Raw genomic sequence first — 55,404 nt, forward strand, 5'->3', positions numbered from 1 at the left:
GATTATAGATCGTGTAGTCGTAGCTCTCCTCTCTGCGCAAGTAACGCTCCCGCACAAGCTGCTGTTCTCTAAGTGTAAGTCTCTCTACTACGGAATCTATCATTGCACAGTATGCTCTTCTTGCAGCTGGCACATCCACGTTATGAGTTGCTATGGCCGCCGTCTGATCCGTAACCGAGTTAGTCGCGCCATGGAATCTTTCCGTATAGGAGTACGTAATCCCGGCCTCTTTAGCCTCGAAAGTTACGGTCTTAAAAATACGGTATTTCTCCAGCATATTCTCTATAGTGACCTGAGTAAGACGGCGGTCAAGCTCGGGCAGCGAAGCTAGAATCATCATGTTAACCACTCCTTTTGATGTCATACAGATTTGAGAACTTTAATGCGGACCTTTCCAGCGAAATGTGGTAGAATTCTATTTGTTCGTATATTGTTCGCCTTTTTCGATAATATACCACTTATCTGCCAATTCCGTAAAATCCCATTTAGGCCCGTTTTAGAGCATAAACAAGCTATATTCATTATTTATCTTACCTTTTGGCAATAATAGCCGCTTTATTGTTTACCTATTGGCATAAATAGCTTATATTAATAGCAACAGCTTATTAGGTGATAAGGAGTGGTTAACAATGGCAGAGGAATTCGGGAACTATCTGAAACAGCTTCGGGAAGGAAAGGGACTGACAATCAATCAGTTGGCATCCCTTGCCGGAATTAGCGGAGCACAAATTTCGCGGATAGAGAATGGACTACGGGGTGTCCCTAAGCCGGCTACACTGCGTAAGATTGCTGAAGCGACCGATGTCTCTTATGAGGAGCTTATGGGCCATGCCGGTCATTTAACCGAATCACAGAGCAGTACTGGAGGGTCAATGCCTGCATGGGCTACGAGTAAGGATAAGCGTGATTTCCGCCAAATGCTTGAGGATGATGGCGAGCTGATGTTTGACGGGATCCCACTGAACAAGGAAGATAAGCAGCGGATCAAGGATGTGTTGACAGGTCTATTCTGGGAGGCCAAGCAGATGAACAAAAGAACCAAGCCCAAGCACGATTCAGGTACGAAGGAATAGCCAGGCAATCATACAACTCTATTAACATGCTGCGGGTGAAGAATATGGATGAGCTAATCAAGCGTCTGGTCAAAAAATATAAAACCAACAACCCCTTCGAGCTGGCTGGGGCCCTCGGCATTCACATCAGGTTCATCAATCTGGGCGAAGGCACCAAGGGCTTGTATTACCGTAAGTTAAGAAGAAGGTTTATCGTCATTCATAATGAGCTGCCTCTGGAGTGGCAGCGGTTTGTATGTGCGCATGAATTGGCTCATGACCGTCTGCATAAAGGGGTCAACCGTTTTTTTCTGGAGGAAAACTCTTTTTTCTCACCGGGGAAGCTGGAGCGTCAGGCCAATATATTCGCAGTGAAGCTGCTATCCGCTGGAACTTCTATCGAGCAGGATGAATCTTTACAGAGCTATTATGCAAGGATCGGCATCCCGGCAGAGGTTGTCTTTTTTTTAGACGATTAAAGGAACATATGTTCCTTTAATAACACAACAAAAAACTCTTACCGAAGTAAGAGTTCATTGCCAGCTATTAGCTGTGTTATCGGGATGACACGATTTGAACATGCGACCCCCTGGTCCCAAACCAGGTGCTCTACCAAGCTGAGCTACATCCCGAAACTATGAAATTTAATATGGAGCGGGTGATGGGAATCGAACCCACGCTATCAGCTTGGAAGGCTGAAGTTCTACCATTGAACTACACCCGCAAAGGTGAAATATCGGGATGACACGATTTGAACATGCGACCCCCTGGTCCCAAACCAGGTGCTCTACCAAGCTGAGCTACATCCCGATGATATAAAAGCTATACTGCAAAGTAATAATGGCGTGCCCTGAGAGATACGGATGCTACGCATCCGATTGCGAAGTTATTCTATCGAAGCATATGCTCCAACAAACTCGTTCGAATCTTGAGGACACTTTAATGATTCAATGAAGTTATAAATGGCGCGCCCTGAGAGATTCGAACTCCCGACCTTTTGATTCGTAGTCAAACGCTCTATCCAGCTGAGCTAAGGGCGCAAAAATTATGGAGCGGACGACGGGAATCGAACCCGCGACCCTCGCCTTGGCAAGGCGATGCTCTACCGCTGAGCCACGTCCGCAAACAAGTGGTGCGCGTGAAGGGACTTGAACCCCCACGTCTTACGACGCCAGATCCTAAGTCTGGTGCGTCTGCCATTCCGCCACACGCGCATAAAATTAATAAAAGTGAGCCATGAAGGACTCGAACCTTCGACACCCTGATTAAAAGTCAGGTGCTCTACCAACTGAGCTAATGGCTCGCAATTGGCAGGGGATATAGGATTCGAACCTATGATGACGGAGTCAGAGTCCGTTGCCTTACCGCTTGGCGAATCCCCTACAATAGATACCTATATAATGCCCACAATCTCCCACAAATATCAAGAAAATTATGGTGGAGGCTGAGGGGTTCGAACCCCCGACCCTCTGCTTGTAAGGCAGATGCTCTCCCAGCTGAGCTAAGCCTCCATATGTATGGTGACCCAAAGGGGTATAAAAATTGGTGACCCGTATGGGATACTCTTCACTCCGTTACGAGATTGCGAAGTATTCCTCACGAAGCCTATGCTTCAACGAACCCTGGGAATTCTCATCCCATAAAAATTGGTGACCCGTATGGGATTCGAACCCATGTTACCTCCGTGAAAGGGAGGTGTCTTAACCCCTTGACCAACGGGCCTTAGTAAATCTGTGGAGCTCTCAACCGGATTCGAACCGGTGACCTCTTCCTTACCATGGAAGCACTCTACCTGCTGAGCTATGAGAGCATGGCTCCCCGAACAGGACTCGAACCTGTGACAACTCGATTAACAGTCGAGTGCTCTACCAACTGAGCTATCAGGGAATATTGTCCGCTTGGCAGCGTCCTACTCTCCCAGGACCCTTCGGTCCAAGTACCATCGGCGCTGGAGGGCTTAACGGTCGTGTTCGGGATGGGTACGCGTGGAACCCCTCCGCTATCGCCACCAAACGGGCATTTACAGCGTAAATGCTTCAGGAATTTGATTCCTGAAAACTGAATCCGAAACGAATCTGCGTTCTAAGAAATTTGGATAAGCCCTCGACCGATTAGTATTGGTCAGCTCCATGCATTGCTGCACTTCCACCTCCAACCTATCTACCTCGTCGTCTTCAAGGGGTCTTACTAATTGGGAAATCTCATCTTGAGGGGGGCTTCACGCTTAGATGCTTTCAGCGCTTATCCCGTCCGTACGTAGCTACTCAGCCATGCTCCTGGCGGAACAACTGATGCACCAGCGGTACGTCCATCCCGGTCCTCTCGTACTAAGGACAGCTCCTCTCAAATTTCCTGCGCCCACGACAGATAGGGACCGAACTGTCTCACGACGTTCTGAACCCAGCTCGCGTACCGCTTTAATGGGCGAACAGCCCAACCCTTGGGACCTACTTCAGCCCCAGGATGCGATGAGCCGACATCGAGGTGCCAAACCTCCCCGTCGATGTGGACTCTTGGGGGAGATAAGCCTGTTATCCCCAGGGTAGCTTTTATCCGTTGAGCGATGGCCCTTCCATGCGGTACCACCGGATCACTAAGTCCGACTTTCGTCCCTGCTCGACTTGTAGGTCTCGCAGTCAAGCTCCCTTATGCCTTTGCACTCTGCGAATGATTTCCAACCATTCTGAGGGAACCTTTGAACGCCTCCGTTACTCTTTAGGAGGCGACCGCCCCAGTCAAACTGCCCGCCTGACACGGTCCCCGTACCCGATTAGGGCACCAGGTTAGAACCTAGATACGATCAGGGTGGTATCCCAACGGCGCCTCCGCAGAAGCTTGCGCTCCTGCCTCTACGGCTCCCACCTATCCTGTACAGATCGTACCCAAATTCAATATCAAGCTGCAGTAAAGCTCCATGGGGTCTTTCCGTCTTGTCGCGGGTAACCTGCATCTTCACAGGTATTAAAATTTCACCGGATCTCTCGTTGAGACAGCGCCCAAGTCGTTACGCCATTCGTGCGGGTCAGAATTTACCTGACAAGGAATTTCGCTACCTTAGGACCGTTATAGTTACGGCCGCCGTTTACTGGGGCTTCGGTTCACAGCTTCGGGTTTAACCCCTAACCACTCCCCTTAACCTTCCAGCACCGGGCAGGCGTCAGCCCGTATACTTCGCCTTGCGGCTTCGCACAGACCTGTGTTTTTGCTAAACAGTCGCTTGGGCCTTTTCACTGCGGCCCCCTCGGGCTATTCACCCTACCGAGGCACCTCTTCTCCCGAAGTTACGAGGTCATTTTGCCGAGTTCCTTAACGAGAGTTCTTCCGCGCGCCTTAGAATTCTCTTCTCGCCTACCTGTGTCGGTTTGCGGTACGGGCACCTTCTCCTGGCTAGAGGCTTTTCTTGGCAGTGTGAGATCATGACCTTCGCTACTACAATTTTCGCTCCCCATCACAGCCCAGCCTTAGTGATGTGCGGATTTGCCTACACATCAGCCTCACTGCTTAGACGGACATATCCATCAGTCCGCGTCACTACCCTCCTGCGTCACCCCATCGCTCATAGCGGATTACGGTGGTACAGTAATTTCAAACTGTTGTCCTTCGACTACGCCTTTCGGCCTCGCCTTAGGTCCCGACTTACCCTGAGCGGACGAGCCTTCCTCAGGAAACCTTGGGCTTTCGGCGGATCAGATTCTCACTGATCTTTTCGTTACTCATACCGGCATTCTCACTTGTATGCTGTCCAGCGCTCCTTACGGTACACCTTCAACCTACATACAACGCTCCCCTACCCCAGATGCAGAGCATCTAGCCATAGCTTCGGTGGTGTGTTTAGCCCCGTTACATTTTCGGCGCAGAGTCACTCGACCAGTGAGCTATTACGCACTCTTTCAATGGTGGCTGCTTCTAAGCCAACATCCTGGTTGTCTGTGCAACTCCACATCCTTTCCCACTTAACACACACTTGGGGACCTTAGCTGATGGTCTGGGCTGTTTCCCTTTTGACAATGGATCTTAGCACTCACTGTCTGACTCCCGGCAAGAAGTTAATGGCATTCGGAGTTTGACTGAGCTTGGTAACCCTTGCGGGCCCCGCACCCAATCAGTGCTCTACCTCCACCACTCCATTCACCGAGGCTAGCCCTAAAGCTATTTCGGGGAGAACCAGCTATCTCCGAGTTCGATTGGAATTTCTCCGCTACCCCCACCTCATCCCCGCATTTTTCAACATGCGTGGGTTCGGGCCTCCAGTGCGTGTTACCGCACCTTCACCCTGGACAGGGGTAGATCACACGGTTTCGGGTCTACGTCCACATACTCAATCGCCCTATTCAGACTCGCTTTCGCTGCGGCTCCGGCTTCTCACCTTAACCTTGCATGTTAAACGTAACTCGCCGGTTCATTCTACAAAAGGCACGCCATCACCCATAGATCGGGCTCTGACTTTTTGTAAGCACACGGTTTCAGGTTCTATTTCACTCCCCTTCCGGGGTGCTTTTCACCTTTCCCTCACGGTACTGTTTCACTATCGGTCGCCAGGTAGTATTTAGCCTTAGCAGATGGTCCTGCTGGATTCATACGGGGTTTCACGTGCCCCGCACTACTCGGGATCCGTCTCGGAGAGAACACAGTTTAGGCTACAGGGCTTTTACCTCTATCGCGGGCCTTTCCAGACCTCTTCGCCTACCATATTCCTTTGTAACTCCATGTGAGACGTCCCACAACCCCAAGAGGCAAGCCCCTTGGTTTAGGCTGTTCCGCGTTCGCTCGCCGCTACTGACGGAATCACTATTGTTTTCTCTTCCTCAGGGTACTTAGATGTTTCAGTTCCCCTGGTCTGCCTCTGCGTATCCTATGTATTCAGATACGAGTAACTGCGAATTACCACAGCTGGGTTTCCCCATTCGGACACCCCCGGATCAAAGCTTGCTTACAGCTCCCCGAGGCAGTTTCGTTGTTCGCCACGTCCTTCGTCGGCTCCTGGCGCCTAGGCATCCTCCGTGTGCTCTTATTAGCTTAACCGTCACTCCGGTGTTTCGCTTGCTTGCTCATCTTGTTTTGAATGCCGCTCATGGATTGCTCCATTCACTAACACATTCAAAGCCAAAGGTCGCTGCACAATCGAAAACCTTCGTTCTGTACTAATAACTATTTCAACTTGCTTACACAAGTTTCAGCTAAAAGATGTTCTAAAACGCAAATTCGTTTCGGTATCCAGTTTTCAAGGATCAAGTTCTTGCATATAATCTTGTAAAGAAGTATTGGTGGAGCCAAGCGGGATCGAACCGCTGACCTCCTGCTTGCAAGGCAGGCGCTCTCCCAGCTGAGCTATGGCCCCATAGAGGTATTCAATTCTAAAATTGTTATATGGTGGGCCTTGGTGGACTCGAACCACCGACCTCACCCTTATCAGAGGTGCGCTCTAACCAACTGAGCTAAAAGCCCATATAACAGATAACATTGTGAATCAACCAATAAATTGATTGTTCGCTTGGCGGCGTCCTACTCTCCCAGGACCCTTCGGTCCAAGTACCATCGGCGCTGGAGGGCTTAACGGTCGTGTTCGGGATGGGTACGTGTGGAACCCCTCCGCTATCGCCACCAAACGCATACGAAAGAGACTTGCTCTTTCAAAACTGAACACGAGTGAGTGTCCGAACCCGGAGGTTCTATTGTGGAAGCTTAGCTTCCGATTTGAATGTCACCGTTGCAGGTGACGATTCTCCATAGAAAGGAGGTGATCCAGCCGCACCTTCCGATACGGCTACCTTGTTACGACTTCACCCCAATCATCTACCCCACCTTCGGCGGCTGGCTCCCTTGCGGGTTACCCCACCGACTTCGGGTGTTGTAAACTCTCGTGGTGTGACGGGCGGTGTGTACAAGACCCGGGAACGTATTCACCGCGGCATGCTGATCCGCGATTACTAGCAATTCCGACTTCATGCAGGCGAGTTGCAGCCTGCAATCCGAACTGAGACCGGCTTTGCTGGGATTGGCTCCGCCTCGCGGCTTCGCTTCCCGTTGTACCGGCCATTGTAGTACGTGTGTAGCCCAGGTCATAAGGGGCATGATGATTTGACGTCATCCCCACCTTCCTCCGGTTTGTCACCGGCAGTCACTCTAGAGTGCCCAGCCTTACCTGCTGGCAACTAAAGTCAAGGGTTGCGCTCGTTGCGGGACTTAACCCAACATCTCACGACACGAGCTGACGACAACCATGCACCACCTGTCTCCGATGCTCCGAAGAGGGGCACTATCTCTAATGCTTTCATCGGGATGTCAAGACCTGGTAAGGTTCTTCGCGTTGCTTCGAATTAAACCACATACTCCACTGCTTGTGCGGGTCCCCGTCAATTCCTTTGAGTTTCAGTCTTGCGACCGTACTCCCCAGGCGGAGTGCTTACTGTGTTAACTTCGGCACCAAGGGTATCGAAACCCCTAACACCTAGCACTCATCGTTTACGGCGTGGACTACCAGGGTATCTAATCCTGTTTGCTCCCCACGCTTTCGCGCCTCAGCGTCAGTTACAGCCCAGAAAGTCGCCTTCGCCACTGGTGTTCCTCCACATATCTACGCATTTCACCGCTACACGTGGAATTCCACTTTCCTCTTCTGTACTCAAGTCACCCAGTTTCCAGTGCGACCCCAGGTTGAGCCCAAGGTTTAAACACCAGACTTAAATGACCGCCTGCGCGCGCTTTACGCCCAATAATTCCGGACAACGCTTGCCCCCTACGTATTACCGCGGCTGCTGGCACGTAGTTAGCCGGGGCTTTCTTCTCAGGTACCGTCACTCCGGTAGCAGTTACTCTACCGGACGTTCTTCCCTGGCAACAGAGCTTTACGATCCGAAAACCTTCATCACTCACGCGGCATTGCTCCGTCAGGCTTTCGCCCATTGCGGAAGATTCCCTACTGCTGCCTCCCGTAGGAGTCTGGGCCGTGTCTCAGTCCCAGTGTGGCCGTTCACCCTCTCAGGTCGGCTACGCATCGTCGCCTTGGTGGGCCGTTACCCCACCAACTAGCTAATGCGCCGCAGGCCCATCCCCAAGTGGCAGATTGCTCCGCCTTTCATTCTCTCTTCAGGAGAGGAAAGAAATTATCCGGTATTAGCTACCGTTTCCGGTAGTTATCCCAGTCTTGAGGGCAGGTTGCCTACGTGTTACTCACCCGTCCGCCGCTAAGTTAATCCAGAGCAAGCTCCTTCATAACTCCGCTCGACTTGCATGTATTAGGCATGCCGCCAGCGTTCGTCCTGAGCCAGGATCAAACTCTCCAAATTGTATTTAGAAAGAGCGATTGCTCATTTTGAAACATCTGACGAGAATTTTCATTCTCTTTTTTCGGAAGTCACTTTCGTGATTTCCCACTCACTCGTTGTTCAGTTTTCAAAGATCAATGTCTCATTTTAGCTCTTCACCGCATCTCAGCGGCGACCTTTATAATATATCATAGTGTTTCGTTGTTTGGCAAGCTTTTTTTTGAAAAAGTTATTTTTCATTATTTCCTGCCTGCAGCACCCTTTTAAACATTCAAAAGGAGCGCGAGATATAATGTATCATGCCGGCTCCCTTTTAGTCAAGCTATTAGGTTAATTTTATTTGTTCTGGTCTTATAGCCTTTAGAATTCAATGTTTGAACTGTGAGGAACGTCCTCCCCACGCGTACTTGGACAACTCCTTCTGTGGGGCAAAACGTGCATACATACGGAATACGGTTTTATATCGATTGGCAATAGCGTGTCTGATATTCTGATCTAAACGCTGATCGCTCAAATCCAGAAGCATTTCATCCAGCTCTTTGCGCAAAACATAGTCCAGCTCCTTGCATTCCTTCTCATTGAACAACATCCCGAGCATATGCTTGGCCTCCTTCATGAAATTCATAGCTATCAACAACCATCAAATGCCGTGTCTTCTACTGTAGAAAATAGACCATTCGATGTGGGAAGCTCCAATTGTACTGCTTACACTAGATTAACCGGAGCATAGGATCTATAACCATAATTATAAAAAATTCCATTATGGTCTCTTTATATCCAAATTCCGACTATGGGACCAATTTATTTGGCTTTTAATGTTATGCTCAATTCCCATAAATTTTATGATAAAAGTGAAAATGTAATTGTACTCTCAATAATTGCCGCGATGAACAGCAGAATAACTATCCATACCGAAGCGGTAAAAGTCTGCCGCATGAACGCCTGCCAATGGTCTGCTTCCCTCTCATTCCTCTTTCCCGCCCGAAACAGGGCAGATAACGCTTTGCCTCCGAATCTCAGACCAAAGGCACAGGCAATAATGATTGCCGGAATCTCGATAATCCCGTGCGGCAGCAATCCTTTTACAATCAGGGTGAACAGGTCCTGTCCCTGTATTGCGGACAGATGAATCAGATAACCAATGACTGCACCGTTAATCAGCAGGAAGAACACCGGCAATATTCCAAACAGTGCCCCTAGAAATATAATAACCACGCTTTTGATGCTGTTGTTCAGAAAGATAAATACAAAAAAGCTCCATTGCGGATTAGAGGATTCTCTAAGGCTCCCGCTGATTTCGCTGATTCCTTTCAATTGCTCATTCAGCAGCTGCTGCAGACTTCCCGTACCGATCCAGCCAATTACTCCGCCGGCTATGAATAACAAGGCTGCTGTCAGCAGCGCTTTGCGGATCGTTCCCAGATCTTTGATAAACGTATTAAAAGATAACATGTGTACCTCCTGAAATGATATCGCTCTTTAAAAGCATTTGCTGCGGTTTTATATCTGCGGTCATAAGCGCCCTGTACGAGCATACATTTAGAACAAACAAGCATTTCGCATGGGAGAGGAGCGCTGACATTATGAATTCTTTTTATGTATTCAGCGGCAAAAAGATAAAACGGTTCATTTACATCTTTGCTGCTGCGCTTCTTACCGCCGGCGTCGTCTATGTCGAGAGGGGTAATATTACTGTTTTCTCTGAAGCGGCCCCTTCCGCCATTTACAGCGTGCCGACGGAAAAGAAGCTCATCGCCTTAACCTTTGATATTAGCTGGGGGGAGAAGAGACCGGAACCGATCCTGAAGGTGCTGGAAGACAAAAAGGTGGATAAGGCTACCTTCTTTCTATCCTCCCCTTGGAGTAAGACCCATCCAGAGATTGTCACCAGCATCAAAGACGCCGGATATGAGATTGGCAGCCACGGCCACAAGCATGTGAACTACAGTACGCTGAGCAATGAAGAAATCCGTACGCAAATTACTACTGCCCATACGGTATTAACCGAACTGACGGGAACACAGCCTAATCTGATCAGAATGCCTAACGGCGATTTTGACAAAAGAGTGCTGCAGGTTGCCTCCGACCTTGGTTATAAGGTCATTCAATGGGATACGGATTCGCTGGACTGGAAGAATATCGGTGTGGATAATATCGTGAACCGTGTGACGAGCAAGGCCCATCCCGGAGATATCGTACTGCTGCATGCCAGTGACTCCTGTAAGCAGACTCATGAGGCATTGCCGCAAATCATTGATAAGCTGCGCAGCCAGGGATATGAGTTCGTTACTGTCTCTGAATTAATCAGCCAAAGCAGTGCAGACGGCAAAGAAGTCCGCGACTCTGCTTGGCTGGATAATGGCTTGGAAGACGCTGCCGGGATGTAGTCCAGCCTATTCCCAACGCAGCCGCTGCAGGGGATAGTTATCTGTTAGTGGCGCGGAGAAATAAGCTCGGAAATATCAGGAGTGGGGGTATTTAGTTTCGGATAACTCAGGTCAAGCCCCTCCAGCGTTTTCACCACAATGGCCAGCGCCAGGTAATTGCGGTACCATCGGTGATTCGCCGGAATCCAGTACCACGGTGCTTTCTCTATGCTGCTTTGCTCAAAAACATCTTCATAGGCCTTTTGATAATCGTCCCAGTATTCACGCTCCTGCAGATCACTGGCGTCGAACTTCCAATGTTTCGCCGGATCATGAAGCCGCTCCTGGATCTTCTCCAGCTGCTTCTCCTTGGAGATATGCAGAAAGAGCTTGATTACCGTTGTCCCCTCTTCCGCCAGCATTTCCTCAAACTGGCGGATGTAGCGGAAACGCCGCTTGGCATCCTCTTTCTTCAGGCTGCCGTGCACACGCGGTACCAGTACATCTTCATAATGTGAACGGTTGAACGCAGCGATATAGCCTTTGGGTGGTGTCTTCATATGGACTCTCCACAGGAAATCGTGAGCTTCCTCCTCAAGAGAGGGCTTCTTGAAGCTGGTAACGATGAACCCTTGCGGGTTGATGCCGGAGAAAATATGCTTAACGGTCCCGTCCTTCCCGCTGGAATCCATTCCTTGAAGTATAACGAGCAGGGAATGCTTCTTTTGTGCAAAAAGGATATCCTGAAGCTCAGCCAGCCGTTTCTTCAGCTTCTCCATTTTGGCTTCCGCTTCTTCTTTGGATTTGAATTCACCGCGTTCGTTGGGATCGAGGCCCTTCAGGCGTGTTTCACTTGTGTCTTTTATCATATAACGCTTGATGTTCATATATTCCCTCCTCCACTCTGTTCTTTAAGATTAACCTCTTAAAGTTGATTTTAACCGTTCCGCACAAGCAATGCCAAAACCCCGCCACCCTGAGTGTATTCAGGTGAGCGGGGTTTTGGTTTATGGACTTTTAAATTGAGGCCGGTTTCAAAATCCGGTGCAGCATCAAAATCTGGAACGCATTGCAAGCGACCAGCGGAACCAGAATAAAAATGGTGGCGCTATCTACGCCGATCCGGAGTACACCGATAATCTCAACAATGGTGATGGCGGTCATAAAGAAAAAGGTTGGAATCCAGGCTGAAGCATTGGTACCCCGCATTTTGAACCAGGAAACAATAATTGCGGTAAGCAGAATCCCCAGACCCAAAATCAGGTCGGATGCAACACTCCGGTCCCCGCTCACAAATGTACGCAGGAAAACCAGTTCAAGCAGCGCGAGCACTGCCAGCACCAGTTGTATGTACCGCCATGCCTTGCGCGGGAACACGCCGGTGCCCATGTAATTAAGAATCAGATAAGCGAAGAACCCCAGCTGTGCATATACACTGACGAGCACTCCGTAGCCAAAAAGGATCAGGGAGTAAAGTAAAAGGTCGGCGGTGCTCTTGAAATCGATTCCGCCATTGACTATCTGCAGGGCAAGACCGGCAATCACGGCCCCTCCTGCTCCGATCAAAAGCGTGGTCCAGAATAAATAAAACCATTTTCTTAAGTTCAGCGCTTTCACCTCCCCGTGTCAGATTTATTTTACCAAGGTTACCGTCAAAAAACCATTACACTCCAACATAAATGTGTGCCCCCGCGGCATACTACAGTCAGTAACTCTATAAAGGAGGGCAGCGCCAATGAAATGGAGGACTTTGTGGTCTGGAGGCTTGGCACTCGGCTTGGTTATGGCCTTAACGGCCTGCGGAGGCGAACAGAGCAGCAGTTCTTCTTCCGGACAGGGCGGATATAAGGAAATGAAGACGATGGTTGTAGATATATTGAAAAGTGATGAGGGGAAAAAAGCGGTTGAGGAGGCCCTCTCCACCCCCAGCTCGGGTGAAAGCAGCACAAGCGGGCTGAGCATGAAAATGATGCCGATGCAAACAACCGAGCAGATCCGGATCGCGGTTAAAGACACCATCACAGCTCCTGAGTACCAGAAGGAAATCGAAAAGATCATGACGGACCCGCAGTTTGCCGGGGAGTTCGCCAAAGCGATTAATACGCAGAGCAAGGAATTGCATCTTCAATTAATCAAGGACCCCACTTATCAAAAGTCTGTCGAAGAAATTATGAAATCGCCTGAAATGATGAAGATGTTCCTCGACCTTACTAAGACTTCCGATTACCGCAAGCAATCCATGACCATTATGCAGGAGGCCATGCAGAACCCGCTCTTCCGTATGGAAGTGCTTGATCTGCTCAAAACTGTAGTACAGGAAGAGCTGCAGCCTAAGGTACAGAAAAAGGATGCCGAAAAAGGCGGCGGGGGCGGCGGAGAGGAACAGGAAAGCGGGGGCGACAGTCAGAAGCAGGAAGGCGGAGATGATTCCGGCTCCTAAAATAACATACATTCTATTCAAAAAAGGCCTTGCCCCATATGGGACAGGCCTTTTTTGTGTTGCAAACAAATTACTCAGCGCTTACTCCTCGTACTTAGCGATCAGCTTGTCTGCAATTTCTGCAAATAACCCTCCGGTTGGCGTATCCGCCTTATACACTGACGGTGAGAAATCAGGCTCAGAGATATGGTTGTCCGGTGCACCGAGCGGCACCTGGGCCAGCAGCTCTGTATGCAGCGTTTCGGCCAGACGTGCACCTCCGCCGCGTCCGAAGATATAATCTTTCTTGCCGCAGGAGGAACATTCATAATACGCCATATTCTCGATGACCCCAAGAATCTCATGATCCGTCTGCAGAGCCATAGAGCCTGCTCTGGCAGCCACAAAGGCCGCCGTAGCATGAGGGGTGGTTACAATGATCTCCTTGCTGTGCGGCAGCATCTGGTGCACGTCAAGCGCCACATCGCCCGTTCCCGGAGGCAGATCCAGCAGCAGGTAATCCAGCTCGCCCCAGCCTACATCGCTGAAGAACTGGCGCAGCATTTTGCCAAGCATCGGCCCTCTCCAGATAACAGGACTATTCTCACGGATGAAGAAGCCCATCGACATGACCTTCACTCCAAATCGTTCCACCGGAATAATGGTACCTTCTTCCACGACTGGTCCCTCTTCAATGCCCATCATATCCGGGATACTGAAGCCATAAATGTCGGCGTCGATCAGACCGACCTTTTTACCTTTTCTGGCTAGTGCTACGGCAAGGTTCACCGTCACCGTAGACTTTCCCACTCCGCCCTTGCCGCTGGCGATCGCGATGAAGTTCACGCCCGAATTCTCATTGATCAGCTCATGCCCCTCAAGGCCCGCTGCATGGCCTTTCAGCTTCTCGCTTTGTTCTGATTCCCGCTCGTCCTCTGCACTCTCTCCACGGAGTATAGCGCGTTCATAATCGGTGGCATCACGCAGACGGATATGAATATTATCCGCTCCGCCTTCAGTAAGCAGATCGCGAACCTGCTGCTCCAGCTCCATACGCTGCTTCTCCTCGGAGTCAAGACACACGACAGATAGCGAGATCCGGTCTTCTTTAATCATGATATCGCGGATCAGCTGTAATTCGACAAGGCTTTTTCCGGATTCCGGGTCTGTGAGCGGCTGCAAAAGTTCCTGAATTTGTTCCCTAGTCAGCATGGAAAGCACCTCTGTTCCTTCCCGGACGGGTAAGCTCCGGTATTTTCGTCTATTATAGCATTACCCTCCGGCGGAAGAGTAGTCCCACCCTATGGCTGCTCAGAGGTATACCGCAGGATCCCCCGGTAGATACTGGTTGCCACCTTCCGTTGATACACATCGTCTCCAAGCAGAACGGATTCCTCAGGATGGGATAGGAACCCTACCTCAACTAAGACAGCAGGCATCTTTAATACTTTTAACAAATAAATGGTGTTCGCAGTCTTGGGCACACGGTCTGTATTCTCAAGGGTAGCCTTCAGCTCATCCTGTACCAATCCGGCCAACGCCTTGTTGCCCTCATTGCTTGGATAATAGAAGGTTTGTGCTCCGCTCCAGCGGTTCGAAGGAATACTGTTCATATGTACGCTGATAAACAGATCGGCGCCCTTCTCCTCGATGCTTCTGACCCGCTGCTTCAGATCCTCCGTCTTGCGCTTGGCATACCCTTTGGTGCTGTCCTGGGCCAGATCATAATCCCCTTCCCGGGTCATTACTACAATAGCTCCCGCCTGCTGCAGATAGTCGCGCAAATAAAGGGACACCGAAAGGTTGATATCCTTCTCAATCAGCCCCTCACGGCTCACTGCACCGCCATCCGGCCCCCCGTGGCCAGCATCAATGGCAATTACCTTGCCGGAAAGCGGCAGACTCCAATAATTGATCGTCTTGGCAGTCGGCATATCATAAGCAATAATACCGATCATCACAGCGAGTAATGCAGTGCCCAGGATGCTTTTTTTGATGCTGCTCCAAGAGATCCAGACCGAGACTTTATGCTGCTGCCCTCCAGACATAACAAAGACCCCCTCGTCCCGATAGATTCTACTCATCTATATGGGACAAGAGGGCCAAATAGTACTGGCTGTTTAAGCTTGGACCGAAACTTCCGGAGACATGCCTTCAATCAGAATCTGCGCCACTTCGGGGCGCGTGAATTCAGGTGGCGGACATTGTCCGTCGCGAAGAAGTGCCCGTACCTTAGTTCCGGAGAGCGTCAAATGCTGATCACCCGGATGCGGGCAGGTTTTGCTGGAGGCCATGTTGCCGCATTTCACACAGAAGAAGCTATGTTCGAAGAATAATGGCGTAATGCCAAGTTCCTCGGCGGTAAAGTTCGCAAAGATCTCCTGGGCTTCGTAAGTGCCATAGTAGTCACCCACACCGGCATGATCACGACCGACAATAAAATGTGTGCAGCCGTAATTCTTGCGCACCATCGCATGGAATATCGCTTCACGCGGTCCGGCATAACGCATTGCCGCCGGGAATACACCGAGGAATGTGCGGTTCTCCGGATAATAATTCTCCAGCAGCGCAAGATAACTCTTCATCCGCACGTTGGCCGGCACATCGTCAGACTTGGTTTCACCTACAAGCGGATTCAGGAACAGGGCGTCTACAACCTCCATAGCGCACTTCTGGATGTACTCATGAGCGCGGTGCACCGGATTGCGTGTCTGGAAGCCCACAACGGTTCTCCAGCCTTTATCCGCGAAGATCTGACGGGTCTCGGCAGGGTCGAAATAGAACTCACCGAATTTCTCAGGCTGCGGCCGGTTCAGTACAGTTATAGGACCACCTACATAAGTTGCCGGACGGGCGAGCAGTTTGCTTACGCCAGGATGCTCTGGATCGGTTGTCTTGAAAACATTCTGCGCTTCAAGCTGCTGATCCACTTCGTAAATACTCTCAATATCAAGCAGTCCGTAGATTACACCGTCTTCTTCACCAATCAGCGACACTCTTTCACCCACTGCAAGGGATGCCGCCTGCTTGTCATCAACAGCGAGTGTGATAGGAATGCTCCATACAGTTCCATCTGCCAGACGCATGCTAGTGACCACAGAATGGTAGTCCGCTTCATTCAAGAAACCAGTAAGCGGCGAAAATGCACCTACACCAATCAAATCCAAATCAGATAAAGTCCATGTATTGAGAGCAATTGATTTATTGGCTGAGGCTTGCTGCAAGAGTTGTTCTCTCTCCACACCCTCTGCTATACGCTGAACCAGCGCTCCTCCATGAGGAAGTATTGAAGTCATCCTTGTTCTCTCCTCCTGTGTGCAATGCTAGTGTGTTATTTATGCAATCCACATTCTGTTTTGTCTGATCCGGACCATCTTCCGGCACGCGGATCTTCACCAGGCATAACAGCCCGGGTGCATTGCTCACAGCCGATACTAGGGAAGTTACGGTCATGAAGCGGGTTATAGACTACATCATTCTCGCGGATATAATTCCATACATCCTCTGTGGTCCAGCTTGCAATCGGATTAAACTTTACAAGGCCAAATTTGTTATCATACTCCACCTTTTTGGAGTTGGCGCGGGTTGGCGCCTGGTCACGGCGAATTCCGGTAATCCAAGCGTCGTATTGCGAAAGAATACGCGTGAGCGGCTCAACCTTACGGATGGCGCAGCATTGATTCGGGTCAGTGTTCCAAAGCGCCTCACCATACTGCAGCGCCTGCTCTTCCACTGTAATCTGCGGCGATACACGGACGAACTCCATTCCGTACTTGTCAGCCATAATATCTCTTGTCTCATAGGTTTCCTTGAAATGATAATCGGTATCGAGATAGAACACATCTGTCGACGGGCTGACCTTCTGGATCATATCCACCAGTACTACATCCTCGGCACCAAAGCTGCAGGCAAAGGTTATATTAGGAAAAGTCTCTACCGCCCAGCGGATAATCTCTTCGGGAGTGGCATTCTCCAATTCTTCAGCTTTAACTTTGATTAAATCCTCTTTCTCAAGCAGATTCATTTAATCTTCCTCCATCCGGATATAGCCAAGATCGAATCCTCTGAGAGATTAATCCCGACTAATTCTATATGGTATAGTATATCTGTTTCAGTGCCGAAGTCAATGGGTTTTGTTCATTTTGGAATAAAGTATTCGGGAATTTAATATTTTGGTGATATAAACAAATCGAGTAGGAGGGGGCGGCAAGCCCCCGTCCTCTCACACCACCGTACATGCGGGTCCGCATACGGCGGTTCCAAAAGGTTAACAAAGTTCCAGATAGCGTGAAAGTAAACTCTTCAGCCCTTTTGCTTCCCAATAGGAAGTCGAAAGGGCGTTATTCGTGTTCCGGGACATTTCCCACGCGCCTCGCCGCGAGTTGGCCATCTTAAAACAAGCCCACTTTGGAACCCCGAGTGCTCGAAGCTCGCGGATTCGTGTACGTACTCGTTTCCACTGTTTCCACAGACACATTCGAAGTCTCCTCCGAATCCACTGGTCCAGTGTTTGGAAGTGTGTCTTCGCCGAGGCTAGACGGAAATAACCGAGCCAACCCATCAGATAGCGGTTCAGTCGGTAAATCCTTTCTTCCATGGAAATGGACCAGGTACGTTTCGTTAGCTCTCGAATTCTCCCTTTAAAAGCTGCGAGACTCTTCGGAGCAATCCGAATCGTTGCCTGTTTCTGGCTCAGGAAACTGAATCCTAAGAACTTTCGGTGCCAAGGTCTCGCTACCGCACTTTTCTCCCCGTTTACTTTCAGTTTTAGCTTTCCTTCTACAAACCGACTTACCGATTCCATGACACGCTCGCCTGCTCGTTTACTCGCCACAAAGATATTACAGTCGTCCGCGTAGCGTACGAATCGCAAACCTCGCCCGGTCAGTTCCTTGTCCAGATCATCCAATAGAATGTTTGCTAGAAGCGGACTAAGCGGACCGCCTTGTGGCGTTCCCTCCCGGCTACGCTCCCATTTTCCATCCACCATAACTCCGGCGTTTAAGTAAGCACGGATTAGCGTCAGCACTCTTTTGTCCTCCACTTTCCGCGCCACTCTTGCCATTAGCATGTCGTGGTTTACCTTGTCAAAGAATTTCTCCAGATCCAAATCCACGACCCATCTGAGGCCGCCTTGGATATATCTTTGGGCTTGTTTAACGGCGTCATGCGCGCTCTTCCCCGGCCGAAAGCCGTAGCTGTACCACGAGAATTGTGCGTCAAAGATCGGGTTCATGACTTGTAAAAGTGCTTGCTGGAGGAAACGGTCCATCACAGTCGGGATGCCTAGCTGCCGTACACCGCCTCCAGGTTTGGGGATTTCCACCCGTTTGACTGGCGCAGGTCTGTAAGTTCCCGTCAGAAGTTCAGTTTTCACCGATGTCCAGTGCGTATTCAGGTAAACTTGTAGATTCGCTACCGTTACACCGTCCACACCGGGCGCTCCTCCATTTTGCACCACTCGTTTGTAAGCGAGTCGAAGGTTATCTCCTTTGAGCATTTGCTCCAGCAAGTTGTTCTGGTCTTCGCGAGAGGAAGGGACGACTTGTGCCGACGAAGAACTCGGCGCTCCGGCATACCCTGACGGCTTCACCGCTTCTCTTTGCCGCAAGCTCCCTTGCGAGATATTCTGCTGTCGTTGCTCTTCATGCGAACGCATCGCTTTCCTCTCTCCTTTCGGTTCAGCCCTTCCGTAAATTGTTGCAACAGCTTACGTACTATGGCTTCTGCTGACTCCTGCCAGTTCAGCGCAGCCTCTCAGCTACGGTTACAAGTTTTTTTTTCTTGCTTATCTGACAGGTCTCCCCAGATAAGAACGTCATCTGTCTGCCCGCGACCACTGGAGTATACCGCGCCAGCCCTTGGCGGCTTTGGATTTCGTCATGTTTAGGTGACTCATCCGACTGACACAGCCTCAAATCCAGTTCGTGTACCTTGGCCCGTGCTTTTGCCTCCGGCTTCCTTCAGATTCCACCTCACGGTGGACACCCTTGCCCTTGGCTAACGGTAGGCGCTCGCCAGCCCCCGTTCGGGACTTTCACCCTAAAGATGACGCCCATGCTGGGCGTACTAAAAAAGCTCCCGGCCATAAAGGCCAGGAGCTTGAGTTCCTTGTTATCAAGGAGACAGCTATTAACGTTTCGAGAACTGTGGAGCACGACGAGCGGCTTTGAGGCCGTATTTCTTACGTTCCTTCATACGTGGGTCACGAGTCAGGAAGCCGGCTTTCTTAAGCGCACCGCGATATTCAGGGTCTACTTTGAGCAATGCACGGGAGATCCCGTGACGGATTGCGCCAGCTTGACCGGAAATGCCGCCACCATGTGCAAGAACGATTACATCGTAGTTGCCCAGAGTTTCAGTCAGGTTCAAAGGTTGTCTTACGATCATCTTCAGTGTTTCCACACCGAAATATTCGTCCATCTCGCGTTTGTTAATGACAATGCGTCCTTCACCCGGTACAAGGCGAACACGTGCTACCGAATGTTTACGACGACCTGTCCCATAGTATTGTACTTGTGCCATGAAACTGTCCTCCTCTATTCTTATCCGCGAAGTTCGTAAACTTCAGGTTTTTGTGCTGCATGTGGATGTTCAGCGCCTGCATATACTTTGAGTCTCAGTTTCATGTGATCCCCTTGACGAGTCTTAGGAATCATGCCGTGAACTGCGAATTCAATCATACGCTCAGGTTTGGTTTTGATCAGGTCTTCAGCAACAGTGACTTTCAAACCACCTGGGTGCATCGAGTGACGGTAGTATTTCTTGTTTTGCATTTTCTTACCGGTCAGGTGAATCTTCTCAGCGTTGATAACAATTACGAAATCTCCAGTATCAACATGTGGAGTGAATTGCGGTTTGTGTTTGCCACGGATTAGAGCAGCGGCTTCGCTTGCCAAACGGCCAAGTGTTTTGCCTTCGGCATCAATGATGTGCCAATTGCGTTCAACTTCGTTCGGCTTCGCCATATAGGTGGTACGCATGAATGTTTCCTCCTTGTTCTCGTACGAAAATCATCTGTTTCGTATATCTTGTTTCTCATTGGATTACAATTATGTGAGTTAAGAAAAGCTTGTTTGTTGGCATTTCCTTGATCGGGGCTGTGGGATAGCCATCAAGAAAACACAACTTTTATATTACAGCATAAACATGACAAGTGCAAGTGATTTTTAACTTTTCAAACACTATTTTTCATAGAAAATAATGTGCTGATCGTTTAGTTCTCATTCTCGTCATATTCTACACTCCAGAGTGCCAAACCCTTAGACACAGCCGTAGGTCCGGCCGCTGCGCGGTCACATGCCGCAAGAATTACAGGGATTCTATCCGCGCTGATCTTGCCTTGCCCCACTTGCATCAACGTGCCCATAATAATGCGTACCATATGCTGCAGGAAGCCGCTGCCTGTAATATACGTATGGATAACACCCTGATCGGGAGACCCGGGCCGGCACATGCTGCGGTCCACCTCAAGACGTGCTTCAAATATCGTGCGTACATGCGAAGTCTTGGTAGACTTCCTGGACGCAAATGAAGTGTAATCATGGGTGCCCAGCAGCCCAGCCAACCCCTGCTCCATCGCCGGAATATCCAGCTTCATCGGATGATGATGCTGCCAGCGCCGCTGGAACGGGTCCGGGAACCGGTTGCCGTTAATCGTGTACCGGTAAGTTTTACGCTTCGCTCCTCTACGGGAGTGGAAAGAGAGCGGAACCTCCCAGGCCTCGGTAACCACGATATCCTGCGGAAGCCTGGCGTTCAGAGCCAGACACCAGCGTTCCAGCGGGATCTGGGAAGAGGTTATGAAATTAAAAGGTTGGCCATAAGCGTGCACTCCTGCGTCTGTCCGTCCTGAGCCCGTTATCTTGAGCGTCTCACCGGTCAGATGAAGAATGGCATGCTCCAGCTTGTCCTGAATCGTATTGCCCTGAGGCTGGGTCTGAAAGCCATCATAATGGGTACCGTCATAATTGACTTTCATCAATAGATTGCGCATTTCATTCTCCTGTTAGTCCATAGGTTTTTCTGTTTCATAAAAAAAGAGCCCCGGCGGGAGCTCCTTCTACTCTATACAAGGTGATTCCCGCGGTTATTTGCACGGCAGGGTCAAAATGCCCTGCAGTACAATAACGTTAAATACGTAATGCGTACATCCGGAAATCATGCTTGTGAAACTACGCGCGGTCTACCAGTTCAAGATAAACCATAGGCGCAGCATCGCCACGGCGAGGTCCCAGCTTCAGGATACGAGTGTATCCGCCTGGACGCTCAGTGTAACGAGGAGCAATATCAGAGAACAATTTTTGGATTGCATCTTGTTCACCGTCTACAGTCTCACGACGAACAAATGCTGCTACTTGACGACGAGCATGAAGATCGCCCTTTTTCGCTTTTGTGATCAGTTTCTCAGCGATGGAACGAACTTCCTTCGCCTTGGCTTCTGTTGTCTGGATGCGTTCGTATAGGAACAGATCCGTTACCATATCGCGGAATAGTGCTTTGCGCGCGCTGGAATCACGGCCCAATTTTTGGTATGCCATTTGTTTTCCCTCCTTCACTCAAATCTCAAGAAGCCCTATAACTATTCTTCTGTACGAAGACCCAAACCAAGCTCCTCAAGCTTCTCTTGAACTTCTTCCAAAGATTTGCGGCCCAGGTTACGGACCTTCATCATATCTTCTTCAGTTTTCGTAGTCAGCTCTTGCACGGTATTAATACCGGCACGTTTGAGGCAGTTGTAGGAACGGACAGAAAGATCTAGCTCTTCGATGGTCATCTCGAGTACTTTTTCTTTTTTGTCTTCTTCTTTTTCAACCATAATTTCGGCGTCTTTCGCTTCGTCCGTAAGACCTACGAACAGAACGAGGTGCTCGTTCAAAATTTTGGCTCCAAGACTAACGGCTTCTTCCGGTCTGATACTGCCATCCGTCCAAATTTCAAGCGTCAATTTGTCGTAGTTAGTCACTTGACCAACACGGGTATTATCAATACCATAATTCACGCGGGAAATAGGAGTGTAGATGGAGTCAACTGGAATAACACCGATTGGCTGATCGTCGCGTTTGTTCCGGTCCGCTTGGACGTAGCCGCGACCACGGCCTGCAAAAATGCGCATGTGTAGTCTCGCTCCAGGTCCCAGCGTTGCAATATGAAGATCCGGGTTCAGGATCTCAACATCGCTATCCGCACGAATATCACCTGCGGTAACAATGCCTTCTCCTTCAGCATCAATCTCGAACACTTTCTCTTCATCCGAATGAATCTTCAGAGACAGAGCTTTAAGGTTCAGGATGATTTCCGTCACATCTTCCATTACGCCGGGAACGGTCGAGAACTCATGCAGAACGCCGTCAATTTGGACCGAAGTCACTGCGGCTCCCGGAAGGGAGGAAAGCAAGATCCGGCGAAGCGAATTCCCCAGAGTCGTGCCATATCCACGTTCCAGCGGTTCAATTACGAATTTCCCATAGGTTCCATCATCATTGGCTTCTACGGTCTCAATCTTCGGCTTTTCGATTTCTATCACGAGTGTACCCCTCCTTCAAACGTCGCTCCTATATGAAACAGTCACCCCATCAGGTGTATCATGTAGTATGCCTAAACACCTATTATTAGCAGATGCGTCAGAATTATACCACAATCACAATTCTGATTTTACTAAACGCGGCGACGCTTCGGCGGACGGCATCCATTGTGAGGAACCGGAGTAACGTCTTTAATGAGGTTTACTTCAAGGCCAGCGGCCTGAAGGGAACGGATGGCTGCTTCGCGGCCCGCGCCCGGTCCTTTAACCATAACTTCAACGGACTTCATGCCGTGTTCCATAGCTGCTTTAGCAGCAGATTCGGCTGCCATTTGCGCTGCAAATGGAGTCGATTTACGGGAACCTTTGAATCCTTGACCGCCGGAGCTTGCCCAGGAAATTGCATTTCCGTGAGGGTCCGTGATCGTAACGATAGTGTTATTGAACGTGGAACGGATATGTGCCACGCCAGACTCGATATTTTTCCGGTCGCGACGTTTCGTACGTACGACTTTTTTCGGTTTAGCCATTGTCTCTTATCACCTCTTCTTATTTCTTTTTGTTTGCTACCGTACGACGCGGGCCTTTACGGGTACGGGCATTTGTTTTGGTACGTTGACCGCGAACAGGCAATCCACGACGGTGACGAACACCGCGGTAACAGCCGATCTCAGTAAGACGTTTAATATTCAAGGAAATTTCACGACGAAGGTCACCTTCAACCTTAACCTGCTTGTCGATCGTTTCACGCAGTTTGCTGACTTCATCTTCCGTCAAATCACGGACACGTGTGTTAACGTCAATGCCTGTTTCATTAAGAATTTTCTGGGAAGTCGTTTTACCGATTCCGAAAATATAAGTCAAGGCGATCTCAACGCGCTTATCACGTGGCAAATCCACTCCAGCTATACGAGCCATTTTACGCTACACCCCCTTCTTAACCTTGTTTTTGTTTGTGTTTCGGATTTTCGCAAATTACCATAACAGTCCCTTTGCGGCGGATGACTTTGCATTTTTCGCAAATGGGCTTTACAGAAGGTCTTACCTTCATGTTAATTACCTCCTCAAAGTTTTGCGAAGCAAAACTTTTGTTGTAGTTCCCATCTATTTACGGTAAGTTATACGGCCTTTTGATAAATCATAAGGCGATAACTGCACGACCACTTTGTCTCCGGTTAGGATACGGATAAAGTGCATCCGCAATTTCCCGGACACATGGGCAAGTATTTGATGACCGTTCTCAAGCTCAACCTTAAACGTTGCGTTAGGCAACGGCTCAATGACCGTTCCTTCTACCTCAATGACATCTTCCTTAGCCACAGTTAGTCTCCTTTCTCATTAGCACTTTTTCCAGCTGGCCCCCCATACTTCATCACTGCGAACCGCAGCTTTCCGTTGGTTACCCGGCCGGTTTCTTCCAAACTATCTACAATCTCATTGCTGATGAAGGGTATGAGCTCCAAGTGCTGAATATTCTTCTTCTTTGGACTATCAAACTTGCGTTTGTCCCCGTCAGCAATATATACAAATCTGCTATCAACAACTGCGATAACAACGGCAGCCTCTCCGGCATCCTTGCCTTTGAGAATTCTCACGATTTGACCAATCTGCGGGCTGCTCCCAGTATTCACGTGAAGATCACCTACGCATTCAGTTTTGTGAAAATCTCCATGCCGTCCGGTGTAACTGCTACTGTATGCTCAAAGTGAGCGCATAGTGAACCGTCTACCGTAACGACCGTCCAGTTATCTTCCAGCGTTCTGACATATCTGTCCCCGGCGTTAACCATCGGCTCAATCGCGAGTACCATACCCGGCTTCAGACGTGGTCCGCGGTCCGCTATGCCATAGTTCGGAATTTGCGGTTCTTCATGCAGTTCTGCCCCAATGCCATGACCAACATACTCGCGGACAACGGAGAAGCCGGCGTCCTCGATGTACTGCTGGATAGCATGGGAGATTGTAAACAAGCGCACATCCGGTTTGATTAACGCCAGTCCTGCGTACAAGGAGCCTTCCGTGACGTCCAGCAGACGCTGAGCCTCTTCAGAAATGCTGCCCACCCCGTAGGTCCAGGCGGAATCACCGTGATAACCGCGGTACTCTGCACCGATATCCAGCGTAACAATATCGCCTTCTACCAGTTTGCGTTTACCTGGAAATCCATGCACCAATTGTTCGTTGACTGAAGCGCAAATGCTGGCAGGAAAACCGTTGTAACCTTTGAAAGACGGCACAGCACCTTGACTGCGGATGTATTGATCGGCGATTCTGTCGAGTTCTCCAGTTGTAATACCAGGCTCTATAGCCTCAGCAATACGGCGGTGACTCTCGGCAACAATTCGTCCAGCTTCCCTCATAAAGGCAAGTTCCTGTTCGGATTTACAAATGATCATTACATTAACCCCGCAATAAAGACACGATTTCGGAAGAAACGACATTGATTTCGTTTTCTCCGTTTACCTGACGCAAAAGACCTTTATCGTCATAAAATGCAAGCAGCGGCGCTGTTTTGTTATCATACTCATCCAGACGCTTGCCTACACTCTCTTCGTTGTCATCCGGACGTTGATACAATTCACCGCCATCAATGTCGCAGATGCCATCTTGCTTCGGCGGGTTGAAAATTAAATGGTAGGATGTTCCGCAAGTGCTGCAGATCCGGCGTCCTGTAAGGCGCGCCATCAGCAGTCCGCGGTCCACATTCAAGTTGATTACGTGATCCAATGAAGTGCCGAGTCGGCTAAGGATTTCTCCCAGCGCTTCCGCTTGCGAAAGGGTTCTTGGAAAGCCATCCAATAAAAAACCTTTTTCGCAATCGGACTGCTGCAGCCGTTCTTCAACGATTCCAATAGTCACATCATCAGGTACAAGCAAGCCTTGTTCCGTGTAAGATTTAGCTTTCAGCCCGATTGGAGTTCCCTGCTTGATCGCCAAGCGGAAAGCATCTCCAGTCGAAATATGCGGAATACCAAGTTCCTTCACTACTACAGCGGCTTGTGTTCCCTTGCCTGCCCCAGGAGGGCCCATGAATAAAATGTTCACGATTCTCTTCTCCCCCCAAAAGTTCGCCACCAAGCAAGAAACAGCACAATAGGTACCGGGAAGTTTAAAACCCTAGGTACTTCACCGGAACCTATCGCCTATTTATTGATGAAGCCTTTGTAATGGCGTTTGATCAATTGGCTCTCGATCTGCTTCATGGTATCCAATGCCACACCGATTACGATCAGCAGCGCAGTACCGCCGATTTTAACCTGCTTAGGCAGCCCTGCCAGAGTACCAAAGAACATTGGCAAGATAGAGATCAAAGCCAGGAACAACGCGCCAGACATAGTCAGGCGGGACATTACTCTGGTCAGATACTTCTCAGTTGCCTTGCCCGGACGAATACCTGGAATGTATCCGCCGTTCTTCTTCATATTCTCTGCCATCTGCTGCGGATTCATCTGAACAAACGTATAGAAGAACGTAAATCCGATGATCATTACCACATACAGGAGCATTCCGAGCGGTGCTTCAATTGCCAAGTACTTGGCAATCCATTTTGCCCAATCATGTGTAGACCAGAAAGATGAGAGAACAACCGGGAATTGAAGCAGTGAAACGGCGAAGATAACAGGAATTACACCAGCCGCATTAATTTTAAGCGGAATATGCGTATTCTGTCCACCGTACATTTTGTTACCGACTACGCGTTTAGCATATTGTACAGGGATTTTACGGATACCTTGTTGAACAAAGATAACCCCGACAATAATCGCTACAACCACGAGCAGTATAATAACGACTTTAAGAATATTCAGGAACATCTGATCCGGCTGAATGAAGCTTGATTGTGCCGTAGCCGTGAAATATCCCGGTATAGCAGCGACGATTCCCGCAAAAATCAGGATCGAAATCCCGTTTCCTATTCCCTTTTCAGTGATCTGTTCACCTAACCACATCAAGAACGATGTACCCGCCGTCAGTATGATCGCGATAAGCAGGTAATCCGCAAAGGTTGCATTTGGAATCATCTCAGTGCCATAAATCCGGTTAAAACCGATAGATGTGGCAAACGCTTGAATCAAACCTAGCACTACTGTGCCGTAACGCGTAATTTGCGCCAGTTGTTTTTTCCCGTGCTCCCCTTGCTTAGCCCATTCGGCAAACTTAGGGATAACATCCATCGAGAGCAATTGCACTATGATGGATGCTGTAATATACGGGTAAATGCTGATCGCAAAAATCGAGAAGTTTTTGAGCGCTCCGCCCGAGAAGGTGTTCAAAAGACCCATCAAAGCGTCTCCGCTCTGATTTGTTGATTCCAGTACTTCTTTGTTCACACCGGGAACCGGTACAAACGAACCGATGCGGTAAATGATCAGAACGAACAGGGTAAACAGGATCTTTTTGCGCAAATCTTCAACATGCCATATATTCTTAAGCGTCTTGAACATTAGATCACCTCGGTTTTACCGCCGGCAGCTTCGATTTTCTCTACCGCAGATTGAGAGAACTTATTTGCTTGTACAGTCAATTTAACAGCCAGTTCGCCATTGCCGAGAATCTTAATGCCGCTCTTAGTGTTGCTGACAACACCAGTTTCAAGCAACAGTTGTGGAGTCACTTCTGTTCCTTCAGCAAAGCTATTCAGATCTTCCAGGTTCACAATCGCGTACTCTTTACGGGTAGGATTGATGAAACCACGTTTAGGCAGACGACGATAGAGTGGATTTTGTCCACCCTCGAAGCCTGGACGCACACCACCGCCGGAACGGGAGTTTTGACCTTTGTGACCGCGCCCCGAAGTTTTACCGTTCCCGCTACTTGGACCACGACCAACGCGGTTGCGTTCTTTGCGTGAACCAGGAGCTGGAGCAAGTTCATGTAACTTCATCGTTTGCACCTCCTTATGTTTGTTAATTTATGCGAGGCAATTAGCCTTCAATTTCAGTAACGGATAGCAAGTGACTCACTTTGTTGATCATTCCGCGAATTGCAGGAGTATCGTTGTGAACCACGGACGAGTTGGTTTTGCGCAGGCCGAGCGTCTTAACAGTAACACGTTGTGTTTCTGGACGTCCGATCACACTGCGTACGAGGGTAATTTGCAACTTTGCCATTGACGTTCCCCTCCTTAACCGCGTAATTCTTCGACAGATTTGCCGCGAAGCTTCGCGACCTCTTCAATGCGTTTCAGACGGGAAAGTCCCTCTAAAGTAGCATTGACCATGTTCATGGAATTCGAAGAACCCAAAGATTTTGTCAAGATGTCGCCAACGCCTGCCAATTCAAGTACCGCACGAACTGGACCACCAGCGATAACGCCGGTACCTTCGGATGCTGGTTTCAGCAGAACGCGTCCTGCGCCGAAATGCCCAGTAACCAAGTGAGGAATCGAAGTTCCTACGATTGGAATGTGGATCAGGTTTTTCTTGGCGTCTTCAATGCCTTTACGGATGGCATCCGGAACTTCGCCGGCTTTACCGATACCCGCACCGACATAGCCGTTGCCGTCGCCCACAACAACAAGTGCGCTAAAGCTGAAACGGCGTCCGCCTTTTACAACTTTTGCAACACGGTTAATGTGCACAACTCTTTCTGTCAGTTCTAAACTGTTCGGATCTACACGCAAGTCGTTAACCTCCTTTTAAGAAATATTCTAGAATTCAAGACCAGCTTCGCGTGCTGCGTTAGCCAAAGCCTGAATCCGTCCATGGTACAAGTATCCACCGCGGTCAAATACAACCACTGCATAACCTTTTTCTTTAGCGCGCTCAGCGATCAATTGACCCACTTTGCCTGCAGCTTCAACGCTGCCGCCATTTCCGATTGTAGCACTCAATTCTTTATCCAGTGTGGAGGCGGATACGATAGTAGCGCCTGTCACGTCATCGATCAATTGAGCGTAGATGTGTTTCGAAGAACGGAATACGTTCAAACGTGGACGCTCAGTAGTACCCTGGATCTTCTTACGAACACGCAGGTGTCTTTTGAGACGAGCCTTGTTTTTATCCTCTTTTGTAATCATGACTTCCCTTTCACTCCCTTCAGTTTGCCGTAAACAGCTTCACTTTAAGATGCACGGGGTATCTTACAATTAAGGTAGAGCTGGTTATTTCTTCTTACCAGCTTTACCTTCCTTGCGGATGATACGCTCGCCTTCATATTTGATACCTTTACCTTTGTACGGTTCTGGTTCACGTACGGAACGGATTTTGGCAGCATAAGCGCCTACGCGTTCTTTATCGATACCTCTAACGATGATCTTCGTGTTCGCAGGAACATCGAACTCGATACCTGCTTCCGGTGTAATTTCAACCGGGTGGGAGTAACCAACGTTAAGTACGATTTTATCTCCGGATTTGCTTGCACGATATCCGACCCCAACCAGCTCCAGAGATTTCGAGAAACCTTCAGTCACACCACTCACCATGTTGTTGACAACGGAGCGGGTTGTGCCGTGAAGTGAACGATGCAATTTGTTGTCCGACGGGCGAACAACAGTGATTTCGTTATTTTCAACTGTAATCTTCATGTCTTTATGAAGCTCACGAGTCAAAGTGCCTTTAGGACCTTTTACTGTAATAACGGCGTTGTCCAAAGTGACATCTACACCGCTAGGTACTGCGATTGGTTTGCGACCAATACGAGACATGTGTTGCACCTCCTTATCTTGTGACGTTTATTACCAAATGTAGCAGACAACTTCTCCGCCGGATTTTGATTGACGAGCTTCTTTGTCGGTCATAACTCCCTTAGATGTGGAGATAATCGCGATTCCCAGACCACCGAGTACACGAGGCACTTCATTGCTCTTCGTGTAAACGCGAAGACCTGGTTTACTGATTCTTTTCAGACCAGAGATAACGCGTTCCTGGTTCGGGCCGTATTTCAAGAAAATACGGATAATCCCTTGTTTGCTATCTTCAACGAATTCAGCATCACGGATGAAACCTTCACGTTTCAAGATGTCCGCGATTTGTTTCTTCATAGTAGAAGCAGGCATTTCTACTGTCTCGTGACGCACAGTGTTGGCGTTACGAATACGAGTAAGCATATCTGCAATAGGATCAGACATAGTCATGTGTGTAAACCTCCTTCCCGTTTATAAACTTCTTACCAACTTGCTTTTTTCACGCCAGGAATCTGGCCTTTATAAGCTAATTCACGGAAACAAATTCTGCAAATTTTGAACTTTTGCAATACCGAATGTGGACGACCGCAACGCTCGCAACGTGTATATGCACGTACTTTGAACTTAGGCTCGCGTTGTTGTTTAACTTTCATTGAAGTCTTTGCCACTTAGACTGACACCTCCTAAACATTTTCGGAGAAATGGATGATTCTTATTTTGTGAAAGGCATTCCCAGCTGATTCAGCAGCTCACGGGATTCCTCGTCCGTCTTTGCAGTCGTTACAATAACGATGTCCATACCGCGGACTTTATCCACTTTGTCATATTCGATTTCCGGGAAGATCAATTGCTCTTTAAGACCCAGTGTGTAGTTACCACGGCCATCAAAGGCTTTGTTGGAAATACCACGGAAGTCACGTACGCGTGGAAGCGTTACGTTGATCAATTTATCCAGGAAGTAATACATACGCTCGCCGCGCAGTGTTACTTTAACCCCGATCGGCATATTCTCGCGCAGTTTAAAACCGGCGATGGATTTCTTTGCTTTAGTGATAACTGGCTTTTGACCAGTGATCAATTGCATATCATTTACTGCAGCATCAAGTACTTTGGAGTTTTGAACAGCGTCACCCACACCCATGTTAATGACGATCTTCTCGATCTTAGGCACTTGCATAACAGTAGTATAGTTAAACTTCTGCATCAGAGCAGGTGTAATTTCATTCAGAAAACGTTCTTTCATTCTTGCTGCCATGAAGATTTACCTCCTTTCTTTAGGACTGTATTAGTCGATAATCTCTCCGGATCGTTTTGCTACCCGAACCTTCTTACCGTTATCGAGCACTTTGTAGCCAATACGTGTTACTTTACCGCTCTTCGGATCGATGTGCATTACGTTGGACACATGAATCGAAGCTTCTTGCTCGATGATTCCACCCTGTGGATTCAACTGGTTCGGCTTCTGGTGTTTTTTCACCATGTTCACGCCTTCTACCAGGACGCGGTTTTCACGAGGATAAGCAGCGATGACACGGCCTTTTTTACCTTTGTCTTTCCCGCTGATCACAAGTACCACATCATCTTTCTTCACGTGCAGTTTATTGTTATGGGATTCCAGAACTTTTTTCACTCTAGGCATTTATTACACCTCCTATAACTGACCTTTTCAATTAAAACCGAGACGGGCTCGATTTATTAGATTACTTCCGGTGCCAAGGAAACGATCTTCATGTAGTCCTTGTCGCGAAGTTCGCGAGCAACTGGTCCGAAGATACGTGTTCCGCGCGGGCTTCTGTCGTCTTTTACAACAACAGCTGCGTTTTCGTCGAATGCGATGTAAGATCCATCTTTACGGCGTACAGAACGTTTCGTACGAACAACTACCGCCTTAACAACATCACCCTTTTTGACAACGCCGCCTGGTGTTGCTTGTTTAACGGAACAAACGATCAAATCGCCGATTGCTGCTGTACGGCGTCCAGTACCACCTAGTACGCGGATACACATCAGTTCCTTCGCACCAGAGTTGTCAGCCACATGCAAACGTGTAAATGGTTGAATCATTATTAATTTCCTCCTTCCGGAAAGGGTTCAGCTTCGTATTAGATGATTACCGCTTTTTCTACCACTTCAACCAGTCTCCACCGTTTGTCTTTGGACAATGGACGAGTTTCCATGACTTTCACGACATCACCAATTTTAGCTACATTCTCTTCATCATGTGCCTTGAATTTCTTCGTGGACTTGATGCGTTTGTGATACAGATTGTGCTTTTTATAGGTTTCAACAGCAATTACGATGGTTTTATCCATTTTATCACTGACTACTTTACCGGTCAGCACTTTACGTGCATTACGTTCTTCGCTCATAGTTAGCCTCCTTCCTGATTACGGATTAAGAATCCGCGGTCACTTAACTGATCCCAAGTACTCTTTGATGGATAACGGTTTTAGCACGAGCTATTTCCTTGCGCACGTCACGAATCCGAGTCGGGTTATCCAGTTGGCCAGTTGCCAATTGAAAACGGAGATTGAAAAGTTCCTCTTTGAATCCAGCGATCTTTTGTTCAATCTCGGCAGTGGTTAAGTTGCGAAGTTCATTAGCTTTCATTTGCTTCACCACCCAATTCTTCACGTTTCACAAACTTAGTCTTTACAGGCAGCTTGTGAGCGGCAAGACGCATCGCTTCACGAGCGATTTCTTCCGACACGCCTCCGAGTTCGAACATAATCTTGCCCGGTTTAACTACGGCTACCCACTTCTCAACGTTACCTTTACCACTACCCATACGAACCTCGAGAGGCTTCTGAGTAATAGGCTTATCTGGGAAAATCTTGATCCATACCTGACCGCCACGTTTGATGTAACGAGTCATTGCGATACGGGCAGCTTCGATCTGACGGTTAGTGATCCACGATGGTTCCAGAGCCTGCAAACCATATTCGCCGAAGTTCAATTCTGTACCGCCTTTTGCCATACCCTTCATGTGACCGCGTTGTTGCTTGCGGTGTTTAACGCGTTTTGGTACCAACATGATTAGTTGCCTCCTTCCTGAGCAGCTTGTTTCTTAGCTGGGGGAAGAACTTCTCCACGGTAGATCCATACTTTTACGCCGATCAGGCCGTAAGTTGTATGTGCTTCAGCTGTTCCGTAATCGATATCAGCACGAAGCGTATGAAGTGGAACTGTTCCTTCGCTATAACCTTCTGAACGGGCAATCTCAGCGCCGCCAAGACGTCCGCCTACTTGAGTTTTAATTCCCTTTGCGCCGGAACGCATAGTTCTCTGAATAGCTTGTTTCAGTGCACGACGGAACGATACGCGACGTTCCAATTGTTGTGCAATGCTTTCTGCAACCAGAATTGCATCCAGTTCAGGGTGTTTAATTTCATTGATGTTGATGTGTACTTTTTTGCCACCGGCGATAGTTGTAACTGCGCTGCGAAGTACTTCTACTTCTGCTCCGCCTTTACCAATTACCATACCAGGTTTAGCAGTGTGAATTGTAACGTTCACGCGGCTTGCCGCTCTTTCGATTTCAATGCGGGAAACAGCGGAATCCTTCAACTTGCCTTTAAGGTATTCCCGGATTTTGACGTCTTCCATTAAAAGAGTACCGAAATCTTTGCCTGCATACCATTTAGATTCCCAATCGCGAATAATACCGACTCGGAGTCCGACTGGATTTACCTTTTGACCCACGTGTTATCCCTCCTTATTTCTCAGATACCACCAAAGTAATGTGGCTGGTACGTTTGTTAATCCGGCTTGCGCGGCCCATGGCGCGCGGACGGAAACGTTTCATAGTTGGACCCTGGTTAACGAAAACTTCGCTTACGAACAAGCTGTTCACGTCCAAAGAGTAGTTATGCTCAGCGTTCGCAATCGCCGAGTTCAGTAGCTTCTCAACAACCGGAGAAGCGGATTTCGGAGTGTGGCGAAGAATTGCAATTGCTTCCCCCACTTGCTTGCCGCGAATCAAGTCAACAACCAGTTTCGCTTTACGAGCGGAAATCCGCACCGATCTTGCATGTGCTTTTGCTTCCATTGTTTTCCCTCCTCTCAAACGAAGACGTTAATTATCTTCTGGTTTTCTTATCGTCACCCGCGTGGCCTTTGTAAGTACGTGTTGGCGCGAACTCGCCCAACTTGTGACCTACCATATCTTCTGTTACGTATACAGGCACGTGTTTGCGGCCGTCATATACACCAAACGTATGTCCGATAAACTGAGGGAAAATGGTTGAGCGACGGGACCAAGTTTTAACTACAACTTTCTTATCTGCCTCGTTCAAATCCTCAACTTTTTTCAGCAGGTAGCCATCAATAAACGGCCCCTTCTTTAAACTGCGACCCATGTGTGAATCCTCCCTTCATCCGGTTCTTCAAACCGCGAATCGACGCTTCGCGCTAGCCTAACTTGCCAGAAGCGTCTTATTTTGTGCGGCGACGAACGATATATTTATCAGATGCTTTGTTTTTCTTACGCGTTTTGTAGCCGAGGGTTGGTTTACCCCAAGGTGACATTGGCGATTTACGTCCGATTGGAGCACGGCCTTCACCACCACCGTGTGGGTGATCGTTAGGGTTCATGACAACACCGCGAACTTCAGGACGACGTCCGAGCCAGCGGCTGCGTCCGGCTTTACCAATCTTGATCAATTCATGATCTTCGTTACCTACGGATCCGATGGTTGCGCGGCATACGCTGAGGATTCTGCGAACTTCGCCGGAGTTCAAACGAACGGATACGTATTTTTCTTCTTTACCCAGCAACTGAGCTTCAGTACCAGCAGCACGAACCAATTGTCCGCCTTTACCTGGTTTCAACTCGATGTTGTGGATAATTGTACCTACCGGGATGTTGATTAGCGGAAGGCTGTTACCAATTTTGATGTCCGCAGCAGGGCCGGACTCAACTTTATCCCCAACTTTAAGGCCTTTAGGAGCGATAATATAACGTTTCTCTCCATCAGCATAGTGGATCAAAGCAATATTGGAAGTACGGTTCGGGTCATACTCGATTGTAGCAACGCTACCTGGTATGCCGTCTTTAGTCCGTTTGAAGTCGATGATACGGTATTTACGCTTGTGTCCGCCGCCGTGGTGACGAACCGTAATTTTACCTTGGTTGTTGCGTCCCGCATGTTTGAACAGCGGAGAAAGCAACGATTTCTCTGGCTGGTTTGTTGTGATTTCTTCAAACGTAGACACAGACATGTTGCGTCTTGCCGGAGAGGTCGGTTTGTACTTTTTGATTGGCACTATAGTTTCCTCCTTACTTTAAGAGTATTATTCTACCGCTTCAAAGAATTCGAGCGGTTTGCTGTCCGGGCTAAGCTTAACGATGGCTTTTTTCCACTCCGGAGTGTAACCGGAATATTTGCCGTAACGTTTCAGTTTGCCAGGTACGCGCATTGTGTTCACACTAACAACTTTAACTTTAAAAATAGCTTCAACAGCTTTTTTGATTTCGGTCTTGTTAGAACGGATATCCACTTCAAAAGCGTATTTCAATTCGCTCATGTATTCGGATGTGCGTTCCGTAATCACCGGACGCTTGATAATATCACGCGGATCTTTCATTACGCGAACACCTCCTCTACCTTCAGAACTGCTTCTTTAGTGATAATCAGTTTGTCGTACGTCAGTACGTCAAGAACATTGATGCCGTCAGCCGCTACGAATTTCACCCCAGGGATGTTACGAGCGGAAAGTGCTACATTGTCATCATAGCTAGGAGCTACGATCAATGCTTTTGTACCAACCTTCAGGTTGTTCAGAATAGCTGCGAATTCTTTCGTCTTCGGAGCACTCATAGTCAAGCTATCCAATACGATGATGTCATTCTCAAGTACTTTTGAGGACAACGCGGATTTGATGGCCAACCGGCGAACCTTCTTAGGCAATTTCCAGGAATAGCTGCGTGGTGTTGGTCCGAAGACTACGCCGCCGCCTTTCCATTGTGGTGAACGAATGGAGCCTTGACGAGCACGACCTGTACCTTTTTGTTTCCAAGGCTTACGTCCGCCGCCACGTACTTCAGAACGTCCTTTTACTTTGTGTGTACCACGACGAAGGGAAGCTCTTTGCATAAGTGCAGCTTCATGCAGCACATGTACATTCGGTTCGATACCGAAAACTGAATCACTCAGTTCAACTTCGCCAACTTCGTTACCACTAGTATTAAAAAGTGTTACTTTTGGCATTTCATGTTCCTCCTTTCTTCAGAAATTATTTCTTAACGGTTTGTTTAACTTTCACGAAGCTGTTTTTAGGGCCCGGAATCGCGCCTTTAACCAGCAATACATTACGTTCTACGTCAACTCGGATGATCTCAAGCTTTTGAACCGTTACAGTCGTGTGACCCATATGTCCTGGCAGGCGTTTGCCCTTAGGAACACGGTTAGCTTGAATGGAACCCATGGAGCCTGGTCTTCTGTGGTAGCGCGATCCGTGTGCCATTGGTCCGCGGCTTTGTCCCCAGCGTTTGATGTTACCCTGGAAGCCTTTACCCTTCGAAGTACCTGTTACGTCAACAAATTCGCCTTCTGCGAAGATGTCAGCCTTAAGCTCTTGTCCAACCTCGAGTGACCCGAGGTCAACACCGCGAATTTCGCGAACGTAGCGCTTAGGTGTTGCGTTTGCCTTTTTGGCGTGACCTTGTTCAGGCTTGTTGGAGCGACTTTCCTTTTTATCGGAAAAGCCCAACTGCACTGCTTCATATCCGTCGATATTCAGGTCTTTCTTTTGCAGTACCACACAAGGGCCAGCTTCGATAACAGAAACCGCGATTACGTTACCTTCTGGAGTAAACACTTGAGTCATACCGAGTTTTTTTCCTAAGATACCTTTCAATGTTGACACCTCTTTTCTTTTCCTAGTTGCTTAATAATGAAATTACAATTTGATTTCGATATCTACACCGGACGGTAGATCCAAGCGCATCAAGGCATCCACAGTTTGTGGTGTTGGGTTCACAATATCGATCAAACGTTTGTGAGTCCGTTGTTCAAACTGTTCACGGGAATCCTTGTACTTGTGTACCGCACGGAGAATAGTAATGATTTGCTTCTCAGTTGGCAGCGGGATCGGCCCGGATACACCAGCACCCGAACGTTTTGCTGTTTCAACGATTTTCTCTGCGGATTGATCAAGAATTCTGTGGTCGTATGCTTTCAAGCGAATACGAATTTTTTGCTTTGCCATTTTAGTCCCTCCTTCTATCGCCCAATTTATTATCGGACATACTCCGTGAAAATTTTCTGACGTCGACCTCATGGCAAAGGGGCCGGGTGTGTCAGTAACCTCTCACATCATCGCAACGTCTCAGAACAACATTTATTATTATATATAATAGGCGGCTATATTGCAAGGGGATTTGCAAAAACAAATCAACTTTTTCCGAAAAAAATAGAAAAGGTACCTTTCTTGTTCAGAATGGTACCGTACGAGCTGCAATATGACGTTTTTCTTCTATATATAAGGTTCCTTCTATAAATTATCCGTTGCAGATTTGAATTGTCCTGCCGAAGCTGCTGTCTGCGCAGTTGCTGACCCAATACCTTCAATGGTCTGAATGAGCACCTTAATCTCTTCCTCTACCGTAACAATTCTCTGGGTACTCGTCTGCATCGAGTCTACAATATCGCTGAAGAGCCTGCTAGTCTCGAGGGACTGGTGTTTGCCACTCTCTGTCAACTCCTGAACTTTACGGATCTCCCCAACAACCTGCGATGTTAGCGAGCTGGACTGAAGGGTCAGTTCACCGATCCGGACCACCGTGTTCTTGGTATCCTCTGCAAGTCTGCTTACCTCCTGCGCTACAACACTGAATCCCCGCCCGTGGTCTCCCGCCCTTGCAGCCTCGATCGTTGCATTCAATGACAGAATCTTGGTCTGGTCAGCAATATCCTGGACAGCCGCCACAATTTTACGGATCTTCTGTGATGAACTGCTCAGTTCATTTACTGAACGCTCCATCTCATTAGTACTATCATATATAAGATTAATCTGACCCGTAAGGTTGTTAAGCTGTCCATGTCCCTCCCTGGCCTTCCCCTGTGACTCCAGAGCGGAGGCGGCAGAGCGCTGGAATGTATTGTTGACTTCATTGCTGCTCGCCACCAGCTGCTCCACAGCGGCGTTAGTATCTATACTAAGGTCTATCAGTTCTCCGCTGAATTCAGCTATCTTGTGTTTCAATTCGTTCTTAACCAGCAGATACTGTTCTTCCTTTTCCCTAATGTTCTCCTTCTCATATTCCTCAAGGACCAGCTGTTGTTCCAGATTAAGCAATTTGGTTACGGTCTGGACCAATTTGATCCTCTCGACATCTGTATGCGTCTCATTATAGATAGCCGTAATGAATACATTCTGCAGATTCTGAAAAGCGGAGAGATACCATTTAGGCTCCAGGCCAATCCTCTTATGAATATTCGCAATTTTTAGCCGCTTGGCTATGTACTCCTCGTTAACATTACCATCAAAAATCTCGATGATATGCTCGCGCAAAGTCTTTTTGAGCCGTTCAATACTGCTGTGTTCCAGAATGATTGCTTCAAGTTTGTTAACTCCAAGAACCGTATTATAGAATTGATTAGTGATATCGTCGATTCTCTGTTCTACAACCGGTTTCATCAAGCGCAGGAGTCTTAGATCTTCCTCAGTTAAATCAATCATTCGCATTTGCTCATTCAAATCATCATGCCCGTCAAGGGTATGATACATCTCTGTGGCAGTGGGTGCAAAGCTCTTGCTGTCCGTTGATGGAGCGGCGGGAGATTCCTCATTGGTGTTCTTTGAAGTCAGACCATGCATAAATGAAAAAGGACATTTCCCCATACTTCCACACTCCCTAAAATCCTAATAATTTACATTGTCTATATAGAAATATTCTACTCTATCAATAGATTAGATGTAAAGAATTTTAAGTATTATTTTGTAGAATTATGTTGAAAATACGCATGTACAGCACTGTAATTAGTCACATTTTGTCGAATAATAGGATTTCAATCTCAGATTTCTGCAATCTGAATAAGAGCTTCCAGCTCAAGAATATTTACGGTTCTTTTATGCATGGCGATAATCTTCAAAGCTTCCAGTTTATTCAGTTTACGGCTTAGAGTTTCTGCGGTAGTTCCAATCATGGCTGCTACCTCTTTTTGGGCTGACGGCAAATCTACGGATTGTGCTAAGGCATGTGCAGTCACTGCCGATTCTGCAAGATTCCTTGTATACAGGTATACCAACAGCCTGGCCAGTCTCTTCTCTACCTCAAACATGTGCAATGCCCCTGCAGCCTCCTCGGCCTGATGCAGCTGCTCGCTAACAGACATCAGGAAGCTAAAGGCAAGCCCTGCATTCTGCTCCAGCAAGGGAATAAAGTCTTTGCGGTGCATCCGGCATACCTCTCCGCTCTCAATCACCTCTGCCGTTACATCATTATTCTTATTATGGAGTAAGGCAAACTGGCCGAAATAATCGCCCGGGAAAAGAAAACGGACAATATGCTGTTTTCCATCCTTACTGTTCTGAGTCAGCTTGATGAGACCGCTCTTTACTACAAACAATGCTTCAGACGGCTCCCCTTCTCTGCACACTTGACTTCCTTTTTTATAGTTATGGGTCTCTGTAATCGATTCAATCATCACTAATTCCTCATCAGACAAGCTCCGAAACACAGGAACCTGACGTACACAGGCATGCGAATTGCAGGTAGTACAGCTCATGATCCTTCACCCTTCCTTATAGCTGACTCTAACATATCAAGATTCCGGATTCCGGCGGGTGACTGGAAACACATAATTCTCAAAAACTTGATTTGTATCAAGGATTCTTCACCGGCTTATCCTTACAATAGAATCATAGAGAGAGTAAAGGAGTTGGAGTAATTGCTGCAATATTCATTTGAGGATATGCGTCAGATTGATAGGAGTACCCTTGGTAATACGGTACCCCTTGAGTTGTTTCGTACCATACGTCTGATTGGACTCAACCAGGGGCTTCCTCTGGGAGGAAAAGGGACTACGCTTACCATTGGCAGAAAGATTGGTGAAAGTCTGCCTGTCAGTTCTGTTGAAGATCTTCTACAAATGTTTGAGGAGCTCAAAATCGGTATTCCGCGGATTGTTCATTCTGATGAACGTAGGATCAATATTGCTGTGGAGGACTGTTTTTGCAAAGGGCTGCCTTCACTTGAAGATGAAAAAATGGTATGTGATTTAGAGGGAGCGATTCTTGAAGGGGCACTCGGCAAGATTCTTGGCCGTAAGGTCTCTGTTAAAGAGATCAAATGCAACGTTACCGGTCATGAGCACTGCGAATACGAAGTAAAGCTTTAATGGATGAGAACGAGATAAAAAATTTTTAATTATGAAAGCAGGGATTATCTAATGGAAAAGAAAAGTTTAGTTGACGTGCTGCAGTATCAGGAGGAACGTTTTACAAAGAAAATCCTCTTCCAGCAAGGTGAAAGTGTTGTATTCGTGCTTAATTTCATGCCGGGTCAAAAATTGCCTGTTCATAAGCATCCTGGAGCGGATGTATATATTCTTGCTTTAAAAGGAGATGGAACCATTCATGTAAATGAAGCGGAGCAGCCCCTTATTGAAGGAGAGACTATCTATATCGCCGGAGATGAATCTTTTGCCTACACCAATGACAGCTCATCCCCTTCCAGTCTGCATGTTGTTCTGTCCAAGCTGCCGAGTCCGGCCTATGCCAAAGAAATCTAGACCCTACAGCCAGCAATAAAAACAGGGCCCCTTCATAATGAAGGGGCCCTGACTTATATTCCGGATCTATCCTAACGGATAGAGACGAATTATTTCTGGATGGAAGCTACGGAACCGGCACCAACTGTACGTCCGCCTTCGCGAATGGAGAATTTAGTACCTTCTTCAATAGCGATTGGGGAGATCAGGGAAACAGTTACAGTGATGTTGTCACCAGGCATAACCATTTCAGTACCTTCTGGCAAGTTGATGATGCCAGTTACGTCAGTTGTACGGAAGTAGAACTGTGGACGGTAACCAGTGAAGAATGGTTTGTGACGTCCGCCTTCTTCTTTAGTCAGAACGTAGATCTGAGCAGTGAACTCTGTGTGTGGGTTAACGGAGTTCGGCTTAGCCAATACTTGGCCGCGCTCGATCATGTTACGGTCTACACCACGCAGCAATGCGCCGATGTTGTCGCCCGCTTGTGCGGAATCGAGCAATTTACGGAACATTTCAACGCCTGTAACAACGGATTTTTTCTTTTCTTCATGAATACCAACGATTTCGATTTCTTCTCCGACTTTTACTGTTCCGCGTTCTACGCGACCAGTTGCCACAGTACCGCGGCCAGTGATGGAGAATACATCTTCGACAGGCATCAAGAATGGTTTGTCAGTCTGACGTTCTGGAAGCGGGATGTATGTGTCGATCGTTTCGAACATTTCAACGATCTTCTGTGCATATTCGCCTTCAGGGTTCTGTAGAGCTTCACGAGCAGATCCACGGATGATTGGAGTATCATCGCCTGGGAAGTCGTATTCGCTCAGCAGGTCGCGAACTTCCATTTCAACCAGTTCAAGCAACTCTTCGTCTTCAACCATGTCGCATTTGTTCAAGAATACAACGATGTAAGGAACGCCTACTTGACGGGACAGCAGGATGTGTTCACGAGTCTGTGGCATAGGGCCATCAGCTGCGGATACAACCAGGATAGCTCCGTCCATTTGCGCTGCGCCAGTGATCATGTTTTTAACATAGTCGGCGTGTCCAGGGCAGTCTACGTGAGCGTAGTGACGATTAGGAGTTTCATATTCAACGTGAGCAGTGGAGATAGTGATACCACGTTCGCGTTCTTCAGGAGCCTTATCGATTTGGTCGAATGCTACAGCAGCGCCACCGTATTTTTTGGACAATACAGTAGTGATTGCAGCAGTCAGAGTTGTTTTACCATGGTCGACGTGACCAATAGTACCAATGTTAACGTGCGGTTTGTTACGTTCAAACTTTGCCTTTGCCATTTGAACAGTTCCTCCTTAATGTGGGGTTCCTTATATTTGAGCCGCCCGCCTACATGCAATTCTTAGATGACTTATGTGATATACCCGGACGGCAAGTTAAAAATTGAATTTATTCTCCGCCTTTGTTCTTGGCTACGATTTCTTCAGCAATGGATTTAGGTACTTCTTCATAGTGAGAAAGTTCCATTGAGAATACGCCGCGTCCTTGAGTACCGGAACGAAGTGTTGTGGAGTATCCGAACATTTCGGAAAGAGGTACCTTTGCACGGATAATTTGCGCACCGCCACGGGAATCCATACCTTCGATCCGTCCGCGTCTGGAGTTCAACATACCCATTACATCGCCCATGTATTCCTCAGGAACAGTTACTTCCACTTTCATGATTGGCTCAAGCAGGACAGGTTTACACTTGTCTTTAGCTGCTTTGAGTGCCATCGAGCCGGCGATTTTGAACGCCATTTCGTTGGAGTCAACATCATGATAGGAACCATCTACGATGGTAGCCTTAACGTCAACAAGCGGGAAGCCTGCAATAACGCCGTTTTTCATTTGCTCTTCAATACCGGCAAGTGCAGGAGCGATGTATTCTCTAGGAACAGAACCACCGACAACTTTACTTTCGAACTTGCTGCCAGTACCCGGCTCGAGAGGTTCAAATTCAACCCATACGTGACCATACTGACCGCGACCGCCGGATTGGCGAACGAATTTACCTTCAACACGTGCTGGTGCTTTGAATGTTTCACGGTAAGCAACCTGTGGTTTACCCACGTTGGTTTCTACCTTGAATTCGCGGCGCATACGGTCGATGATAATATCCAGGTGAAGCTCACCCATACCTGCCAGGATAGTTTGGCCAGTTTCTTCATCAGTGTGAGCACGAAGAGTAGGATCCTCTTCAGTCAACTTTCCGAGAGCTACGCCGAGCTTATCTTGGTCAGCTTTGGTTTTTGGTTCAACTGCGATTTCGATAACCGGATCAGGGAAGTTCATGGATTCCAGGATAACCGGATGTTTCTCGTCGCAAAGTGTATCGCCGGTACTTGTGTCCTTCAGACCAACTGCTGCCGCGATATCACCGGAGTATACAATGGAGATTTCTTGGCGGCTGTTTGCATGCATTTGCAGGATACGGCCGATACGCTCACGTTTGTTCTTGGTAGCGTTAACTACATAAGAACCGGATTCCAGTACACCGGAGTATACGCGGAAGAACGTAAGTTTACCTACATAAGGGTCAGTCATGATTTTAAATGCCAGTGCTGCGAATGGTTCTTCATCCGAAGAGTGACGAACCGCTTCTGTACCGTCATCCAGATGACCTTGAATAGCCGGTACATCCAGTGGGGATGGCAAGTAATCAACAACAGCATCCATCATGAGTTGAACACCTTTGTTACGATAGGAGGATCCGACAATTACAGGGAAGATCTTAACATCACATACGCCTTTGCGCAATGCTGCCTTAATCTCATCCACTGTGATTTCTTCGCCTTCCAGATACTTCATAGTCAGATCTTCGTCAAGTTCTGCAACCTTCTCGATCAACTCGAGACGCAGTCCTTCAACTTGTTCCAAATAATCAGCAGGAATATCAGTAACTTCGATGTTCTGTCCCAGGTCATCCTTGAACATGTGAGCTTTTTGCTCAACAAGGTCAATGATACCCGTGAAGTCGTTCTCGGCACCAATTGGCAATTGAATTGCAATTGCGTTGGCTTGCAGGCGGTCACGCATACTGTCGATAACGTTCAGGAAGTCTGCACCGATGATATCCATTTTGTTCACATAAGCGATACGGGGAACGCCGTAACGGTCAGCCTGTCTCCATACGGTTTCGGACTGAGGCTCTACGCCCTCTTTCGCACTAAATACACCAACTGCCCCATCCAATACACGAAGGGAACGTTCAACTTCAACAGTGAAGTCAACGTGCCCAGGGGTATCAATAATATTGATGCGGTGGCCCTTCCATGCAGCGGTCGTAGCAGCGGAAGTAATCGTAATTCCGCGCTCCTGTTCTTGTTCCATCCAGTCCATTGTAGCAGCGCCCTCGTGAACTTCACCGATTTTGTGCGTACGGCCTGTGTAGAAAAGAATCCGCTCAGTAGTGGTAGTTTTACCAGCATCAATATGTGCCATGATCCCGATATTACGTGTATTTTTTAAGGAGAACTCTCTTGACATGAAATGGATCTCCTTTCAAAATAGAAGTTATTTGAACGGCTATAATCCTACCAGCGGTAGTGAGCAAACGCTTTGTTCGCTTCAGCCATTTTGTGCGTGTCTTCACGTTTCTTAACGGAAGCGCCTGTGTTGTTGGAAGCATCGATAATCTCAGCCGCCAAACGCTCTTCCATAGTCTTCTCACCGCGGTTGCGTGAGTAGTTTACAAGCCAACGTAATCCCAAAGCAGTACGTCTTTCAGGTTTAACCTCGATAGGTACCTGGTAGTTAGCACCGCCGACACGACGAGCTTTAACTTCCAATACAGGCATGATGTTCTTGATGGCAGCTTCGAAAACTTCCATCGGTTCTTTACCTGTACGTTCCTGAATCAACTTGAACGAATTGTACAAAATGCTTTGAGCGACACCTCTTTTACCACCCAGCATAATACGGTTGATCAAACGAGTAACCAACTTGCTATTATACAATGGATCTGGCAATACATCTCTCTTAGTAACTGGACCTTTGCGTGGCATGGATATCCCCCTTTCTTAAATGGTTATTATTCGAATATGCTTGTCTTATTTCTTAGCCTTAGGACGTTTCGCACCATATTTGGAGCGAGCTTGCATCCGGTTAGCAACACCTGCAGTATCAAGTGCACCACGAACGATGTGGTAACGAACTCCTGCAAGGTCCTTAACTTTACCTCCGCGCAGCAATACTACACTGTGCTCTTGAAGGTTGTGTCCGATACCCGGAATGTAAGCAGTCACCTCAAGACGGTTCGTCAAACGAACACGGGCATACTTACGAAGTGCTGAGTTTGGTTTACGTGGAGTCATTGTGCCTACACGAGTGCACACACCGCGTTTCTGCGGGGCGCTCAAATTTGTAGCCTCACGCTTGAGGGCGTTGAACCCTTTTTGAAGAGCGGGAGATTTGGATTTTTCGATTTTGGCTTGACGGCCTTTACGAACCAGTTGATTAATAGTTGGCATGTTGTGCCACCCCCTTCCTGAAATGATAGTCAATTTACAAACATTAAGTCCACAGACCCAGGTGGTTCATAAAAAGACAAATGAAAAGTCCTTGCTGCCGAAGTGTACCCCGGTACAAAAACGTTCTCTTGTTGCTATTGTTTTAAGACGGCTGCCATAGCAGCACCAACTTCTATACCGCAGGCCTTGCCCAAATTCAGCATGGTGTCCACATATGTGACCTTCACACCTTGTTTGCCGCAAAGCATAACAATTCTGGAAGTAAGCCGTTGATCTCCGTCCTCCGCCACATAGACTTCTGCGGCTTGGCCCAACTCCACCGCCTTGACGGTTTGTTTGGAACCGATCTTGACCTGAGCATCCTGTAACCCTCTATCATCAGTCATGAAAAACATTACCTCCACTGAACAAGAATGACAAGGCTACTCACGCACCTTAGACATATTAGCATCCTCAGCACACGATGTCAAGAAAAACAGCAATAATTTTATTAATATTCATAACAGACAGCCGCGTCACGCAAGGTTATCACGTGACGCGAATGCTGAATGCGATGATTATTTATTACTCAGCTGGAACCGTTTCTAAAGCGGCTTGCTTGCTTTCTTCATTCGGATCACTAAGCTTAACATTACGGTAACGATTCATACCTGTACCTGCAGGAATCAGCTTACCGATGATAACATTTTCTTTAAGACCGAGCAACTTATCCACTTTACCCTTAATTGCTGCATCCGTCAAGACACGGGTAGTTTCCTGGAAAGAGGCAGCAGACAGGAAGGAGTCTGTTTCCAGAGAGGCTTTGGTAATACCGAGCAGTACTGGCTTAGCAACTGCAGGTTCTTTACCAGACAGGATAGCTTCCTTGTTGGCTGCTTCATATTCATGAATATCCGCAAAAGCACCCGGCAGGAGAGTGGTATCTCCAGCATCGATAATACGGATTTTGCGCAGCATCTGCTTAATCATAACTTCAATGTGCTTATCATTGATCTCAACGCCCTGGTTACGGTATACACGCTGTACTTCTTGCAGAATGTAGTTCTGTACCCCGCGGATCCCTTTGATACGCAGCATTTCTTTAGGGTCAATAGAACCGTCTGTCAATTCATCGCCGGCTTCAATCTCCTGGCCTTCACTGACACGCAGACGGGAACCGTAAGTGATGGAATAGGTCTTGGACTCCGCTTCACCCTGGACTTCGATTTCACGACGGTCCTTAGTTTCACGAATTTCCTTAACTACCCCGTCAATCTCACTGATTGTTGCCTGACCTTTAGGGTTACGGGCTTCAAACAACTCCTGGATACGCGGCAAACCTTGCGTGATATCGTCTCCGGCAACACCGCCGGTATGGAATGTACGCATGGTAAGCTGTGTTCCTGGTTCACCGATGGATTGTGCAGCAATAATGCCGACAGCTTCCCCGATTTCCACGAATTTACCTGTTGCCAGGTTACGTCCGTAGCACTTCTTGCAGACCCCATGACGGGCACGGCAGCTGAGTACAGAGCGGATCTGCAGTTTGGTAACCCCAGAATTCACAATTTCCTCGGCCTTATCGGAGTCAATCAGATCGTTACGGTGAACGATGATTTCCTTCGTTTCCGGATGACGGACAGTCTCAAAGGAATAACGGCCTTCAATACGGTCGTAGAGATCCTCAATAACTTCCTTGCCATCTTGAATCCGGCTGACGGTGAAGCCTTTATCGGTACCGCAATCTTCTTCGCGGACGATTACGTCCTGTGCCACGTCAACGAGACGGCGTGTCAAGTACCCGGAATCCGCTGTACGCAGCGCTGTATCGGCCAGACCTTTACGCGCTCCGTGAGTGGAGATAAAGTACTCGAGGACGGTCAGACCTTCACGGAAGTTCGCTTTGATTGGCAATTCGAAAATCCGGCCCGAAGGTGTAGCCATCAGACCACGCATACCACCGAGCTGAGTGATCTGCGATTTGTTACCACGCGCCTTGGAGTCAACCATGAGCATGATGGAGTTGAAACGGTCCATCGATTTCAGCAGGACGTTCGTAAGTTCATCCTTAGTCTTCGACCAGATCTCGATAACACGGTCATACCGTTCATCATTAGTAATCAGACCACGGCGGTATTGATTCGCTACTACATCAACCTTAGCTTCGGATTCTTTAAGAATTGTAGCTTTTTCCTCAGGCACGATAACGTCTGATACGGCAACCGTAACACCGGAACGTGTAGAGTACGTAAAGCCGAGTTGCTTAATTTTATCCAGAATCACTGAAGTTTTGGTAGTGTGATAGGTTTCGAAGCAGCGGGCAATGATTAAGCCCAGATATTCTTTACCTACAGCACTGGCTTCCGGAGCAGCCATGATCAATTCGCGGATATCCGCGCCTTTTTCATAGATGAAGTACTTCTCTGGTGTGCCTTGCAGCAGGTTTGTTTTGGTGGCTTCATTGATGTATGGGAAACTGCTTGGATAGATTTCGTTGAAGATAATCTTGCCCACCGTTGTAATCAGTAATGCATTCTGCTGTGCCTCTGTAAAGTTGGTTTTACCCAGTGCCTTAACAGGAATAGCAACACGTGCATGCAGACCAGCGGTTCCGCGTTGGTAAGCTGAAACAGCTTCGTTCACGGTACGCAGAATCATACCTGTTCCCTTTTCTTCCTTGTTATCCATGGTCAGATAGAACGTACCAAGGACCATATCCTGGGAAGGTGTAACAACCGGCTTACCATCTTTAGGGTTCAGGATGTTACCGGATGCTAGCATGAGGATACGGGCTTCAGCTTGAGCTTCAGCGGATAGAGGAACGTGTACCGCCATCTGGTCACCGTCAAAGTCGGCATTGTAAGCCGTACATACGAGCGGGTGAAGACGGATCGCGTGACCTTCTACCAGAATCGGTTCAAACGCCTGTATACCCAGTCTATGCAGCGTAGGGGCACGGTTCAGCAGAACCGGATGCTCTCTGATCACTTCTTCAAGTACATCCCAGACTTCAGGACTTACGCGCTCAACCTTACGTTTCGCGCTCTTGATGTTATGGGCAAGGCCCTTATTAACCAATTCTTTCATTACAAACGGTTTGAAGAGTTCCAGTGCCATCTTCTTCGGAAGACCGCATTGGTACATCTTGAGGTAAGGTCCTACGACGATAACGGAACGTCCGGAATAGTCAACGCGCTTACCGAGCAAGTTCTGGCGGAAACGTCCTTGTTTACCTTTCAGCATATGGCTGAGCGATTTGAGCGGACGGTTACCAGGACCTGTTACAGGACGGCCGCGGCGGCCATTGTCGATCAGGGCATCAACAGCTTCCTGAAGCATCCGTTTCTCATTCTGCACGATAATATCAGGAGCGCCGAGATCCAGCAGTCTTTTCAGACGGTTGTTACGGTTAATTACGCGGCGGTACAGATCATTAAGGTCAGACGTAGCAAAACGGCCGCCGTCGAGCTGAACCATAGGGCGAAGCTCCGGAGGAATAACCGGGAGCACATCCATGATCATCCAGTCTGGCTTGTTGCCGGAGTTGCGGAAGGCCTCAATAACTTCCAGACGTTTGATCGCCCGGTTACGGCGCTGGCCTTGGGCCGTGCGCAGCTCTTCTTTGAGGAATTCCAGTTCTTTATCGATATCGATATCCTGAAGCAGTTTTTTGACGGCTTCAGCACCCATGCCAGCCTGGAACCCGTAGCCGTATTTCTCACGGTAGCTGCGGTATTCTTTCTCAGACAGCAGTTGTTTCTTCTCCAGAGGAGTTTCACCCGGATCGGTTACAACATAAGATGCAAAGTAGATAATCTCTTCGAGCGATCTTGGAGACATATCCAGTGCCAGACCCATACGGCTCGGAATACCTTTGAAATACCAGATATGAGATACCGGAGCTGCCAGCTCGATGTGGCCCATACGTTCGCGGCGGACTTTAGCGCGGGTAACTTCCACGCCGCAGCGGTCGCACACAACGCCCTTATAACGGACGCGTTTGTATTTACCACAGTGACATTCCCAGTCCTTTTGCGGCCCAAAGATGCGTTCGCAAAAAAGACCCTCTTTTTCCGGTTTCAAAGTACGATAGTTAATGGTTTCCGGTTTTTTAACTTCTCCGCGGGACCAAGAACGAATTTTTTCCGGGGAAGCGAGCCCGATTTTCATAAATTCAAAATTGTTAACGTCCAACAAGGAGCAACCCTCCTTAACCTATATCCTGATTTAGTACCACAGCCCTCTCTTGACGGTAAGTCAACAGAGGGCGCGGTCCTTTGTGTAATGAAATTAGTGGCTTGCTGGTGAACTACTCTATGCCGACTTCTGCGCCTTCCAAATTGAGGCTCAGCTTGTCGCCTGACGTCTCGTCCTCATCGTCCAGTTCCTTCATCTCGATCTCCTGCTCGTCACCGCTAAGGATTTTGACATCCATACCCAGCGACTGCAGCTCCTTGATCAATACCTTGAACGATTCCGGAACACCCGGTTCTGGAACATTTTCACCTTTGACGATGGATTCGTACGTTTTCACACGGCCGACCACGTCATCGGATTTCACAGTCAAAATTTCTTGCAGTGTATACGCCGCGCCGTAAGCTTCAAGCGCCCACACTTCCATTTCCCCGAAACGCTGTCCGCCGAACTGAGCTTTACCGCCCAGTGGCTGCTGTGTAACGAGTGAGTAAGGACCTGTAGAACGGGCATGAATCTTATCGTCAACCATGTGCGCAAGCTTGATCATGTGCATGACGCCGACAGTAACTTCACGCTCGAAGCGCTCGCCTGTACGTCCGTCATACAACACAGTCTTACCATTACGCTGCATGCCTGCTTCTTCCATCGTATCAAACACGTCATACTCACGGGCTCCGTCGAATACCGGAGTAGCTACGTGGATACCCAGACGAAGTGCCGCCATACCGATATGGACTTCCAGCACCTGTCCGATGTTCATACGCGAAGGTACGCCCAGCGGGTTCAGGACAACCTGTACCGGTGTACCGTCCGGAAGGAACGGCATATCTTCTTCAGGCAGAATGCGGGCAACGACACCCTTGTTACCGTGACGTCCGGCCATCTTGTCACCTTCAGAAATCTTACGTTTCTGAGCGATGTAGACACGAACCAGTTGATTCACACCAGGAGGCAACTCATCGCCGTTCTCACGGGTGAACACCTTAACGTCAACGATAATACCATCACTACCATGCGGAACGCGCAGGGAGGTATCGCGGACTTCACGGGCCTTCTCACCGAAGATAGCGTGCAGCAGGCGTTCTTCAGCAGTTAGTTCAGTTACACCCTTCGGAGTAACTTTACCTACCAGAATGTCACCGGCATTGATTTCCGCACCGATACGGATGATTCCGCGCTCATCCAGATTGCGGAGTGCCTCTTCACCAACGTTTGGAATATCACGCGTGATCTCTTCAGGTCCCAGCTTGGTGTCACGGGCTTCGGATTCGTATTCCTCGATATGGATCGAAGTGTATACATCTTCCTTAACCAGCTTCTCACTCAGCAGGATCGCATCCTCGTAGTTGTAACCTTCCCAAGTCATGAACGCAACAACTACGTTGCGGCCAAGAGCAAGTTCGCCCATTTCTGTGGAAGGTCCGTCTGCCAGGATGTCACCTTTCTTAACAATATCGCCACGTTTAGCCAGAGGACGCTGATTAATACAGGTACCTTGGTTCGAACGCATAAATTTGTGTAATTTATATTTAACGATATCGCCTTTAACTTCCTTGCCTTCAACTGCCTCTACACGGCGCAGCCAGATTTCATTGGCAGAGGAGCGTTCGATAATACCGTCATATTTGGAGACAATACATACGCCCGAATCCTTGGCGGATTTATGTTCCATCCCTGTGCCGACAAGCGGAGCTTTCGGAATCAGAAGCGGAACGGCCTGCCGCTGCATGTTCGATCCCATCAGTGCACGGTTGGAGTCATCGTTCTCAAGGAACGGAATGAGCGCCGTAGCGACCGACACAACCTGCTTAGGCGAAACGTCCATGTAGTCAACACGGTTACTAGGCATTGTAGTAATGTTATCTGAATCTTTGTTGTAACGGACGATAACCATGTCTTCCTTAAATGTACCATGCTCATCAATCTGTACATTCGCCTGGGCGACTACATAGTTATCTTCTTCATCGGCAGTCAGGTAATCGATTTGTTCTGTAACCTTGCCAGTCTTTGGATCCACCCAACGATACGGAGCTTCGATAAAGCCGTATTCATTGATGCGTGCAAAGGTGGACAAGGAGTTGATCAGACCGATATTCGGACCTTCCGGTGTTTCGATAGGACACATACGGCCGTAGTGACTGTGATGTACGTCGCGGACTTCAAAGCCTGCGCGTTCACGGGTCAGACCGCCGGGTCCGAGTGCCGACAGACGGCGTTTGTGTGTAAGTTCAGCAAGCGGGTTCGTCTGATCCATAAACTGGGACAGCTGCGAACTACCGAAGAACTCTTTGATGGACGCGATAACCGGACGGATGTTGATCAGTGCCTGCGGTGTAATCGCATTGGCGTCCTGAATCGACATTCTCTCCCGCACCACGCGCTCCATACGGGACAGACCGATGCGGAACTGATTCTGCAGCAATTCGCCTACAGAACGCAGACGGCGGTTACCCAAGTGGTCGATATCATCTGTATTACCGATACCGTGCAGCAAATTAATAAAGTAGCTGATTGAGGATATAATATCAGCCTGGGTAATATGCTTGACCGACTTGTCAATGTTGCCATTGGCGATCAGTTTGATAATCCGGCCTTCTTCAATTGGCGAGAATACGTCAATGGTCTGCAGCGGAATATCTTCACTGTCCATAACCCCGCCGGTAACACGGTAGTTCTTGCCAGCTACATTCTTCTCGAAATAAGGAATCAGCTCATCAAGCAGGCGGCGGTCAACCATCTGGCCGGATTCTGCCAGGATTTCTCCTGTAGATTCATCAACCAAAGGCTGTGCCAGACGCTGATTGAACAGACGATTCTTGATATGCAGCTTTTTATTGATTTTGTAACGGCCTACATTGGCCAAATCATAACGTTTCGGATCAAAGAAACGTGCGACCAATAGGCTCTTGGCATTGTCAAGTGTCGGTGGTTCGCCCGGACGCAGACGCTCGTAAATTTCAATAAGCGCCTTCTCCGTGGAGTCCGTGTTGTCTTTATCCAGCGTATTGCGAATATATTCATCATTGCCAAGCAGTTCCAGAATTTCAGCATCACTGCCGAAGCCTAGAGCACGCAAAAGCACGGTTACCGGGATCTTACGGGTCCGGTCGATACGGACATACATGATGTCCTTAGCGTCGGTCTCCAGCTCCAGCCAAGCTCCGCGATTCGGAATTACTGTGGCGGTGTAGGTTTTTTTGCCGTTCTTATCCACTTTTGTGCTGAAATAGACGCTTGGAGAGCGAACCAACTGGCTGACAATAACCCGTTCCGCACCATTGATAATAAAAGTGCCGGTTTCCGTCATCAGCGGGAAATCTCCCATGAACACTTCCTGCTCTTTGACCTCACCGGTCTCCTTATTGATGAGACGCACCTTCACACGCAGAGGAGCCGCATATGTTACGTCCCGCTCTTTAGCGTCGTCAACCGTATACTTCGGTTCACCCAGGCTGTAATCAATGAACTCTAGTACCAAATTCCCTGTGAAATCCTGGATCGGCGAGATGTCCTGGAACATTTCCCGCAATCCTTCCTCCAAAAACCAGTCATAAGATTTTTGTTGGATCTCGATCAGGTTCGGGACCTCGAGTACCTCGTTAATTCTCGCATAGCTCCGCCGAGTGCGTCGACCATACTGAACAAGATGTCCTGCCAACTTTACTCACCCCTCATGTCTACTCACTTAAAAATTGATTGCGAACCCTTGTTTGGACCCGTATAATGGAACCATAACACAAGGATTCAGCCATAAATACAGAAAAGCCCCTTATCGAAATCTTTCGAAAAAAGAGCGCATCTATCCACGGCCAAAATACTCCTTATCCAGTAGATTTGCCCAAAACGTGCGTATTATACGTCACCAAGCAACAGTTTATGCGCTATTATCTATTGTCCCGGCGACCTTCGCCGTGACAGGAACATAGAGAACGGAATTCGCAAAAACCTGCCGTACGGCATGCGCTTACCGGGCGACAATATATCACTTGACATTTCAGCAAACTAAAGACATGGAGCCTAGCTTAATACTGACATTTTATAATAATAACACTATCAACATTGCATGTCAATAAGTATTAATATTTTTTTACTTCTTCGCTCTGATAATGCGATAACCCTTGTCTTTCCCCACTTCTTCCACATCCGAGAACAAGCTTTCTAGCTTGGCGGCGGCCGATGGTGCGCCCTGCTTCTTCTGGATGACTATCCACAGACTTCCACCCTCATTCAAATGCGCATGTGCCTGCTCAAAAATCTCATGTACTACAGCCTTGCCTGCACGAATCGGCGGATTGGTAAGAATCACATCGAATGTACGCCCCTTCACCGCAGACAGTACATCACTTTCCATAACCGTAACATTGCGGATTCCGTTATGCTGCGCATTCTCGCGGGCAAGCTCTACAGCACGGCTGTTGATATCAATCATCGTCACATGTCCCTTGGGAGTGAGGAGTGCTGCACTAATCCCCATAGGGCCGTAACCACAGCCAACATCCAGCACCTCTGCCCCATCCGGAATTTCCATTGCTTCGATCAGAACTCGGCTGCCATGATCAATATCCCCTTTGGAAAAAACACCGGCGTCGCTTGTAAAGCGGAGGCTTTTGCCTCTCAGTACCGTATCGATGCTGCGTCTGTCATGACGTGCTTCCGGCTGCTGCGAGTAATAATGCTGCGACATACAATCCTCCCTTTCACTTGGCTCTAATATACAAAGCATATCTTATAGAGCAACCCCCTTGAACAAGTTCAAGGGGGTTGCAAGAACCGGAAAGAATCACTTCATATCCGGGGCAGTACCTACTTAAATCAAATTATTTTACTTCTACAGAAGCGCCTGCTTCTTCCAATTTTGCTTTAGTAGCGTCTGCTTCTTCTTTGCTTACTTTTTCTTTGATTGCTTTTGGAGCGTTGTCTACAACGTCTTTAGCTTCTTTCAAGCCAAGACCTGTGATTTCGCGAACGATTTTGATAACGTTGATTTTGGAAGCGCCAGCGCCTGTCAAAATTACGTCGAATTCGGATTGTTCTTCTTCAACAGCTGCTACTGCGCCGCCAGCTGCTACTGGAGCTGCTGCAGTTACGCCGAATTCTTCTTCGATTGCTTTAACCAGGTCGTTCAGTTCCAATACGCTCATGCCTTTAATTTCTTCCAAGATTGTTTCTTTGCTCATGATTGAACCTCCATTATATTTGAATTGGTTTGTGGTATTGATTATGAAGCTAGAAGCAAAGGCTTACGCGCTTTGTTCTTCTTTTTCAGCAACAGCTTTAACTGCAAGCGCGAAGTTGCGGATTGGAGCTTGAAGCACGCTAAGCAGCATGGACAGCAAACCATCGCGGGATGGAAGCTCAGCCAGTGCTTTCAGTTGGTCAGCGTCGATAACGCGACCTTCTACAACGCCGCCTTTAAGTTTCAGAGCGTCGTTCTTCTTAGCGAAGTCGTTCAAAATTTTGGCTGCTACTACCGCATCAGTTTCACTGAAAGCGATCGCTGTAGGACCCGTCAGGACAGCGTCCAGATCAGTCAACTCAGCCGCTGCAGTTGCACGGCGAAGCAATGTGTTCTTCAGGACTTGAAAATCAACGCCAGCTTCACGAAGCTGCTTACGCAGTTCAGTCACTTGCGAAACGTTCAATCCGCGGTAGTCCGCAACAACAGTAGAGATACTGTTCTGCAGTTTGCCAGTTACAACATCAACCGCATCCTGTTTAGCTTGGATTACTTTTGCATTTGCCAATTGTATACACCTCCTGAAAATTTATGTGACGGCGACTCTTCCGGAGAATCCGCGCCGTTCCTACGCAGGCATTAGAAAAGCCTCCGCAGATTCACGAAGGCTTGATAAAACGGAAAGCAGTCAGGCGAGCCTGTTACTTTTTGTTTCTATCACAACACCTCGGTAGGAAATTAAGCCCTACGGCACCTACTGTCTACGGTAAGCATATTCGAATTCAAGATTGATCACCTTAATGTTCACAACTGTTATAGATTATCAAAGATGACTCAAAGAGTCAACCCTTAATTATCTGAAAGCAGCTGCGTTCACGCGAGCGCTAGGTCCCATTGTGGACGAAATAGCGATGCCTTTAAGGTATACACCTTTAGCAGCAGCCGGTTTCGCACGGTTCAGAGCGTCGATGAGAGATTTAAGGTTCTCGTTCAGTTGTTCAGCGTTGAAAGACACTTTGCCGATTGGCGCGTGAATTTGACCCGCTTTGTCAAGACGATATTCGATTTTACCGGCTTTGATTTCTTGAACAGCCTTGGTAACGTCGAAAGTAACTGTACCTGCTTTAGGGTTAGGCATGAGGCCTTTACCACCGAGCAGACGACCCAGTTTACCGACTTCACTCATCATATCAGGTGTAGCTACGCAGACGTCGAATTCAAACCAGCCCTGTTGAATTTTGTTGATCATATCAGCATCACCAACAAAATCCGCGCCAGCAGCTTCCGCTTCTTTCGCTTTTTCACCTTTTGCAAATACAAGCACGCGTTGAGTTTTGCCTGTGCCGTGAGGCAGGACAACAACACCACGAACAGCTTGGTCTTGTTTACGCGGGTCTACACCCAGACGAACTGCTGCTTCAACGGTTTCGTCGAATTTAGCAGTTGCTGCCTTTTTCACAAGCTCTACAGCTTCTGAAGGCTCGTAAGTTGCTTCGCTGTTAATCAGCTTAGCAGATTCTTGGTATTTCTTACCATGTTTAGCCATGAAAATGTTCCTCCTTTGTGGTGTTAGCGGAAATTCCTCCCACATATTGCGGTCATGAATGACCGGTTCATCG

General features: G+C 48.2%; 63 protein-coding genes, 14 tRNA genes, 4 rRNA genes and 1 other annotated feature (1 of these 82 only partly in view). Of the genes, 6 read left to right on the forward strand and 75 right to left on the reverse strand.

The features are described 5' to 3' along the window. A protein-coding gene (locus P40081_RS32450; RefSeq protein ID WP_042141716.1) for an ArpU family phage packaging/lysis transcriptional regulator crosses the window boundary here: on the reverse strand, positions 1-337 show its 5' portion. Its footprint begins 146 nt before the window's first position; the window shows 337 of its 483 coding nt (coding positions 1-337); the start codon lies at positions 335-337; its stop codon lies beyond the left edge, outside the window. Positions 338-629: 292 nt separating this feature from the next. On the opposite strand from P40081_RS32450, the gene P40081_RS32455 reads away from it, so the two are divergent. Both P40081_RS32455 and P40081_RS32460 read left to right on the forward strand, forming a co-directional pair. Further along, positions 630-1,073 (forward strand): helix-turn-helix domain-containing protein, encoded by a 444-nt coding sequence (locus P40081_RS32455; RefSeq protein ID WP_042140119.1) that lies wholly within the window; start codon positions 630-632, stop codon positions 1,071-1,073. Between the two features lie 44 nt (positions 1,074-1,117). Continuing rightward, positions 1,118-1,531, forward strand: a complete 414-nt coding sequence (locus P40081_RS32460) for an ImmA/IrrE family metallo-endopeptidase (RefSeq protein ID WP_039294354.1) — start codon at positions 1,118-1,120, stop codon at positions 1,529-1,531. Positions 1,532-1,610: 79 nt separating this feature from the next. Here P40081_RS32460 and P40081_RS32465 read toward each other — a convergent pair. From P40081_RS32465 to P40081_RS32560, 20 genes are all read right to left on the reverse strand, one after another. Further along, a tRNA-Pro gene (locus tag P40081_RS32465) sits at positions 1,611-1,684 on the reverse strand. 18 nt (positions 1,685-1,702) lie between these two features. Beyond that, a tRNA-Gly gene (locus P40081_RS32470) sits at positions 1,703-1,776 on the reverse strand. A 12-nt stretch (positions 1,777-1,788) separates the two neighbouring features. Continuing rightward, positions 1,789-1,862: transfer RNA gene (locus P40081_RS32475), tRNA-Pro, on the reverse strand. A gap of 153 nt (positions 1,863-2,015) precedes the next feature. Further along, positions 2,016-2,092: transfer RNA gene (locus P40081_RS32480), tRNA-Arg, on the reverse strand. Positions 2,093-2,100: 8 nt separating this feature from the next. Next, positions 2,101-2,175, reverse strand: a tRNA-Gly gene (locus P40081_RS32485). Between the two features lie 7 nt (positions 2,176-2,182). Beyond that, positions 2,183-2,266: transfer RNA gene (locus P40081_RS32490), tRNA-Leu, on the reverse strand. Between the two features lie 16 nt (positions 2,267-2,282). Then, positions 2,283-2,355 (reverse strand) — tRNA-Lys (locus tag P40081_RS32495). A 5-nt stretch (positions 2,356-2,360) separates the two neighbouring features. After that, positions 2,361-2,434 (reverse strand) — tRNA-Gln (locus P40081_RS32500). Positions 2,435-2,487: 53 nt separating this feature from the next. Continuing rightward, positions 2,488-2,563 (reverse strand) — tRNA-Val (locus tag P40081_RS32505). Positions 2,564-2,699: 136 nt separating this feature from the next. Next, positions 2,700-2,774 (reverse strand) — tRNA-Glu (locus tag P40081_RS32510). A gap of 12 nt (positions 2,775-2,786) precedes the next feature. After that, a tRNA-Thr gene (locus tag P40081_RS32515) sits at positions 2,787-2,862 on the reverse strand. A 1-nt stretch (position 2,863) separates the two neighbouring features. Beyond that, a tRNA-Asn gene (locus tag P40081_RS32520) sits at positions 2,864-2,939 on the reverse strand. A 9-nt stretch (positions 2,940-2,948) separates the two neighbouring features. After that, a 5S ribosomal RNA gene (rrf, locus tag P40081_RS32525) occupies positions 2,949-3,065 on the reverse strand. A gap of 78 nt (positions 3,066-3,143) precedes the next feature. Continuing rightward, positions 3,144-6,074, reverse strand: a 23S ribosomal RNA gene (locus P40081_RS32530). Positions 6,075-6,314: 240 nt separating this feature from the next. Beyond that, positions 6,315-6,390, reverse strand: a tRNA-Ala gene (locus P40081_RS32535). A 30-nt stretch (positions 6,391-6,420) separates the two neighbouring features. Continuing rightward, positions 6,421-6,497 (reverse strand) — tRNA-Ile (locus P40081_RS32540). A gap of 44 nt (positions 6,498-6,541) precedes the next feature. Then, positions 6,542-6,658: ribosomal RNA gene (gene rrf / locus P40081_RS32545) — 5S ribosomal RNA — on the reverse strand. Between the two features lie 124 nt (positions 6,659-6,782). After that, positions 6,783-8,338: ribosomal RNA gene (locus tag P40081_RS32550) — 16S ribosomal RNA — on the reverse strand. Together the 16S, 23S and 5S rRNA genes with 14 tRNA genes alongside form the textbook arrangement of a ribosomal RNA operon. A 346-nt stretch (positions 8,339-8,684) precedes the next feature. Next, positions 8,685-8,915: a hypothetical protein gene (locus P40081_RS32555; RefSeq protein WP_025336637.1), complete on the reverse strand. Its 231-nt coding sequence runs from the start codon at positions 8,913-8,915 to the stop codon at positions 8,685-8,687. Positions 8,916-9,157: 242 nt separating this feature from the next. Next, positions 9,158-9,769 (reverse strand): stage II sporulation protein M, encoded by a 612-nt coding sequence (locus P40081_RS32560; RefSeq protein ID WP_042140120.1) that lies wholly within the window; start codon positions 9,767-9,769, stop codon positions 9,158-9,160. A gap of 131 nt (positions 9,770-9,900) precedes the next feature. On the opposite strand from P40081_RS32560, the gene pdaB reads away from it, so the two are divergent. Beyond that, positions 9,901-10,704 (forward strand): polysaccharide deacetylase family sporulation protein PdaB, encoded by an 804-nt coding sequence (pdaB, locus tag P40081_RS32565; RefSeq protein WP_042140121.1) that lies wholly within the window; start codon positions 9,901-9,903, stop codon positions 10,702-10,704. Positions 10,705-10,748: 44 nt separating this feature from the next. On the opposite strand, the gene P40081_RS32570 is transcribed toward pdaB, so the two are convergent. Beyond that, positions 10,749-11,570 (reverse strand): PPK2 family polyphosphate kinase, encoded by an 822-nt coding sequence (locus P40081_RS32570; protein ID WP_042140122.1) that lies wholly within the window; start codon positions 11,568-11,570, stop codon positions 10,749-10,751. Positions 11,571-11,700: 130 nt separating this feature from the next. Continuing rightward, positions 11,701-12,291 carry a KinB-signaling pathway activation protein gene (locus P40081_RS32575; protein WP_042141718.1) on the reverse strand — a complete coding sequence of 197 codons (591 nt, stop codon included), beginning with the start codon at positions 12,289-12,291 and terminating at the stop codon, positions 11,701-11,703. 127 nt (positions 12,292-12,418) lie between these two features. Between P40081_RS32575 and gerD the strand changes: the two genes are divergently transcribed. Continuing rightward, positions 12,419-13,123 (forward strand): spore germination lipoprotein GerD, encoded by a 705-nt coding sequence (gene gerD / locus P40081_RS32580; RefSeq protein WP_042140123.1) that lies wholly within the window; start codon positions 12,419-12,421, stop codon positions 13,121-13,123. 81 nt (positions 13,124-13,204) lie between these two features. Here gerD and P40081_RS32585 read toward each other — a convergent pair whose 3' ends face one another. The 41 genes from P40081_RS32585 to P40081_RS32780 all read right to left on the reverse strand — a co-directional run bounded on the left by P40081_RS32585 (position 13,205) and on the right by P40081_RS32780 (position 38,896). Further along, a complete protein-coding gene (locus P40081_RS32585) occupies positions 13,205-14,314 on the reverse strand; it encodes an Mrp/NBP35 family ATP-binding protein (RefSeq protein WP_042140124.1) in 1,110 nt (369 codons plus the stop codon). Between the two features lie 89 nt (positions 14,315-14,403). Further along, the gene (cwlD, locus tag P40081_RS32590) at positions 14,404-15,150 is read right to left on the reverse strand and encodes an N-acetylmuramoyl-L-alanine amidase CwlD (protein ID WP_042140125.1); all 747 of its coding nucleotides are present in this window, start codon (positions 15,148-15,150) and stop codon (positions 14,404-14,406) included. A 72-nt stretch (positions 15,151-15,222) separates the two neighbouring features. Then, positions 15,223-16,398 carry a sulfate adenylyltransferase gene (gene sat, locus P40081_RS32595; protein ID WP_042140126.1) on the reverse strand — a complete coding sequence of 392 codons (1,176 nt, stop codon included), beginning with the start codon at positions 16,396-16,398 and terminating at the stop codon, positions 15,223-15,225. A gap of 35 nt (positions 16,399-16,433) precedes the next feature. After that, a complete protein-coding gene (locus P40081_RS32600) occupies positions 16,434-17,126 on the reverse strand; it encodes a phosphoadenylyl-sulfate reductase (protein ID WP_039310345.1) in 693 nt (230 codons plus the stop codon). Between the two features lie 243 nt (positions 17,127-17,369). Then, entirely contained in the window at positions 17,370-18,761 is a 1,392-nt protein-coding gene (ltrA, locus tag P40081_RS32605; protein ID WP_081969805.1) for a group II intron reverse transcriptase/maturase, read from the reverse strand. 473 nt (positions 18,762-19,234) lie between these two features. After that, the gene (rpsI, locus tag P40081_RS32610; RefSeq protein ID WP_042140127.1) at positions 19,235-19,627 is read right to left on the reverse strand and encodes a 30S ribosomal protein S9; all 393 of its coding nucleotides are present in this window, start codon (positions 19,625-19,627) and stop codon (positions 19,235-19,237) included. 20 nt (positions 19,628-19,647) lie between these two features. After that, the gene (rplM, locus tag P40081_RS32615) at positions 19,648-20,085 is read right to left on the reverse strand and encodes a 50S ribosomal protein L13 (RefSeq protein WP_042140128.1); all 438 of its coding nucleotides are present in this window, start codon (positions 20,083-20,085) and stop codon (positions 19,648-19,650) included. Positions 20,086-20,318: 233 nt separating this feature from the next. Further along, the gene (gene truA, locus P40081_RS32620) at positions 20,319-21,098 is read right to left on the reverse strand and encodes a tRNA pseudouridine(38-40) synthase TruA (RefSeq protein ID WP_042140129.1); all 780 of its coding nucleotides are present in this window, start codon (positions 21,096-21,098) and stop codon (positions 20,319-20,321) included. 178 nt (positions 21,099-21,276) lie between these two features. Then, positions 21,277-21,642 carry a 50S ribosomal protein L17 gene (gene rplQ, locus P40081_RS32625; protein ID WP_019908254.1) on the reverse strand — a complete coding sequence of 122 codons (366 nt, stop codon included), beginning with the start codon at positions 21,640-21,642 and terminating at the stop codon, positions 21,277-21,279. A gap of 41 nt (positions 21,643-21,683) precedes the next feature. After that, positions 21,684-22,628, reverse strand: coding sequence for a DNA-directed RNA polymerase subunit alpha (locus P40081_RS32630; protein WP_039298711.1), 945 nt, complete (start codon positions 22,626-22,628; stop codon positions 21,684-21,686). A 131-nt stretch (positions 22,629-22,759) separates the two neighbouring features. After that, a complete protein-coding gene (rpsK, locus tag P40081_RS32635; protein ID WP_019908251.1) occupies positions 22,760-23,155 on the reverse strand; it encodes a 30S ribosomal protein S11 in 396 nt (131 codons plus the stop codon). A 19-nt stretch (positions 23,156-23,174) separates the two neighbouring features. Next, on the reverse strand, positions 23,175-23,543 hold the full coding sequence (rpsM, locus tag P40081_RS32640; RefSeq protein ID WP_025706577.1) for a 30S ribosomal protein S13: 369 nt from the start codon (positions 23,541-23,543) through the stop codon (positions 23,175-23,177). Between the two features lie 19 nt (positions 23,544-23,562). Then, positions 23,563-23,676 carry a 50S ribosomal protein L36 gene (rpmJ, locus tag P40081_RS32645; protein WP_003322638.1) on the reverse strand — a complete coding sequence of 38 codons (114 nt, stop codon included), beginning with the start codon at positions 23,674-23,676 and terminating at the stop codon, positions 23,563-23,565. Positions 23,677-23,729: 53 nt separating this feature from the next. Next, positions 23,730-23,945 (reverse strand): translation initiation factor IF-1, encoded by a 216-nt coding sequence (gene infA / locus P40081_RS32650; protein ID WP_018753971.1) that lies wholly within the window; start codon positions 23,943-23,945, stop codon positions 23,730-23,732. A gap of 2 nt (positions 23,946-23,947) precedes the next feature. Continuing rightward, positions 23,948-24,256, reverse strand: coding sequence for a KOW domain-containing RNA-binding protein (locus tag P40081_RS32655; protein ID WP_042140130.1), 309 nt, complete (start codon positions 24,254-24,256; stop codon positions 23,948-23,950). 11 nt (positions 24,257-24,267) lie between these two features. Continuing rightward, the gene (map, locus tag P40081_RS32660) at positions 24,268-25,020 is read right to left on the reverse strand and encodes a type I methionyl aminopeptidase (protein ID WP_042140131.1); all 753 of its coding nucleotides are present in this window, start codon (positions 25,018-25,020) and stop codon (positions 24,268-24,270) included. 4 nt (positions 25,021-25,024) lie between these two features. After that, positions 25,025-25,669 carry an adenylate kinase gene (locus P40081_RS32665; protein WP_042140132.1) on the reverse strand — a complete coding sequence of 215 codons (645 nt, stop codon included), beginning with the start codon at positions 25,667-25,669 and terminating at the stop codon, positions 25,025-25,027. A 98-nt stretch (positions 25,670-25,767) separates the two neighbouring features. Further along, entirely contained in the window at positions 25,768-27,066 is a 1,299-nt protein-coding gene (secY, locus tag P40081_RS32670) for a preprotein translocase subunit SecY (RefSeq protein WP_042140133.1), read from the reverse strand. Continuing rightward, the gene (rplO, locus tag P40081_RS32675; RefSeq protein ID WP_039298666.1) at positions 27,066-27,506 is read right to left on the reverse strand and encodes a 50S ribosomal protein L15; all 441 of its coding nucleotides are present in this window, start codon (positions 27,504-27,506) and stop codon (positions 27,066-27,068) included. Before rplO ends, secY begins: the two co-directional genes overlap by 1 nt. A 40-nt stretch (positions 27,507-27,546) precedes the next feature. Continuing rightward, positions 27,547-27,732: a 50S ribosomal protein L30 gene (gene rpmD / locus P40081_RS32680; protein ID WP_019908243.1), complete on the reverse strand. Its 186-nt coding sequence runs from the start codon at positions 27,730-27,732 to the stop codon at positions 27,547-27,549. A gap of 14 nt (positions 27,733-27,746) precedes the next feature. Beyond that, on the reverse strand, positions 27,747-28,244 hold the full coding sequence (gene rpsE / locus P40081_RS32685) for a 30S ribosomal protein S5 (RefSeq protein WP_036652980.1): 498 nt from the start codon (positions 28,242-28,244) through the stop codon (positions 27,747-27,749). 27 nt (positions 28,245-28,271) lie between these two features. Continuing rightward, the gene (gene rplR, locus P40081_RS32690; RefSeq protein WP_042140134.1) at positions 28,272-28,640 is read right to left on the reverse strand and encodes a 50S ribosomal protein L18; all 369 of its coding nucleotides are present in this window, start codon (positions 28,638-28,640) and stop codon (positions 28,272-28,274) included. An 84-nt stretch (positions 28,641-28,724) separates the two neighbouring features. Further along, complete coding sequence (gene rplF / locus P40081_RS32695; RefSeq protein WP_036721827.1) at positions 28,725-29,267, reverse strand: 50S ribosomal protein L6; 543 nt, start codon at positions 29,265-29,267, stop codon at positions 28,725-28,727. 30 nt (positions 29,268-29,297) lie between these two features. Further along, positions 29,298-29,696: a 30S ribosomal protein S8 gene (gene rpsH / locus P40081_RS32700; RefSeq protein ID WP_019908239.1), complete on the reverse strand. Its 399-nt coding sequence runs from the start codon at positions 29,694-29,696 to the stop codon at positions 29,298-29,300. A 32-nt stretch (positions 29,697-29,728) separates the two neighbouring features. Beyond that, positions 29,729-29,914 (reverse strand): type Z 30S ribosomal protein S14, encoded by a 186-nt coding sequence (locus P40081_RS38055; protein ID WP_036589425.1) that lies wholly within the window; start codon positions 29,912-29,914, stop codon positions 29,729-29,731. A gap of 44 nt (positions 29,915-29,958) precedes the next feature. Further along, positions 29,959-30,501, reverse strand: a complete 543-nt coding sequence (rplE, locus tag P40081_RS32705; RefSeq protein WP_039298657.1) for a 50S ribosomal protein L5 — start codon at positions 30,499-30,501, stop codon at positions 29,959-29,961. 30 nt (positions 30,502-30,531) lie between these two features. Then, the gene (gene rplX, locus P40081_RS32710) at positions 30,532-30,885 is read right to left on the reverse strand and encodes a 50S ribosomal protein L24 (protein ID WP_019908235.1); all 354 of its coding nucleotides are present in this window, start codon (positions 30,883-30,885) and stop codon (positions 30,532-30,534) included. Positions 30,886-30,941: 56 nt separating this feature from the next. After that, positions 30,942-31,310 (reverse strand): 50S ribosomal protein L14, encoded by a 369-nt coding sequence (gene rplN / locus P40081_RS32715; RefSeq protein ID WP_019908234.1) that lies wholly within the window; start codon positions 31,308-31,310, stop codon positions 30,942-30,944. A gap of 38 nt (positions 31,311-31,348) precedes the next feature. Next, positions 31,349-31,615: a 30S ribosomal protein S17 gene (gene rpsQ / locus P40081_RS32720; RefSeq protein ID WP_039298654.1), complete on the reverse strand. Its 267-nt coding sequence runs from the start codon at positions 31,613-31,615 to the stop codon at positions 31,349-31,351. Between the two features lie 43 nt (positions 31,616-31,658). Then, positions 31,659-31,856 carry a 50S ribosomal protein L29 gene (gene rpmC, locus P40081_RS32725; protein ID WP_019908232.1) on the reverse strand — a complete coding sequence of 66 codons (198 nt, stop codon included), beginning with the start codon at positions 31,854-31,856 and terminating at the stop codon, positions 31,659-31,661. Beyond that, positions 31,846-32,280 carry a 50S ribosomal protein L16 gene (gene rplP / locus P40081_RS32730; protein WP_039298647.1) on the reverse strand — a complete coding sequence of 145 codons (435 nt, stop codon included), beginning with the start codon at positions 32,278-32,280 and terminating at the stop codon, positions 31,846-31,848. Before rplP ends, rpmC begins: the two co-directional genes overlap by 11 nt. A 2-nt stretch (positions 32,281-32,282) precedes the next feature. Next, entirely contained in the window at positions 32,283-32,948 is a 666-nt protein-coding gene (gene rpsC / locus P40081_RS32735) for a 30S ribosomal protein S3 (RefSeq protein WP_039298645.1), read from the reverse strand. 13 nt (positions 32,949-32,961) lie between these two features. Next, positions 32,962-33,294 (reverse strand): 50S ribosomal protein L22, encoded by a 333-nt coding sequence (gene rplV, locus P40081_RS32740; protein WP_036680546.1) that lies wholly within the window; start codon positions 33,292-33,294, stop codon positions 32,962-32,964. A gap of 31 nt (positions 33,295-33,325) precedes the next feature. Further along, on the reverse strand, positions 33,326-33,604 hold the full coding sequence (gene rpsS, locus P40081_RS32745; RefSeq protein WP_039298640.1) for a 30S ribosomal protein S19: 279 nt from the start codon (positions 33,602-33,604) through the stop codon (positions 33,326-33,328). Positions 33,605-33,680: 76 nt separating this feature from the next. Beyond that, entirely contained in the window at positions 33,681-34,511 is an 831-nt protein-coding gene (gene rplB, locus P40081_RS32750) for a 50S ribosomal protein L2 (RefSeq protein WP_039298637.1), read from the reverse strand. 27 nt (positions 34,512-34,538) lie between these two features. Beyond that, positions 34,539-34,832, reverse strand: coding sequence for a 50S ribosomal protein L23 (gene rplW, locus P40081_RS32755; protein ID WP_039298634.1), 294 nt, complete (start codon positions 34,830-34,832; stop codon positions 34,539-34,541). Continuing rightward, a complete protein-coding gene (gene rplD / locus P40081_RS32760; protein WP_039298632.1) occupies positions 34,832-35,455 on the reverse strand; it encodes a 50S ribosomal protein L4 in 624 nt (207 codons plus the stop codon). The genes rplW and rplD overlap by 1 nt, the downstream gene beginning before the upstream one ends. Before the next feature lie 25 nt (positions 35,456-35,480). Beyond that, on the reverse strand, positions 35,481-36,104 hold the full coding sequence (rplC, locus tag P40081_RS32765; protein WP_036721840.1) for a 50S ribosomal protein L3: 624 nt from the start codon (positions 36,102-36,104) through the stop codon (positions 35,481-35,483). Positions 36,105-36,146: 42 nt separating this feature from the next. Continuing rightward, positions 36,147-36,455, reverse strand: coding sequence for a 30S ribosomal protein S10 (gene rpsJ, locus P40081_RS32770; RefSeq protein WP_017692074.1), 309 nt, complete (start codon positions 36,453-36,455; stop codon positions 36,147-36,149). 285 nt (positions 36,456-36,740) lie between these two features. Then, positions 36,741-38,090: a globin-coupled sensor protein gene (locus tag P40081_RS32775; protein ID WP_052422124.1), complete on the reverse strand. Its 1,350-nt coding sequence runs from the start codon at positions 38,088-38,090 to the stop codon at positions 36,741-36,743. Positions 38,091-38,263: 173 nt separating this feature from the next. After that, positions 38,264-38,896 (reverse strand): Crp/Fnr family transcriptional regulator, encoded by a 633-nt coding sequence (locus P40081_RS32780; RefSeq protein ID WP_052422125.1) that lies wholly within the window; start codon positions 38,894-38,896, stop codon positions 38,264-38,266. Between the two features lie 243 nt (positions 38,897-39,139). On the opposite strand from P40081_RS32780, the gene P40081_RS32785 reads away from it, so the two are divergent. Together P40081_RS32785 and P40081_RS32790 are read left to right on the forward strand one after the other, a co-directional pair. After that, positions 39,140-39,589, forward strand: a complete 450-nt coding sequence (locus P40081_RS32785; protein WP_231575237.1) for a V4R domain-containing protein — start codon at positions 39,140-39,142, stop codon at positions 39,587-39,589. A gap of 51 nt (positions 39,590-39,640) precedes the next feature. Further along, positions 39,641-39,982, forward strand: coding sequence for a cupin domain-containing protein (locus tag P40081_RS32790; protein ID WP_042140136.1), 342 nt, complete (start codon positions 39,641-39,643; stop codon positions 39,980-39,982). Positions 39,983-40,071: 89 nt separating this feature from the next. Here P40081_RS32790 and tuf read toward each other — a convergent pair whose 3' ends face one another. The 11 genes from tuf to rplA all read right to left on the reverse strand — a co-directional run bounded on the left by tuf (position 40,072) and on the right by rplA (position 55,331). Further along, positions 40,072-41,262 (reverse strand): elongation factor Tu, encoded by a 1,191-nt coding sequence (gene tuf / locus P40081_RS32795; protein ID WP_039298612.1) that lies wholly within the window; start codon positions 41,260-41,262, stop codon positions 40,072-40,074. Between the two features lie 109 nt (positions 41,263-41,371). Beyond that, complete coding sequence (gene fusA / locus P40081_RS32800) at positions 41,372-43,450, reverse strand: elongation factor G (protein WP_042140137.1); 2,079 nt, start codon at positions 43,448-43,450, stop codon at positions 41,372-41,374. 47 nt (positions 43,451-43,497) lie between these two features. Beyond that, positions 43,498-43,968: a 30S ribosomal protein S7 gene (gene rpsG / locus P40081_RS32805; protein ID WP_020427074.1), complete on the reverse strand. Its 471-nt coding sequence runs from the start codon at positions 43,966-43,968 to the stop codon at positions 43,498-43,500. A 45-nt stretch (positions 43,969-44,013) separates the two neighbouring features. Beyond that, positions 44,014-44,433 (reverse strand): 30S ribosomal protein S12, encoded by a 420-nt coding sequence (gene rpsL / locus P40081_RS32810; protein ID WP_020427075.1) that lies wholly within the window; start codon positions 44,431-44,433, stop codon positions 44,014-44,016. Positions 44,434-44,567: 134 nt separating this feature from the next. After that, the gene (locus tag P40081_RS32815; protein WP_039298604.1) at positions 44,568-44,819 is read right to left on the reverse strand and encodes a ribosomal L7Ae/L30e/S12e/Gadd45 family protein; all 252 of its coding nucleotides are present in this window, start codon (positions 44,817-44,819) and stop codon (positions 44,568-44,570) included. Between the two features lie 178 nt (positions 44,820-44,997). Then, on the reverse strand, positions 44,998-48,609 hold the full coding sequence (gene rpoC, locus P40081_RS32820) for a DNA-directed RNA polymerase subunit beta' (protein WP_042140138.1): 3,612 nt from the start codon (positions 48,607-48,609) through the stop codon (positions 44,998-45,000). Positions 48,610-48,721: 112 nt separating this feature from the next. Further along, positions 48,722-52,267 (reverse strand): DNA-directed RNA polymerase subunit beta, encoded by a 3,546-nt coding sequence (gene rpoB / locus P40081_RS32825; protein ID WP_039298596.1) that lies wholly within the window; start codon positions 52,265-52,267, stop codon positions 48,722-48,724. A 429-nt stretch (positions 52,268-52,696) separates the two neighbouring features. Then, complete coding sequence (locus tag P40081_RS32830; protein WP_039298593.1) at positions 52,697-53,293, reverse strand: class I SAM-dependent methyltransferase; 597 nt, start codon at positions 53,291-53,293, stop codon at positions 52,697-52,699. Positions 53,294-53,426: 133 nt separating this feature from the next. Next, a complete protein-coding gene (rplL, locus tag P40081_RS32835) occupies positions 53,427-53,786 on the reverse strand; it encodes a 50S ribosomal protein L7/L12 (protein ID WP_042140139.1) in 360 nt (119 codons plus the stop codon). Between the two features lie 63 nt (positions 53,787-53,849). Further along, positions 53,850-54,353, reverse strand: a complete 504-nt coding sequence (gene rplJ / locus P40081_RS32840; RefSeq protein ID WP_039298586.1) for a 50S ribosomal protein L10 — start codon at positions 54,351-54,353, stop codon at positions 53,850-53,852. Between the two features lie 64 nt (positions 54,354-54,417). Next, positions 54,418-54,570, reverse strand: a sequence feature (ribosomal protein L10 leader region). A gap of 68 nt (positions 54,571-54,638) precedes the next feature. Further along, on the reverse strand, positions 54,639-55,331 hold the full coding sequence (gene rplA, locus P40081_RS32845; RefSeq protein WP_039298583.1) for a 50S ribosomal protein L1: 693 nt from the start codon (positions 55,329-55,331) through the stop codon (positions 54,639-54,641). Positions 55,332-55,404: the final 73 nt, after the last annotated feature.

It is taken from the genome of Paenibacillus sp. FSL P4-0081, assembly GCF_000758565.1.
Lineage (GTDB): Bacteria > Bacillota > Bacilli > Paenibacillales > Paenibacillaceae > Paenibacillus_AQ > Paenibacillus_AQ phytohabitans.

Bases quoted from the DNA above. Each gene is read 5' to 3' on its own strand.
- rplM (WP_042140128.1), bottom strand. From the start codon at position 20,085: ATGCGTACCACCTATATGGCGAAGCCGAACGAAGTTGAACGCAATTGG.
- rplO (WP_039298666.1), bottom strand. From the start codon at position 27,506: ATGAAGTTACATGAACTTGCTCCAGCTCCTGGTTCACGCAAAGAACGC.
- secY (WP_042140133.1), bottom strand. From the start codon at position 27,066: ATGTTCAAGACGCTTAAGAATATATGGCATGTTGAAGATTTGCGCAAA.
- sat (WP_042140126.1), bottom strand. From the start codon at position 16,398: ATGACTTCAATACTTCCTCATGGAGGAGCGCTGGTTCAGCGTATAGCA.
- P40081_RS32600 (WP_039310345.1), bottom strand. From the start codon at position 17,126: ATGAATCTGCTTGAGAAAGAGGATTTAATCAAAGTTAAAGCTGAAGAA.
- rplE (WP_039298657.1), bottom strand. From the start codon at position 30,501: ATGGCAGCAAGAATGAAAGAACGTTTTCTGAATGAAATTACACCTGCT.
- rpsJ (WP_017692074.1), bottom strand. From the start codon at position 36,455: ATGGCAAAGCAAAAAATTCGTATTCGCTTGAAAGCATACGACCACAGA.
- rplA (WP_039298583.1), bottom strand. From the start codon at position 55,331: ATGGCTAAACATGGTAAGAAATACCAAGAATCTGCTAAGCTGATTAAC.
- rplX (WP_019908235.1), bottom strand. From the start codon at position 30,885: ATGCCTAGAGTGAAAAAAGTTCTGGAATCCCATAACAATAAACTGCAC.
- P40081_RS32555 (WP_025336637.1), bottom strand. From the start codon at position 8,915: ATGCTCGGGATGTTGTTCAATGAGAAGGAATGCAAGGAGCTGGACTAT.
- rpsM (WP_025706577.1), bottom strand. From the start codon at position 23,543: ATGGCTCGTATAGCTGGAGTGGATTTGCCACGTGATAAGCGCGTTGAG.
- P40081_RS32585 (WP_042140124.1), bottom strand. From the start codon at position 14,314: ATGCTGACTAGGGAACAAATTCAGGAACTTTTGCAGCCGCTCACAGAC.
- rpsS (WP_039298640.1), bottom strand. From the start codon at position 33,604: ATGGGTCGCAGTTTAAAGAAGGGGCCGTTTATTGATGGCTACCTGCTG.
- rpsK (WP_019908251.1), bottom strand. From the start codon at position 23,155: ATGGCTAAACCGAAAAAAGTCGTACGTACGAAACGTCGCGACCGGAAA.
- fusA (WP_042140137.1), bottom strand. From the start codon at position 43,450: ATGTCAAGAGAGTTCTCCTTAAAAAATACACGTAATATCGGGATCATG.
- rpmJ (WP_003322638.1), bottom strand. From the start codon at position 23,676: ATGAAGGTAAGACCTTCTGTAAAGCCCATTTGCGAAAAATGCAAAGTC.
- rpmD (WP_019908243.1), bottom strand. From the start codon at position 27,732: ATGGCAAAGTTGCAAATTACCCTCGTACGCAGTGTGATCGGACGTCCA.
- P40081_RS32460 (WP_039294354.1), top strand. From the start codon at position 1,118: ATGGATGAGCTAATCAAGCGTCTGGTCAAAAAATATAAAACCAACAAC.
- P40081_RS32780 (WP_052422125.1), bottom strand. From the start codon at position 38,896: ATGATTGAATCGATTACAGAGACCCATAACTATAAAAAAGGAAGTCAA.
- P40081_RS32570 (WP_042140122.1), bottom strand. From the start codon at position 11,570: ATGAACATCAAGCGTTATATGATAAAAGACACAAGTGAAACACGCCTG.
- rpsL (WP_020427075.1), bottom strand. From the start codon at position 44,433: ATGCCAACTATTAATCAACTGGTTCGTAAAGGCCGTCAAGCCAAAATC.
- tuf (WP_039298612.1), bottom strand. From the start codon at position 41,262: ATGGCAAAGGCAAAGTTTGAACGTAACAAACCGCACGTTAACATTGGT.
- rplR (WP_042140134.1), bottom strand. From the start codon at position 28,640: ATGATTACAAAAGAGGATAAAAACAAGGCTCGTCTCAAAAGACACCTG.
- rplF (WP_036721827.1), bottom strand. From the start codon at position 29,267: ATGTCTCGTATTGGTCGCAAACCAATCGCAGTACCTAGCGGTGTAGAT.
- rplD (WP_039298632.1), bottom strand. From the start codon at position 35,455: ATGCCAAAAGTAACACTTTTTAATACTAGTGGTAACGAAGTTGGCGAA.
- map (WP_042140131.1), bottom strand. From the start codon at position 25,020: ATGATCATTTGTAAATCCGAACAGGAACTTGCCTTTATGAGGGAAGCT.
- rpmC (WP_019908232.1), bottom strand. From the start codon at position 31,856: ATGAAAGCTAATGAACTTCGCAACTTAACCACTGCCGAGATTGAACAA.
- truA (WP_042140129.1), bottom strand. From the start codon at position 21,098: ATGCGCAATCTATTGATGAAAGTCAATTATGACGGTACCCATTATGAT.
- rplN (WP_019908234.1), bottom strand. From the start codon at position 31,310: ATGATTCAACCATTTACACGTTTGCATGTGGCTGACAACTCTGGTGCG.
- rpsQ (WP_039298654.1), bottom strand. From the start codon at position 31,615: ATGAGCGAAGAACGTAATGCACGTAAAGTGCTGACCGGTAAAGTAGTC.
- P40081_RS32775 (WP_052422124.1), bottom strand. From the start codon at position 38,090: ATGGGGAAATGTCCTTTTTCATTTATGCATGGTCTGACTTCAAAGAAC.
- rpsG (WP_020427074.1), bottom strand. From the start codon at position 43,968: ATGCCACGCAAAGGTCCAGTTACTAAGAGAGATGTATTGCCAGATCCA.
- rplQ (WP_019908254.1), bottom strand. From the start codon at position 21,642: ATGGCATACCAAAAATTGGGCCGTGATTCCAGCGCGCGCAAAGCACTA.
- rplW (WP_039298634.1), bottom strand. From the start codon at position 34,832: ATGAAAGATCCGCGTGATATTATCAAGCGTCCGGTGATTACGGAACGC.
- P40081_RS32830 (WP_039298593.1), bottom strand. From the start codon at position 53,293: ATGTCGCAGCATTATTACTCGCAGCAGCCGGAAGCACGTCATGACAGA.
- gerD (WP_042140123.1), top strand. From the start codon at position 12,419: ATGAAATGGAGGACTTTGTGGTCTGGAGGCTTGGCACTCGGCTTGGTT.
- ltrA (WP_081969805.1), bottom strand. From the start codon at position 18,761: ATGCGTTCGCATGAAGAGCAACGACAGCAGAATATCTCGCAAGGGAGC.
- rpsH (WP_019908239.1), bottom strand. From the start codon at position 29,696: ATGACTATGTCTGATCCTATTGCAGATATGCTTACTCGTATTCGTAAC.
- rplP (WP_039298647.1), bottom strand. From the start codon at position 32,280: ATGTTGGTACCAAAACGCGTTAAACACCGCAAGCAACAACGCGGTCAC.
- rplL (WP_042140139.1), bottom strand. From the start codon at position 53,786: ATGAGCAAAGAAACAATCTTGGAAGAAATTAAAGGCATGAGCGTATTG.
- cwlD (WP_042140125.1), bottom strand. From the start codon at position 15,150: ATGTCTGGAGGGCAGCAGCATAAAGTCTCGGTCTGGATCTCTTGGAGC.
- pdaB (WP_042140121.1), top strand. From the start codon at position 9,901: ATGAATTCTTTTTATGTATTCAGCGGCAAAAAGATAAAACGGTTCATT.
- rpsI (WP_042140127.1), bottom strand. From the start codon at position 19,627: ATGGCACAAGTACAATACTATGGGACAGGTCGTCGTAAACATTCGGTA.
- P40081_RS32455 (WP_042140119.1), top strand. From the start codon at position 630: ATGGCAGAGGAATTCGGGAACTATCTGAAACAGCTTCGGGAAGGAAAG.
- P40081_RS32560 (WP_042140120.1), bottom strand. From the start codon at position 9,769: ATGTTATCTTTTAATACGTTTATCAAAGATCTGGGAACGATCCGCAAA.
- P40081_RS32790 (WP_042140136.1), top strand. From the start codon at position 39,641: ATGGAAAAGAAAAGTTTAGTTGACGTGCTGCAGTATCAGGAGGAACGT.
- rplV (WP_036680546.1), bottom strand. From the start codon at position 33,294: ATGGAAGCAAAAGCACATGCAAGATCGGTGCGGATTTCCGCTCGTAAA.
- P40081_RS32815 (WP_039298604.1), bottom strand. From the start codon at position 44,819: ATGACTGATGATAGAGGGTTACAGGATGCTCAGGTCAAGATCGGTTCC.